Raw genomic sequence first — 57,671 nt, 5'->3', positions numbered from 1 at the left:
CCGAGTGCCGCGACCGCCACCGGGAGCGCCAGGACGGCCATGACGACCGGCAGCACCCACGCGACGAGGGCGAGCGACTCGGTGTGCGGCAGCCAGCCGCTCCAGTCCGGCACGGGCTGCCCGATGGCGAGCTGGAACGCCGACGGCGCGCGGGTCGCGGACGGCACGCCGGGGTCGGCGAGGACGGCGAGCGGGTTGCCCCTGGCCACCTGCGCCAGGAGCAGCGGCAGGAACAGGACCGCGGCCGGCACCGGGATGAAGATGCGGCGGTGTGCCCGCCGCCAGCCGACGACCAGTGCGACGAGCCACGTCAGCAGGAGCACCGGGAGCAGGGACGGCGCCGAGGCGGCGACGACCGCGAAGAGGATGGCGGCGCCGGCGGCCCACGCCCACGACCGGTGGGCCTCGAGGAGCGCGAGGAACAGCCACGGCAGCGTCAGGTGCGCGATGACGGCACCGAGGTGCCCGCTCGTGACCGCCCCGACGAGCGTCGGCGCGATCGTGTACAGCGCTGCGCCGATCACCGGCACCCAGGTCCGGGTCGTGACCTTGCGCACGGCGAACCACGCGCCGAGCGCGGACACCGGGAACGCGAGCAGCATGACGAGCACGACCGAGGTCGACGGCGACCAGAACGTGATCGAGCCGAGGACCGCGACGACCGCGGTGAACGGGTCGCTCGGACCGGTGAAGCCGGTACCGAGGGAGTGCCAGCCGTAGCCGACGTTCTGCCACAGCCGACCGACCGAACTCGACAGCGGCAGGAGCCCGCCACCGGTCAGCGCCGGCGACCCGAGCAACGGGTACAGCGTCACGACGCTCAGCACGGCCGCGGCGAGCACCACCCAGACCCCGCCGTCGCCGAGGAACGAGGCGCGTGCGATCGGGGCGTCCTCGACGCGTGCGAGTTCGACGTCGCGGGACGTCGTCCGGCGCTCGTGCAGGCGGCGCCAGCTCACGCGGAGCGGCTCGATCGCGGCCCACCCGACGGTGCGGTTGCGCGCGAGCACCTTCCGCGCCCGTCCGACCCCGCTCCCGAACGCGACCGCGAAGGCGGCGGCGAGCTCGCCCGTGACGGCGGCCGGGTGCTTCGCGACGAGGTGCCCGACCGCACGCGCGACCGCGAACGGGACGAGCGTCAGCCAGTGCAGCCAGAGGGTCCACGCCGGGGCGTAGGTCAGCCGGCGGTGGAGCTGCGCCTGACGGTGCAGCCGCACGCGCTTGCCCTCGGAGAACCGCTTGCGACCGAACTCCTCGACCGGGCCGGCACTCGAGACCCGGGCCTCCGGGACCACCGCCACGCGGTGTCCCGCGAGACGCGCCCGTACGCAGAGGTCCAGTGCGGCGTCGACGTCGGGCAGCGCCGGGTCGAACCCGCCGAGCTGCTCCCAGACGGACCGCCGGACGAGCATGCCGGCCGCCGCGACGCCGAGGACGTCGGTGTACCGGTCGTGCTGACCCTGGTCGAGTTCGTCCTGCACGAGCACGAGGGACCGTCCGGTCCTGGTCATGCTCTCGCCGAAGTCGCGGATGCGGGAGGGGTCGTCGTCGTGCACGAGCTTCGGGCCGACGACCACGACGGACGGCGCGATCTCGACCGCGGTGAGGAGTTCGGCCAGCGCCTCGGGAGCCGGTGCGTTGTCGTGCCCGAGGAACCAGAGCCACTCGTCGGCCGGACCACCGTCGCCGTCGGCTGGAGCGACCTCGCGGACGCCCGTGGCGACCGCCTGCACGAAGGTCCGGCGCGTCGACAGGCGGACCAGAGCGGCCGAACCGCCGAACTCGAGTCCCGCCGTGGAGCCGTCGGTCGATCCCGCGTCGACGACGACGAGACCCTCGGGGTGGCGGGTCTGCCGGGCCAGCGCGTCGAGGGTGCGGTCGAGGTGGTCGCCGCCGTCGGCGGCGACGAGGATCGCGGTGACACGGGGCTGGGAGACGCTGGGCTGCATGACGGGCGTCACTCTACGGTCTGGAGGCACGCGGTCCGTCGCGGACGGCGGCGCGCCGTGAACCTGTGGGAGCCATCACCGCACGGTGTGCGCCGGTCGCGCAGGGTGCCTCCCGGCGGCTACGCCCTCTTGCGGAGCTTGCGACGCTCGCGCTCGGAGAGACCACCCCAGATGCCGAAGCGCTCGTCGTTCTCGAGCGCGTACTCGAGGCACTGCGCCCGGACCTCGCACGAGGTGCAGATCTTCTTCGCCTCACGCGTCGATCCGCCCTTCTCGGGGAAGAACGCCTCGGGGTCGGTCTGCGCGCACAGCGAGTCCGCCTGCCAGGCGAGCGGGTTCTCCTCGTCGTCGGTCTCCGTGCGGCGGACGCCCGGGACGCCGAGCGACACCGGGTCGACGTGCCAGTCCTCCGGAACACCGGCGCTGAAGTCGGAACCGTTCACCCTGATCACCCCTGACGACTTGTGACGGACCACGACGGGTTGCCGTCGTTGCCTGTAATTACAGCGGTGTGATTCCCGAGAGTCAAGTCGCGGATCATAGAAGCGCCTGACCGTTGCGGCGTGTCATGTCCCCCGTCCTGGCGTGTCGCCCGCGTTCTGTCCGGGTTTCGGGGGACACGCCAGGTCCGGATCAGGTCACGCTCGAGCGACGCTCCGGCGCGCCTCCCACGCGCTGGACACCATCTGGTCCAGGGAGTGCCGCATCGCCCAGTCGAGGTCACGGGCCGCCGCCTCGCCCGTCGCGACGATGCGCGCGGGGTCACCCGGGCGCCGCGGAGCGACCTCGGGCTCGAAGGCGATCCCGGTGCCCTTCGCCATCGCGTCCATGATCTGGCGGACGCTCACGCCGTCGCCGCTGCCGAGGTTGTACGCCCGGTCGAGCGGCTCCCCCGCCTCGAGCTTGCGCGCGGCCACGGCGTGCGAGTGCGCGAGGTCGGCCACGTGCACGTAGTCCCGCACGCAGGTGCCGTCCGGGGTCGGGTAGTCGTCACCGTTGATCCGCGGGGTCCGACCGGCGAGCAGCGCGTCGAACACGAGCGGGAAGAGGTTGTGCGGGCTGGCGTCGTAGAGGTCCGGCTCGCCGGAGCCGACGACGTTGAAGTAGCGCAGCGAGGTCGTGGTGAAGCCGCGGGCGACCTCCATGTCCCGCAGCAGCCACTCGCCGATGAGCTTCGACTCGCCGTAGGGCGACTCGGGTGCCTTCGGGGTCGACTCGACGACCGTGTCGACGTCCGGGGTGCCGTACACGGCGGCGCTCGACGAGAACACGACCTTCGTGACGCCCTCGTCCGCCATCGCGCGGAGGAGCGTCGTCATGCCCGTGACGTTCTGCTCGTACGTGTGCAGCGGACGCTCGACCGAGACGCCCGCGTACTTGAAGCCGGCGACGTGCACGACCCCGGTGACGGCGTGCTCCCGGAGCGTCCGGCGCACGAGGTCGCCGTCGAGGATCGTGCCCTCGACGAACGGCACGTCCTCCGGCACGAAGCCGCGGAAGCCGCTCGACAGGTCGTCGAGCGCGACGGTGTCGATGCCCGCCGCCCGCAGCGCTCGGACGACGTGGGACCCGATGTACCCGGCACCGCCGGTGACCAGCCAACTCATGGTCGTCACGCTAGCGGACCGGGGTGTCCCCCAGGGGCGTCAGACGTGCGTGTTCACGCACCCGTCGCGATGAACACCGTCGACGTCAGGCCCGACGCCGCGTCGGCCTCGACCGTGACGTCGCCCTCGTCCGGCGTGACGTAGCAGGCCTCGCCCTGGCGGAGCAGCGTCGCGCTCGTCGCACCGACGAGCGTCACCACGCCCTCGGTGCAGATCGCGATCGAGGGGCCGTCCAGGGGCGCGACACCACCCGTGCCGAGCCCGACCGGGCCGCCGTCACCCGTGACCCGCACGAGCGCGAAGCCGACGCCGTCGGGGGCGAAGCGGTCGACCCCTGGTGCGAGGTGCTCGGGCTCGAGGACCGGCGCCGGGTACGCGGTGAAGTCGAGGACGTGCAGGAGCTCCGGCACGTCGACGTGCTTGGGTGTCAGCCCCCCGCGGAGGACGTTGTCGGACGGCGCCATGAGCTCGATGCCGAGTCCGTCGAGGTAGGCGTGGATGTTCCCGGCGGGCAGGTACATCGACTCCCCGGTCCGGAGCGTCACGCGGTGCATGAGCAGCGACACCACGATGCCGGGGTCGCCCGGGTACGCCGCCGCGAGGTCGCGGACCGTGCGGATGTTCGGCCCGGCCTCGTCGTCGGGGACCGCGGCGGCGAGGTCGCTCACGGCCCGCACGACGGCGAGCGCGCCCTCGTCGGCGGTCTCGAGCCAGCGCACGGTGTCCTCGAGGCCCTGCCCGAGGTGCGCGACGAGCGGGCCGAGACGGCCGGAGCCCGCGTCGAGCCGCTCGACGTCGGCCGTCGTCTCGGCCACCGGGCGGAAGCCGCTCAGGGCCTCGAAGCGCTCGCTCAGCGCCACGACGAGCTCGGGCTTCGGGAACGGGTCCTTGTAGTTCCGGGCCGGGTCGTCGATCGGGACGCCGGCGGCCTCCTCGCGCTCGTAGCCCTCGCGTGCCTGCTCCGGGGTCGGGTGCGCCTGCAGCGAGAGCGGGGCGGCCGCGGCGAGGACCTTGAGGAGGAAGGGCAGGCCGGTGCGCCCCGTGCCGAGGGCGTCCTCCGGCTCCGCGGCGATCCAGTCGAGCAGCGTGTCGGCTCCCCCGACCATCGCCGGGTTCACCACGACGCTCGGGCTGCCCGGGTGGGCGCCGAGCCAGAGCTCGGCCTGGGGTGCGCCGGTGACGGTGCGGCCGAGGAGCTCGGGGATCGCGGTGACGGACCCCCACGCGTAGTCGCGCGGGGTGTTGGTGATGCCGAGGAACATGCGGCGAGCCTACCGGCGGGCGCGCGACGGTACCCTGACGACGTGACGAACACGTGGCCGGTGGCTCGAGGGACGGTTCCGGAGCGGGAGGCGTTCGCGTTCGCGAGCACCCTGCTCGGTGTGGTGTTCGCCGGCGACGCGGTGCCGAACACCCTCACCTGGGTCGGCGCCGGCGTCCTCTGGGCGCTCGTCGCCGCCTGGGGCATCACGATCCTCGTCCGCGCGAAGCCGCCGCTGACCCGGACCCCCCGGTCGCTGTGGTTCTTCCTCGCCTGGTGCCTGGTGTCGCTGGTCTGGTCGCACTGGCGGTACGCGACCCTGCCGAGCATCGTGGTGCAGGTCGTCTGCGCCGCGGTGGCGTTCGCGGTCGCCTCGACCCTGACCTGGCGCCGCATCCTCGACGCGACGAGCCTCGCGATGCGCTGGGTCCTCGCGCTGTCACTGCTCTTCGAGGCCTTCGTCGCGGTCGTGCTCCGGCACCCGATCGCTCCCGCGTGGACCGACTACGGGGACGCGAAGATCCCGGACGCCTTCTACTTCTCGCGCGCCGAGCTCTTCACCGGTGGCCGCATCCAGGGGCTGCCGGGCAACGCGAACCTCCTGGCGATGGTGGCCCTGCTCGCGGCGATCGCCGTCGGGGTGCAGCTCGCCGAGGGTCGCATCCGTCGGGCACGCGCCATCGGGTGGCTGGTCGTCGCCGCCGTCGTGTTCCTCCTCACCCGGTCGTCCACGGTCGCCGCGGCCGCGGTCGTCGTCGCGCTCGTGCTGGTCGTGGCGCTCTGGATCCGCCGGACGCCCACGGACCGCCGCACGCCGCGCTACCTCGTCGTCGCGGCCGCCGCCCTCGTGCTCGCGGCGGTCGCCTTCGTCGCGCGCGGTGCGGTGTCGGAGCTCCTCGGCAAGGGCTCGGACGCGACGGGCCGCGGTGAGATCTGGGCGAAGGTCCTCGGACTCGTCGACCAGCACCCGGTCGTCGGCTGGGGGTGGATCGGCTACTGGTGGCCGAGCATCCCGACCCTCGCCGACCTCGCACACCGCAAGGGTGTGACGTACCTGCAGGCGCACGACGCGTACCTCGACGTGTGGATGCAGACGGGCATCATCGGTCTCGTCCTCTTCGCGATCTACGCCCTGACGACCCTGCACCGGGGCTGGGCCGGCGCGACGCGGATCGGGTACGACGCTCGCCTCGAGCAGCGTCCGTTCGACCCCGTGACGCTCTTCCCGCTCCTCGTCGTCGTCGCGCTGCTCGTGCAGTCGGTCGCCGAGTCGCGGCTCCTGTACCAGGGGAACTGGATCCTCTTCGCGCTCCTCGCGATCAAGTCGCGCATCGTGCTCGTCGGTGACGAGCCGGCGTCGACGGGCGACGGGCCCCGCACCCCGCCCGCCCGACGCGCCTTCCGACGACTCCCGGCACCGCGCGCCTGAGCGGTCCGGCCGGCGGTCCGGCCACCGCGCGGGCCGACGGGCGACTCCGCGCGTCCGCGTCAGCGCAACCGTTCGCAGGGCACCGACGCACCCCACGGCGCCGTGCGGACGCGCGCCACGTCGAGGTCGGGGTCCGCACGGCAGGCGGCCGCCGCCGCGGGGAGCTGGGGTGCCCACTCGGGGCCGGCCGCTCGGCGGGAAGCCGGCTGCGCGTGGTCGAGGAGCTGCGGAGCGGTCCCGACGACCGCCGAGGTCACGACGACCGCGACCGCGCACCAGCCGACGGCCGCGCCGACGAGCCGAGCCGTGCCTCCCGGCCGGGGTCCGCTGCGGGGACCGCCACGCCCGTCGGCCCACGTGACGAGCACGCCGGCGGCGGTCGCGACCGAGGAGAGCAGCAGCAGCCCGCTCGCCGCCGCGTAGCGCAGGGGGCGCGCCGCGGCGAGCACGGGCGTGGGCGTCGCCCACGGCGAGTCGACGCCGTTCGCGTACAGCGCCGCGACCCACACGGCGAAGGACGCACCGGCCAGGGCGACCACGATCCACCGCGCCCGGGTGGGCCCGACGACGACGGCCGCGACGAGCAGCGCTGCGACGACGAGTGCCGGCACGACCGCGACCCCCCAGCCGTGCGCGAGGACCGACCGGACGACGTCCCCCGCACTCGATCGGAACAGCCCGTTGACGGGTTGCAGGAGGAACCCCGCCACGACGTCGAGCGGCCGCGGGGTCGCGGACGCCGGGGTCCGCGGGGTGGACAGCGACACGACCACCTGCGCCGCCGCGCCGCCGAGTGCCACCACCGTGACGGGCAGCGCCAGCAGGTCCGGGCGTCCGCCTCGTCGGGCGGGACGCGGGAACCAGGCGAGGAGGAGGAGCGGCAGGAACAGGACCGTCTGCGGCTCGGTGAGCGTCACGGCCGCGGCGACGACGGCGAGGCCGGCCGTCGCCCGCCAGCTCCGGGCGCGGTACGCGAACACCCACGGTGCGAGTGCGAGCAGGAACCAGTGCAGGTTCGCGGTGTTCCCGGCGATCTCGTACGGTGCGAGCGGCAGCAGCGCCGGCACCGCGGCGAGCAGGGCCCGGAGCGGCCAGGGGCCGACGACCTGCCGGGCGAGCACGAACACGAGCGCAGCGGCCACCCCGACGACGCAGCAGGAACCCAGCGACAGCGCGAGCGCGTACCGCTCGACGGGCAGCGTCCACGCGGCATCGACCACGATCCGCGGCACGAGGTGGAGGTACCCGGCGTACGGCTGCAGGAGGTCCCACGGGCCGTCCGCCACGCGCTCGCGGAGGAACACCCCACCGTCCTCGGCCCACACCGTCCGAGCCGCGACGGGCCCGAGCCGCCACCAGCCGACGACGGCGACGACCAGGCCCACGAGCACCGCGCCGAGCCCCGCGACGACGGTGGTCCGGACCGTCCCCCTGTGCTGCACGGCCAGATCGTATCGTCGATATCGCGCTTCGTGGATAGCGACCGGCCGTCGGGTGGCACGACGGCGCCCGCGCGGTACGCGAAGATGGACGGGTGACGGACAGCCGGGTGACCAGACGCGTGCAGGCGCGCCGGTACCTCTCGGCCTGGATCGGGTTCTCGGCGGGCGGGCGGTTCAGCCAGGCCCTCGCGACCGTGATCGTCCTCTTCGCGTTCGGCGAGCCCACCGTCACCGCGCTCGTCGGCGGTGCCGGCACGTGGGCGGTGCTCGTCACCCTCGTGGTGCTCGCCGGGCTCAGCCTCCTCGGTCAGCGGTACCGGATCGAGTGGCACGGGGTGCTCCCCCTGTCGCTGCTCGCGTTCGTCGGCTACTGCGCGCTCAGCGTCCTCTGGAGCCAGTACTCGTGGGTCGCCCTCCGCGGGTTGACGGCCACGGTCTGCTTCGTCGGGCTCGGTCTGTACCTCGCGCTCGGACGCGACCTCGTGCAGGTCATCCGCGCCTCCGGTGACGCGTTCCGGATCCTGCTCGTCGTCGCCCTCGGCCTCGAGGTCCTCTCGGGCCTCGTGCTCGACGTCCCGATCCCCGCCTTCGGCATCCGCGGCGACATCGCGTACGGCGGACCGATCCAGGGCATCGGCGGCACCCGCAACTTCATGGGGTTCATCGCGGCGATGGCCCTGGTCACGTTCGTCGTCGAGTTCCTCACCCGCTCCGTGACCGTCTGGCGCGCCGTGGCGTCGACCGCCCTCGCCGTGATCGCCCTCATGCTCGTGCAGTCCCCCATCACGGGCCTCGCCATGATCGCCCTGGCCGTGACGGCCCTCGCACTGTGGGCACTGCGGCACGCGCGACCGACCGCACGACCCGTCGTGAACGGCGTCCTGGGCGCCGCGGTCCTGGCGATGGTCGCGGTGGGGGTCATCGCCAGGCACCGGGTGCTCGCCGAGATCGGCGCGGCGGGCGGGACGGCGACCCGCATCGACCTCTGGGCACAGATCCGTTCCCTGACGACGCAGTACCCGATTCAAGGCTGGGGCTGGGTGGGCACGTGGCCGCAGGAGGCCGTGGTCCCCTACGTCACCTTCATCGACCCGGCGGGCGAGCGCTTCACCTCGGCGCTCAACGCGTTCGTGGACGCCTGGTTGCAGATCGGGCTCGCGGGGACGATCCTGCTCGGCATCACCGCCGTCCTCGCGTTCGCGCGGGCCTGGGTGACCGCGACGACGTTCCCCGGCGTGGCCTACGTCTGGCCGGCGGCCGTCCTGGTCCTCCTCGCGGTCACGAGCACGGCCGAGAGCTACCTCCTGCACGGGGCGGGACTCATGGTCTTCGTCACCGTGCTCGTCGTCGCGGCGCGGCGGCGCTCGTGGCGGAGGCACCTGCCCCGGGTCTGAGCGCCTGACGGCTCGGGGCGAGCGTCCGAGCACCGGCCTGGAGGCACGGCTCGCCCCGTCCGGCGCCTCCCGTCCTGGCGGGTGGCGCGCCGGGCGCGGTGCGCCGCGTGGTACGCCGCGTGGCGCGCCCCGCGTGCGGGTCGCGTCGGCCGGATGCGGTCAGCGGATCGCGGTCACCGGATCGCGGTCACCGGGTCGCGGTCAGCGGGTCGCGGTCAGCGGCGGCGGCCGAAGCGGCGCTGGAGGCCCCACTGAGTAACGCGCAACATGGCCTCGAACACGATGCCACCGCTCATCTTCGAGACGCCGTGGATGCGGTCGCGGAAGCGGATCGGCACCTCGACGATGCGACCGCCCTGGGCGTCCACCCGCAGCGTCATGTCGACCTGGAAGCAGTAGCCCTTCGAGTCGATCGAGTCGAGGTCCATCGCCGCGATCGCACTCGCGCGGTACACGCGGAACCCGGCCGTGACGTCGTGCACGGCGATCCCGAGCATGATCCGCGCGTAGGTGTTCGCACCGCGGCTGAGGACTTCGCGGCGGAGCGGCCAGTCGACCACCGACCCGCCGGCGACCCAGCGCGACCCGATCGCGAGCAGCACGTCGTCCGCGCCCTGCACGGCGTCGATCATCGCGGGCAGGCGGTCGGCCGGGTGCGAGCCGTCGGCGTCCATCTCCACGAGCAGCGGGTAGCCGCGCTCGAGCCCCCACCGGAAGCCCGCGACGTACGCGGTGCCGAGGCCGAGCTTGCCGGACCGTTGGAGCAGGTGGACGCGGTCGTCCTCGGCGGCCATGGTGCGGACGATGTCGCCCGTGCCGTCGGGGCTGCCGTCGTCGACGACGAGCAGGTGCGCGGTGGGCACCTGGCCCAGGATCGCGTCGGCGATCGCACGGATGTTCTCTGCCTCGTCGTACGTCGGGACGACGACCAGGGCGGGGGCGTCGGCGGCGCTCATCGGTTCTGCAGCCGGCGCTTGATCTTCCCGGCGACGCTCCGCGGCCCCTCGGTGCGGAGGTAGTGCACCGCGCGGCCGAGGTCGTGACGGACCCCGTAGAGCTTCTTCCGGTCGGGGACCCGGACGCGCATCTCGTGCGGCGTCACGGCGATCCCGGCGTCGCGGACGGACTTGTCCGCGGCACGGATCGGGTTGCGGCAGAACTCGACGAGCGGCTCGAGGACGTTCTCCCACGTGAACTGCTCCCGCACGCGGTCGACGTTCGCGATGAACTCCGCGCGCGCCTTCTTGTCGAAGAGCGCGGTCTCGAGGGCGTCGGCCAGCCCGGCGACGTCCTGCTCGTGCACCGCGATGCCGAGCTTCTCCGCGGCGACGAGGTCGCCGAAGGAGTCGCCGGCGGTCGTGACGATCGGCAGTCGAGCCCACAGGTAGTCGAGGATCCGGGTGCGGAACGAGAACGTGGTCTCGAGGTGCTCGTAGTGCGTGGAGACGCCCGCGTCCGCCTCGAGCAGGTACGCGCCGCGCTCCTGGTACGGGATCCAGTTCTCGTTGAAGAACACGTTCTTGCCGGTGAGGCCGAGGGCGTCGGCCTCGGCCCGGACCTTCGCGACGATGTCCATCTCGGGCACGTCGGGGTTCGGGTGCTGGACGCCCATGAAGAACAGCTTCACGCTCGGGCGCTTCGCCGCGAGCTGGCCGATCGACCGGACCAGCGTGATGGGGTCGAACCAGTCGTAGATGCCGCCGCCCCACACGACGAGCTTGTCGTTCTTGCCGATGCCGGGGACGACGCCCTTGACCCGCTGCACGTCGTGCACGGGCGGCGTCGACGACAGGCCGAACGGGACGACCCCGATGAGCGAGCGGAGGTCGGGGTCCCGCGAGTACGTGCGGGCGTTCACCCGACCGGATCCGGCGAGCTGGCCGAGCCAGAACATCCGCTGTCGCTCGGAGGCGCAGATGAAGTAGTCGCCCAGCTCGAGCTGGTGGTTGAGCGTGTCCGACGCGTCGAGGACCTGGCGGTTCCACTGGTCGACGTCGTCGCTGCGGCCCTGCTCGAGCTGCTCGAGGTGCAGCGGGTCGTAGACGTCGACGACCAGGATCTTCCGCGTCGACTCGAGCACCGGGAACAACCGGAGCGCGTGACCCTGCACGACGATGACGTCGGCCCACGCCTCGTGCTCGACCATCTGGCGCGGGTGGCGGTGCGGGACGGTGACGACCTCGTACGACGCATCGATCTGCTCCGAACGCGTCAGGCTGACCACACGGACGTCGTGCTCCTTGGCGAGCTCCTTCGCCATCTGGGTCGCGCGGATCGCGGGGCCGGCCATCTTCTCGCCGACGGCGTCGCCGGTGATGATGAGCACCCGCCGACGGGTCCCGACCTCGAGCACGCCGAGCGAGTGCACGATCTTGTCGTAGCCGGCGAGGTAGTTCTCGATCGGGTAGGCGGGCTCGTCGCGGTTGCCGAACAGCCGGAGCAGTTCGCGGTCGCTGCGGACACGGGTCGCCTGGATCCGGCGCCGCGACTCGGTCATCGAGGGCAGCTGCTCGACGAACTGGTCGACGCCGTAGATGCCGGCCATGCTCGTCTTCGGCACCGGGATCGTGGGGACGCTGTCGTCGCCGGGGTTGCGCAGGTCGAGCTCGGTCGAGTCGAGTTCGCCGCGTCCGACCGCCCGACGGACCGCGAGGGCGAGGGACCCGGGCAGCGCTGCCGCGAGCTGCTCGTCGCCGAGGTTCTTGTAGAGCGTGAAGAGGGCGTTCCGTTCGAGCAGGTACGTCTCGCGGAAGTCTCCGAACTTGTTCATGGAGGCATGGTGCTTGTGGAACGCGACCGACCGCGGCTGGTAGCGGAACCGCCACCCGAGGAGGTTGAGCCGCCACCCGAGGTCGACGTCCTCGTAGAACATGAAGTAGCGATCGTCGAACCCGCCGAGCTGCTCGAAGAGTTCCGCGCGGATGAACATCGCGGCGCCGGTGCCGAAGAGGACGTCGGTCTCGCTCTCCCACCGACCGGTGTCGGGCGACCCGGCGAAGGGCTTGTAGCCCATGCCGTACCAGGTCATCGCGGCCTCGGTGAAGTCGACGTTCACGCCCTCCCAGTCGAGGACCTTCGACGCCACGGCACCGATGTCCGCGCCCGAGGCGAACGTCGCCATCGCCTCGCGCACCCAGCCGACGTCGGGGCGGGCGTCGTTGTTGAGGAACGCCACGACCTCGCCGGAGGACTTCGCGACACCGAGGTTGCAGCCGCCCGTGAAGCCGAGGTTGGCGTTCGCGTCGACGAGGGTGAAGTCGAGGTCCGATGCCTTGAGGCGGCCGAGGTGCTCCGGCCCGGACCCGTTCTCGACGACGATGACCTCGAGCTTGTCCTGCGGCCAGTCCTGCTTCCGCAGTTCCGCGATGCTCGTGAGGGTGTCGTCCGTGCCCTTGTAGTTGACCAGGACGACGGAGACGACTCCGGCCTTGCGCTCGCTCACGCGGTTCCTCCAGCTGTTCGCACGCACCGAGGCGTGCTCGTGTCAACGGCAACCCAGGGCTGCCGACGGCCGAGGACACCCTACAAGGCCGACCGTGGCGATCGCCGACGTCGCGCCGTCGTTCGTGCACAATGTCGCAGGTGACGACGCACGCCATCCCCGCCGCCCCCGCCCGTTCCCCGCTGGAGGCCGAGTACACCGCGATCGCGGCCGGTGCGCACGCCGAGGGACCGCGCGGCACGGTCCGCTTCGCGGTGTCGACCGCTGACCCGACCGAGGGCAAGGGCGACCTCTACGTGGCGCTCGGCCTGGCGCGGGCGCTCCGGGCGGACGGCTGGGGCGTCGCGCTCTGGCCCGTCGAGCGGTGGACCGAGGAGGTGCCCGAGGACACCTCCGTGCTCGTCAGCATGATCGAGTCCTTCGTACCGGGGCTCGTCCCGGCGAGCACGGCGCTCGTCGCCTGGGTCCGGAACTGGACGGCGCAGTGGGCCGCACTCCCCTACCTCGACGAGTTCGACGTGGTGTGGACGTCGTCGGCGATCGCCCGGGACGCCGTCGCAGCGCACCGCAGCGGCCCGGTCGAGGTCGTGCCGATCGCCGCCGACCCCGACCTCTTCAGCACGGGTGACGAGTCCGCGAGGAGCGGGCGCGCCGTCACCACGGTCAACTTCTGGGGTGTGCGACGCCGGGCGCAGGACGTGCTCGAGGCCGTCCGCCCGGCCGAGCCCGTCGTCTGGTTCGCGGCGAACGCCGACCTGCTGACGCCCGCCCCCGGGGTCGAGCTCAGGCCAGCGGTCTCCTACTTCGCCCTGCCGGAGGTCTACCGGGCGGCCGCGTTCGTCGTCGACGACGTCATCGCGCCCGCCGCCGAGTACGGGACGCTGAACTCACGGCTGTTCGAGTCGCTCGCAGCGGGTGCGCTGCCCGTCACCGACTGCGCGCTCGGGCTCGACGAACTCGGACTCGAGGACGTCCCGGTGTACGACGACGCGGCGTCGCTCGAGGCCGCGCTGGCGATGCCCGCGGACGAGCGCCGGTCGCTCGTGGGGCGGCTCCGCGACGTCGTGCTCGACCGGCACACCTTCACCGCCCGCGCCGAGCAGGTCGGACCGACCCTCGACGCCGCCGTCGAGGCCGCCCGCGGACGACGGGGGCAGCGGTCGGCGACCCTCCGCTGGATCACGGCGCTCCGCGAGGAACTCCGGGCGACCGCGGCCGAGCGCGACGTGCACCGTGCCGGGGTCGACGACATCAACCGGCGTCTGATCGTGTCGGAGAACGCGATCGCCGGCTTCGACGCGGCTCGCCGCTCGGCCGAGGCGGAGCGCGACGCGATCGCGCTCCGGTACGACGCCCTGACGCGGTCCCTCGAGTACCGCCTGCTCCACGGGGCGGGACGGGTCGCGCGCCGCGCGCTCCGCCGCTGACGCGACGCGACGCGACGCGACCAGACGATCACGACACGACGCGACGGACGGGAGGCGCGGTGCCCGCTGGCACCGCGCCTCCCGTCCGTCACCGGCGTTCGTCAGGAGACGGTCGCGGTCTTGCTCCCCGCCTGCTTCCAGGCGCCGCTCGGCAGGTCCTGGAACCACAGGGCGACGGTGTGCCGGCCGGCCTTCTGTCCGGTGAGGGTCACCGACAGCCCGACGTCGGACCCGTACCCCGGGTGCGCGCGCTCGACGTCCTTCCGGGTGCCGGACGCGAGGGCGGTGTGCACCGTCTTCCCGTCGACGTCGACGCGGTAGGTCACCGGGTTCACCGTGTCAGGGTCGATCGCCCAGCCGGAGACCGTGATGGTGCCCTTCCCGCCGCGCGCGACGTCGTACGCGCCGTAGACCGGCCCGGTCTTGCCCGTGGCTCCGGCCACCGCGGGCACCGTCACGGACTTCGACCCGACGGCGACCCACTTGCCGCTCGGCCGGTCCATCGCCTGCAGGGCGACGGTGTGCTTGCCCGCCGCGACGCCGGTCAGGGTCGTCTGGACACCCACGTTCGGCCCCCAGCCCGGGTACACCTTCTCGACGTCGGCGCGGCGGCCGTTCGCGGTGCCGGTCTGCGCGACCTTGCCGTCGACGAGGACCCGGTAGGGCACCCGGTCGTAGACGTCGGGATCGAAGGCCCAGCCCTTGACCGTGACCTTGCCGACGGCGGGCGTGGCCTGGTCGAGCCGGGCCTTCACCGTGCCGGTCTTCCCGGTCGGACCGGTCGTCGGCATCGTGACGGTCGCGGTCTTCGTGGCGACCTTCGTCCAGCTGGTGCCGGGCTTGTCCTGCGTCCACAGCGTGACGACGCGGGAGCCGGGCGTCACGTTCTTGACGGTGGTGGAGAAGCCCACGGTCGACCCGACGCCCTTGTAGACCTTGGCGACGTCGTTCCGGACGACGTTCGCGGTCGCGTTCACGACCTGCTTCCCGTCGATCTGCACGCGGTACGGCGCGGGCTTCGAGGAGTCGGGGTCGAGCACCCACCCGCTGAGCGCGATCGTCCCGGTCCCGCCCTTCGCGGTGTCGAGGACGCCCTTCGGCGGTGCGCTCGTGACGGTGAACGGCGTGCAGCCGAGCATCGTGTTCGAACCGGCGCCCTGGTTGATCGCGTAGACGCAGACCGAGTGCGAGCCCTGGCTCATGCCGGTCAGGGTCGTCGAGAAGCCGTGCTTCGTGTTGCCGGCGCCGAGGGACCCGGCCAGGTCGGAGCGGGCGATGTCGCCCGTCACGGTGCGCTTGCCGACGCCGTCCACGTAGAACGCCACGCGGAGCGCCTTCGTGAGCACGTCGGGGTCGACGGCCCACCCGGAGACGGTCAGCGAGGTCGACGAGACCGTCACCGAGTCGACGTTGCCGTAGGGCGACGATCCACCCGTGGGCGAGCCGAACCAGTCCGTGTACATGCGCCAGAAGTTGCGGTTGCCGTAGGCGGAGCAGGCGTCACCGGAGCCGTAGAGGTTGTTCATCGCGGCGGTGTTCGGCGTGTACGGCGTGTAGATGTACAGCCCGGCCGTCGCCTGGTTCTTGATGTAGACGGTCTTGCGGCCGCACGCAGCGTTCGGGTTGAGCAGGATCGAGTTGTTCCGGCCGGCCTGGTACGCCCAGTACGTCGGCGAGGCCTGGTAGCGCTTGAACTGCAGCGCCGCCGCGTAGACCTGCTGCGCGAACCCGCGGTAGGCCGGGTCGCACGGCGCGGTGTCCGGGCAGGCGAAGCCCGTGGCGTGCTGGTACATCCAGTTCGTCGGGGCACTGGTCGCGACGATGCCCTGCTCCTTCTGCAGCAGGACGAGGAGCGCCTTCTGGCTGATGCCGCACGCCGCACCGACCTGCGCGATGATCGTCGAGCCGCTCTTGGTCCCGCCGGCGATCGCGGCGCAGCGTCCGGCCACGGCCTTGATCGCGGGGACGTTCTGCGTGAAGTCCTTCAGGCACTTCGGCGCCCCGGACTGCTGCCGGCAGTTCGGCGCGACGCTGTTGAGGAACGACTGCACGCCGGACGCGGACATCGCGGACCCGTTGTAGAAGTTCGCGTCCGAGATGATGTTGCCCGGGTCGAACGCGCTTGCGGTCGCCGCCGATGCGGTCTCGGTCGTGGTCTGCTCCGCGAGCACGGTGCCGAACGTGAGCCCGGTCACGGCCACCGCGAGCGCGGCGACCATCGCGAGCGAGGTCCGCAGGGGACGTCGGCGGGGTCGGGTGGTCTGCATCACGGCACCTCCGCCGTCATCGGGTCGGACGTGGTCGACTTCGACCCGACCGAGTACTGGAGTGTGATCGACCAGGTGCCCGAGGACACCTTCGCGGCCGGGAAGGACACCTGCGCGCAGTTGACCGCGCTCGGGCTGGACTGCGCGGAGCTCGTGGCGGTGCGGGTCGTGCCGCCCTTCGTCGCGGTGAAGGTGCACGTGCCCGAGGCGTTCGTCGTGCCGGAGACGAGGCCGCCGGCCTGCAGCGTCCGGCTCGCGGCGTCCCAACCCGCGAACGTGACGACCGCGATCGCCGGGAAGTCGGCCGGGTCGGTGTCCGGCTGCGCGGTCTCCCCCGAGCCCGGGAACGCGCCGGGGGTGTCGTCGTCGGATGCGCCGCCGCCGCCGTCGTCGGAGCCGGTGCCGCCGCCGACGCCGGACGTCGCGTCGTCCGCCGGGGCCGCCGAGGCACTGCCGTCGGTGCTGGGGGCGGTCGCCGTCGGGCTCGACGACGTGGTCGCCGAGGCCGTCGAGGACGCGGAGGGAGCCGGGTCGCCGTCGCCGGCGGAACACCCGGCCGCGAGGAAGGTGAGCGCGCCGACCACCGCGAACGCAGCGATCGGCCGTGGAGCGAAGAGCATGCTGACGGGCCGTCCTGTGGATGTTGACAAGGGTCCGGGTTGCGCCCACGGTAACCCGAAAGTGAAGGTTGAGGGTTGGTTCCGACCGGAATCACCCCCGCACGGGGTGCACGACAGTCGTCGTGCAGTCCAGCGCACGCACGGTCCGGGTCCCCTGCCGCTCCAGCCGGCCCGGGAGGGGCGCCGAGTATGCTGTCCCGGTCCTGCCCCCACGAACGAAGAGACGCATGGTCGATCACAACCGCATGGCTGCGCTCGCGCAGGAGCCCCTCGTCGTCGTCGGTGCTCCGACGAGTGCGATCCGAGGGACGTGGCGCGAGTTGCGCGACGTCTTCCGGCAGCGCGAGATGCTCGGCATGCTCGTCCGGCGCGACCTCAAGGCGCGGTACAAGGACTCGGCGCTCGGCTTCGTGTGGACGCTGGTCCGGCCGCTGACGCAGCTCCTCATCTACTACTTCGTCATGGGGCAGATCCTCGGCGCGGCCAAGGGCATCGACAACTTCGCGATCTACGTCTTCACGGGCCTCAGCGCCTACACGCTCTTCAGCGAGATCGTCGCCGGGTCGACCGGGTCGATCGTCGGCAACTCGGGCCTCATCAAGAAGGTCTACGTCCCGCGCGAGGTGTTCCCGCTCGCGAGCGTGGGCGCCGCCCTGGTGAACTACGTCATCCAGTTCGCCATCCTCATCGCGGCGACCCTCGTCATCGGGGTGTTCCCGTGGCACGAGGGACTCGTCTACCTCATCCCGTCGCTGCTCGTGATCCTCGTCTACGGCGCGGCCATCGGGCTCGTCCTCGCAGCGCTCAACGTCTACCTGCGCGACGTGCAGTTCGTCATCGACGTCGGGCTCATGGTGCTGCTCTGGGCATCGCCGATCGTCTACTCGTACGCGATGGTCGTGGAGCGGCTCAAGGTCGACTGGATCCTCGCCGTCTACACGAACAACCCCCTCACGCTGTCCGTCCTCGGGATGCAGAACGCCATCTGGCTGCACGACCCGAAGGACGTCGTCTACCCGGAGCACCTCATGCTCCGTCTCGGCATCGCCTTCGTCATCGGCGTCGCCTGCCTCCTCGGCGCGCAGCGGGTGTTCTCCCGGCTGCAGGGCAACTTCGCGCAGGAGCTCTAGACCATGGCCATCAGCACGCCCGTCACCCCGTCGACCACGACCCGGTCCGCAGCACGCCCGGACGTCATCGTCATCGACCACGTCCGGAAGCGCTTCACCGTCCGCAAGGACAACACCATCCGCGAGCGCATCGTCACGCTCGGCCGCGCCGGCCGGAAGCACCGCCAGGACTTCTGGGCGCTCGACGACGTCAGCGTCACGATCCAGGCCGGGTCGACCGTCGGGCTCATCGGCCAGAACGGCTCCGGCAAGTCGACGCTGCTCAAGGCGATCGGCGGCATCATCCAGCCGACCTCCGGCACGGTGTCCCGCCGCGGTCGCCTCGCCGCCCTGCTCGAGCTCGGCGCCGGGTTCCACCCGGACCTGTCCGGCCGCGAGAACGTCTACCTCAACGCGTCCCTGCTCGGCCTGAGCCGCAAGGAGACCGAGGCGCGGTTCGACGACATCCTCGCGTTCTCCGGCATCGGCGACTTCATCGACACCCAGGTGAAGTTCTACAGCTCCGGCATGTACGTGCGACTCGCGTTCGCCGTGGCCGTGCACACCGACCCCGACGTGCTGCTCGTCGACGAGGTGCTCGCGGTCGGCGACGAGGCGTTCCAGCGCAAGTGCCTCGACCGCATCCGCTCGTTCCAGGAGCAGGGCAAGACGATCATCATCGTCACGCACTCCCTGAGCCAGGTGCAGGAGATGTGCGACCGTGTGGTCCTCCTCAACAAGGGCAAGGTCCTGCACGACGGCGATGCGGTGCAGGCGGTCAGCAAGTTCCGCGACGTGCTCGAGGAGCGCCGGTCGGGCGAGCTGAGCGCCGACGTGGCGGTCGGCCGCGGCACCGTGCTCGGCGCCACCGTCACCGCCGAGGGCAAGGAGCACCGCGCCCCCGTCACCCCCGGCGACGACCTCGTCGTCGACATGGAGTTCGAGCACCTCGACGGCGTCACCGACTGGGAGGCCGCGGTGCAGATCAACAACACCGCGGGTCAGGTCGTCTACGGCACGACGACGGGCATCATGGGGGTCCACCTCGAGCCGCTGCACGGCCGACGGAAGCTCCGGCTGAAGATCGCCGACACGAACTTCGGGACCGGCAAGTACTTCATCAACGTCTCGATGATGGACTCCGCCGGACGGCACCTGCACGACCTGCCCGAGTGCGACTCGTTCGAGGTGCCCTCGTTCGGCGACGCCGTCGGCACCGTCTACGCGAAGCCCTCGCTCGAAGAGCTCTGAACGTGCCCGGACCCTCCGTGCCGCGCGACGGCACGCGGACCGCGGTCGTCATCGTCAACTGGGAACGTGCCGACCTGACCGCGCGTGCCGCCCGCGCCGTGCTCGACGACCCGACCGCCGACGCGCAGGTCGTGGTCGTGGACAACGGCTCCTCGGACGACTCCGTCGCCGTGCTGCGGGCGGCGCTGCCGGACGTGACGATGGTGGCCCGCGACCACAACGACGGCTTCGCGGCCGGCGCGAACGCGGGCATCCGCGCGACCGACGCCGACGTCGTCGTCCTCCTCAACAACGACGCCGAACCCGCGCCGGGGTTCGTCGCGGCGCTCCGCGACCACCTGGCGCGCGCCGCGCCCGACACCGCCGCCGTGACGGGCCGCATCCTCCTCGCCGGACGCTGGTCGCGCCTCCCGGCCGGTGCCGTGCCCGCACCCGACCAGCGCGTGCTGCACGACCACGCCGGCCACCGGTGGACACCGGCGCCGGACGGCGAGGTGCGCCTCAACTCCACCGGCGTGCGCGTCGACCGCGACGGCAACGGCCGGGACCGCGACTGGTTCGCCGCCGCCGACCACCGCGCCGACGTCGACGTCTTCGGCTTCTCCGGTGGCGCGAGCGCGCTTCGGCGGAGCGCGCTCGACGACGTCGGGCTGCTCGACGAGTCGCTCTTCATGTACTACGAGGACACCGAGCTCGCCTGGCGGCTCCGCCGCCGCGGGTGGCGCGTCGAGCACGCCGCGGACGCCGTCGTCGAGCACGACCACTCCGCGTCGTCCGGCGTCCGGAGCGACCTCTTCGTCTTCCGCAACGCGCGGAACCGACTCGTCGTCGCGCTCTGGCACGCGCCGTGGTCGACGATCTGCCGAGCAGCGGTCCGCACAGCGGTACGCGGGCTGCGCGGCCTCGCGTCCGCGCGGGACCGCCGGGAGGCACGGCTCGTCCTGGCAGCGTTGGCCGACGTCGCAGGGCACCTCCCCCGGCACCTGGCACGTCGCCTGACCGAGGACCGTCGCGCGAGTGTGCCGCGCCGGTCCGTGGACCCCGGAGCATGAGCCGCGGGCGCTATCCTGGTCGCTCCCCCGTCGACGGCCCCGGCCGGAAGGATCCTCGCGTGCCGCACACCACCGTCCTGATCGACGGGACGGCCGTACCGGCAGCGCTGGGCGGCGTCGGTCGCTACGTCGAGGGCCTCGTCTCGCACCTCGCCACGCCCGACCTCGACGTGCACCTGGTCGTCCGACCGGAGCACGTCCAGCACTTCGCCGCCCTCGCGCCGTCCGTCACCGTGCACGCCGCACCGCGGTGGACCCGTTCGGTGCCGCTGCGCTTCGTCTGGGAGCAGACCGGGCTGCCGTTGCTCGCACGTCGACTGCACGCCGACGTGCTCCACTCGCCGCACTACACGTTCCCGTTCGCCTGGCGCGGGGGCTCGGTCGTGACCCTGCACGACGCCACCTTCTTCTCGAACCCGGAGTGGCACTCGCGGACGAAGCGCACGTTCTTCACCTGGTGGAGCCGTCGGTCGCTCCGCAGCCGACCGGTCGTCGTCGTGCCGAGCGCGGCGACCGCATCCGAGGCCGCACGGGTCGTGACGGGCATCCGCGCCGACGTCCGGGTGGCGCCGCTCGGCGTCGACCGGGCCGTCTTCCACGAGCCCTCGACGGCCGAGGTCGAGGACGCCCGGATCGCCGCGACGCTCCCCGAGGGCGCGCCGTGGATCGCGTTCCTCGGCACGATCGAACCGCGCAAGAACGTGCCGGCCCTGCTCGACGCGTACGCAGCGGTCCGGCAGGCCCGCGCGGTGACCGGATCCGACACCCCGTGGCTCGTGCTGTCCGGAGCGCGGGGCTGGGACGAGTCCGCGACCGCACGCCTCGACGCCCTCCAGGACGACGACCACGTGGTCGAGGCCGGCTACCTCCCCCTCGAGGACCTCGCCGGCTTCCTCGGCGGCGCAGAGCTCGTCGTCTACCCGTCCCTCGGCGAGGGCTTCGGGCTGCCCGTGGTCGAGGCGATGGCGTCCGGTGCCTGCGTGGTCACCACCCCGCGTCTGTCGCTGCCCGAGGTCGGCGGTGACGCGGCGGTGTACACCGAGCCCGACGCCGAGGCGATCGCGACGACGATCACGGCGCTCCTCGACGACCCGGACCGCATCGCGAGGCACCGCGCGGCCGCGCTCCGTCGGGCCGACGACTTCACGTGGGACGCCACCGCGGCCGTCCACGTCCGGGCGTACGCCGACGTGCACGCCCCGGCCGCCGGCGCGCGCACGGGAGGCACCCGGTGACCGCGTCGCCACGCGTGGCCGTCCTCACCGTCACGTACAACACGGGCGAGACCATCCGACCGTTCCTCGCGAGCGTCGCCGACGCCTCGTCGACCCCGGTCGCGGTGGTGATCGCCGACAACGGGTCCGCCGACCTCGACGCGCTCCGGGCGATCGGCGAGTCGTACGGCGCCACGGTGGTGTCCTCGGGCGGGAACCGGGGGTACGGCGGCGGCATCGACGCGGCGCTGACCGCCCTCGACGACGTCCTGCCCGACGTCCGCCCGGACTTCCTGCTCGTCACGAACCCCGACGTCGTGCTCGGCCCCGGGTCGATCGACGAACTCGTCCGGGCAGCCGACCGGCTCCCCGACGGTGGCGCCTTCGGCCCGCGGATCCTCGACGACCAGGGCGAGACCTACCCGTCGGCGCGGCAGCTGCCGTCGCTCCGGACCGGCCTCGGACACGCGGCGTTCTCGCGGTTCTGGCCGGCGAACCCGTGGAGCCAGCGGTACTGGTCCACGACCCAGGTCGTCGAGCGCGAGGCCGGATGGCTGTCGGGCGCGTGCTTCCTCATCCGCACGTCGCTGTTCCGGCAGCTCGGCGGGTTCGACGAGTCGTACTTCATGTACTTCGAGGACGTCGACCTCGGGCAGCGTGTCGGACGCGCCGGTCGCACGAACGTGTACGTGCCGTCGGCCGTCGTCACGCACACCGGGGCGCACTCGACGTCGTCGAACCGGCGCCGCATGGAGATCGAGCACCACCGCAGCGCCTACCGCTACCTGTCCCGCAAGTACCGCGCCTGGTGGCTGTGGCCGCTCCGTATCGCACTCCGCGCGGGTCTGTCCGCCCGGGCGCGCTGGGTCACGCGCAAGTAGCGCCCGCCGGGTCGCCCGCTCCGCGGACCGCGCGCGAGCGCGTCAGCGGAGCAGCCGTGCACGCTCGGCGCGGGCGGCGTCGAGCAGCAAGCCGGCGCGGGCGTCGAACGAGTGGTTCGCGGCGATGCGCGCGGCGATCTCGGCGCGCTCGCCCGCGGACGGCCACGGGTGTGCCGGGTCGAGCAGGGCCGCGAGTCCGTCCCGGGAGCGGGCGACGGCCAGGGTCGGCACGTCGAGCACGTCCTCGAGCCCCGCGACCGGATCGGTCACGACGACGCCGCCCGCCGCGAGGACGTCGAACACCCGGTTCGACACGAACCCACCGGCCGCCATGTCCGGCCAGTGGTCGTTGAGGACCACCCGCGCCGAGGCGTAGGCAGCCGCGACCTCCGCGCGCGACAACGCCGGCTCGCCCAGGAGGGACGGCGGCAGGACGGCTGCCCAGCCCGGTCCGTGCACCCGGAGGTCGGCCCCGACCGACACGGCACCGGTGACGATCGGGCGCTCGGTCCCCCGCGTCGACCCGACGAACACCACGCGGCCGGCATCGGCGCCGGTCGCGGAGCGGGTCCCCGGGTGGAAGACCGACGGGTCGGTCGCCTGCAGGAGCGGCTCGACCGGCACGCCGCTGCGCGCGGAGGCCTCGGCCGCCCACGTCGGTCCGGCCGCGAACGCCCGGTCGAACGTCCGCAGCTCGGTGTCCGTGACGTCGTCGGGGTGGCTGATGACCCAGAGCAGGTTCACGGACGCGGGGTTCGGTGGCACGCGGTCGAGGCCGCGCACGACGAGCGTCACGTCGTCGTCGCCGTCGTCGTCCCGCACGTGGGCGTCACGCCGGTCGACCCGGACGTCCTGCCCGAGCCGCTCGAGTGCGGCCGCGAGCTCGGCGGCGAAGTGCACGTCGCCCCAGCCGTCGCCCTCGGGGCCGGCCGGGGCGGCGATCTTGACGGACCACGACAGCCGGTCGGCCCGCACCCGTGACCGGACGACCGGCGACACGGGCCGGGCACCCCACGGCGGGAGCGGCAGCCCGGCGACCACCCCGGACCCTGCGCCGTCCGCCGGGCGGTCACGCCACGACGCGACGACGTCCACCACGGCGGCGTCGACGGTGCGACCCGGCTCGACCGTCCGGACGACCGGTCCGACGGCACGGGTGCGCACGGTCGTTCGCGCGGCTGCGGCCGCGTCGGCGGTCCACGCCGTCAGCGTGGTCCGTTCGTCCGGGAGGCACGGTGCGGGGACCACGGCGCCCTGCGGTATCGAGACCACCGGTTGGTCCGCCCCGAGGACGACGTCGTCCGGCGGTGCGGCACGGTCGTCCGACCACGGCAGCGCGCCCGGTCGGACGAGCCGTGCTCCGGCCCGATGGACACCGTCAGCGGTCCGGACGGCGGCCTGGGTCGGTCGGTCGACGTCGTGTGCGAGCGCTCGCAACGCCTCGGGCCCGACCTCGACGGAGGTGTCGACGAGCACGAGCGTCCGCCCGACGCCCGCCGCGAGTCCGGCGTTGATCGCCGACCCGAGCCCGTCCACGTGACCACGGCGTCCCCACGGCTGCGCCGGGTCGGAGCCGTCCCGGGGCGACGCGTCGGCCACGTAGGACACCGCACGCACGTCCACGTCGGCACCGAAGGCGTCACGGGCAGCCGCGACCAGCCGGGGCACCTCGGCGTGCCGGTCGGAGCGCGTCGTGACGAGCACCGTCACCGGCGTGTCCAGGGACGGGAGGTCGCCGTCCCAGCCGGTCACGCGCACGTCGTCGGTCGACGTCCCGGAGGCACCACGGGCCTCCTGGCCGACGTCGACGACCGCGCCGTCAGCGCGACGCTTCCGCCGGAAGAGGCCCACGGTCCGGGTCAGGCGTCGAGGAGGCGCTGCAGGTACACGCCGTACCCGCCCTTGACGAGCGGCGCGGCGAGCTCGGCGAGCTGCGCGTCGTCGATCCAACCGTTGCGCCAGGCGATCTCCTCGATGCAGCCGATCTTGAAGCCCTGCCGGTCCTCGATCACCTTGACGTACTCGGAGGCCTGCATCATCGACTCGAACGTGCCGGTGTCGAGCCAGGCGGTGCCGCGGTCGAGGACCTGCACGCCGAGCTTCCCCGCGTCGAGGTAGCGCTCGTTCACGGTCGAGATCTCGAGCTCGCCACGCGCGCTCGGCTCGATCGTCTTGGCGATCTCGATGACCTCGTTGTCGTAGAAGTACAGACCGGGCACCGCGTAGTTCGACTTCGGCTCGGTCGGCTTCTCCTCGATGGAGACGGCCGTGAAGTCGTCGTCGAACTCCACCACGCCGTACGCGGTCGGGTCGGCCACGTGGTACGCGAAGATCGTGGCGCCCTGCACCTCGGTGTTCTTCCGGAGGTTCGTGCCGAGGCCCGTGCCGTGGAAGATGTTGTCGCCGAGGACGAGCGCGACGCTGTCGTCGCCGATGAAGTCCTCGCCGATGACGAACGCCTGCGCGAGGCCGTCCGGGCTCGGCTGCACCGCGTACTGGATGTCCATGCCGAGCGCGGAGCCGTCGCCGAGGAGGGCCTTGAACTGCTCGTTGTACTCCGGCGTCGTGATCACCAGCACCTCGCGGATGCCGGCCATCATGAGCGTCGACAGCGGGTAGTAGACCATCGGCTTGTCGTAGATCGGCATGAGCTGCTTGCTGATGCCCTTGGTGATCGGCCAGAGCCGGGTGCCGGAGCCGCCGGCGAGGATGATGCCCTTCACGTCGAGTCCCTTACTTCTTCGTCCGGAGGGACTCGGTGTACGCCACCGCTTCCTCGTAGGTCGGCAGCAGCCCCTGCTCGGCGGCCTGCTCGAGCGTCGGCGCCGTCGTGTCCTTCTCGGACAGCACGGGCTCGCCGAGGCCCTCGGGCAGCTCGAGCCCGACCGTCGGGTCGAGGATCGTGATCCCCTTCTCGCGCTGCGGGTCGTAGTGCGCGCTCACCAGGTAGTTCACCGTCGAGCGGTCCTCGAGTGCGACGATCGCGTGGCCGAGGCCCTCGGAGAGGTAGACGGCCTTGCGGTCGACGTCGTCGATCCGCACCGAGTCCCACTGCCCGAACGTCGGCGAGCCGACGCGGATGTCGACGATGTAGTCGATGAACGCGCCGCGGACGGCGGTGACGTACTTCGCCTGGCTCGGGGCGACGAGGGCGTAGTGGATGCCCCGGGCGACACCGGCCGAGGAGATCGACATGTTCACCTGGCGGAGGTCGAGCGGGTGGCCCACCGTCTCCTCGAGGACGTCGGCGCGGTAGGCCTCGAGGAACGCTCCTCGTGCGTCGCCGTGCTGCACGGGCGTGAACTCCCACGCGCCGGGGATCTTGAGTTCGCGGATCTGCACCACGGCAGCCTAGCAAGCCGGCTGGTACACCACGTTTCGCGACCTGCACGCCCGTTCGCATTAGGCTGTTGAGGCCTCGCGCTCCCGTCAGCCATCGAAACGAGACCTGCATCCCCGTGAAGTTGTTCGTCCAGATCCCCTGCCTCAACGAGGAGAACACCCTCGCCAGCGTCATCGACTCCATCCCGCGGGAGATCGAGGGCATCGACGAGATCGAGATCCTCGTCATCGACGACGGCAGCACGGACCGCACCGTCGAGGTCGCGAAGGAGCACGGCGTCAAGCACTTCGTGCACCACACCACGAACATGGGCCTCGCCCGGTCGTTCCGCGACGGCGTCGACTACGCGCTCCTGCACGGCGCCGACATCGTGGTCAACACCGACGGCGACAACCAGTACCCGCAGGCCCAGATCGCCGAGCTCGTGCAGCCGATCCTCCGGAAGGAGGCGGAGATCGTCATCGGCGACCGCCAGACGCGCACGATCGAGCACTTCTCCGGGTTCAAGAAGCTCATGCAGCGCTTCGGGTCCTGGGTGGCCTCGCGGGCGGCCGGCCTCGACCTCCCCGACGCCGCGAGCGGGTTCCGCGCGTACTCGAAGTACTCCCTGATCCGACTCAACATCGTGACGCGCTTCAGCTACTGCATGGAGACCATCGTGCAGGCCGGGTACAAGCGCCTCGCTATCGCCTCGGTGCCGATCACGACGAACCCGAAGACGCGCGAGTCCCGGCTGTTCAGCAACATCTTCCAGCACATGTTCCAGTCCGGTTCGGCGATCGCCCGGGTCTACCTCATGTACCGACCCATGGCGTTGTTCGCGTGGGTCGCCGCGGTCCTCGGGGCACTGGGGCTCTGGCCGCTCGTCCGCTACCTCGTGCTCCTCTGGATGCACACCCCCGGGAACCACCTCCAGTCGATCATCCTCGGTGTGGTCCTGCTCATCACGGCCGTGCTCGCGGTGGTGATCGGCGTCGTGGCGGACCTCACCCGGCTCAACCGGACGCTGGCCGAGGAACAGCTCGACCTGCAGAAACTGCAGCGCTACGGTGACTGACCGGGGCGCTCGGACACCGCGGGTGGGGCGTGCCGAACGCATCGTGGTCACCGCGATCACGGTCGCGTTCGCCGCCGTGCTGGCGGTCTGGGCGATCGGGACCACCACGTACAAGGCCCCGGACGAACCGACGCACATGGACGCCGTCGTCCACGTCGCGATCGGCGACGGTTGGGCCCCGCCCGGCACGCTGCCGTACCTGAACGCGACCGAGGCGACCCAGCACGACAACCTGCGGGAACCAGCGGCGGTGCACCCGACGTGGGGTCAGCTCCTGCAGGAGTACCCGGGCAACAACGTCGGCAGCGTCGACCAGATGACGCAGCACCCGCCGACCTACTACTTCCTCGCCGCCGGCGTCCTGCACCTCGTCCACTTCGAGGACCTCCGCTGGGACCACGCCGTGCTCGCGCTCCGCCTCTTCGACGCCGTGCTCGCGCTGCCGCTGCCGCTGCTCGCCTGGGCCACGGTCCGGCGGCTCACGCGGTCCCCGCGGGCGGCCGTGCTCGGCGGCGCGGCGGTCCTCGCCGTCCCGGAGCTCGCCGCGATCGGCGCCTCGGTGACGAACGACGCGCTCATGCTGCCGCTCTCCGGCATCCTCGTGTACCTCGTGACCCGCCTGCTGACCGGGGACCACCGGAAGCGGCTGCTCGTGGGCATCGCGATCGCGCTCGGGGCGATGCTGCTCGTGAAGGGCACGGCGCTGCCGGCGATCCCCTTCGTCGGCATCGCGGTGTTCACCGCGGGCCTCCACCGCGGCGTCGTGCTCCGGAACGGTCTCCGTGCGTTCGGCACCCTCGCGCTCGCGGCCCTGGTCGGCGCGTGGTGGTGGCTGCACAACCTCATCGTGTACCGGCAGATCCAGCCCGACGGCATGGCGAAGTACGCGCGGCCGGACAAGCCCTTCCCGGACGGCACCGCAGCATCGCCCGAGGTCTTCCTCCGCGACTACTGGAACGGCGTCACCCGCACCTTCTGGGGCAGCGTGGGCAGTCTCGCCCAGTTCCAGATCGCGCAGTTCCTCATCGACGCGCTCACCGTGCTCTCGCTCGCGGGCATCGTCTTCTGGGCCTTCCGCCGCGGACCGTCCCTGCGCCCGGCGCTCGTGCTGGCCTCCTACCCGGTCATCCTCATCGCGCTGCACATGCAGAGCGGCTGGGGCGGCTACGTCCGGAACACCATCGTCGCCGGCACACAGGGGCGCTACTACTACCCGACGCTCCTCGCGCTCATCGCCCTCAGCGCCCTGGCCTGGCCGCGCGTCGCGATCACCGCTCGGGGCCGGACCCGGCTCGCGGTGGGCATGGCGATCGCCGCGTGCGCGATCGCCGCGTACGGACTCGTCTACGTGATCCGGGCGTTCGGCCGCGACGCCGCGTGGTGGATCACCGAGGCGAACCTGCAGCGGTACGACCGCGCAGGCATGCTGTCGGGCGGCTGGACGATCACGCTCACGGTGATCGCCGGACTGCTGCTCGTGGCGACGTGCGTGCTCCTCGTCCGCTGGCTGCGCAGCACCGCACCCGAACGGAACGCCCCGACTGCCGCGACGACCACCCCGGCCACGACCCCCGCTGTCGATCCCGAGGGGGTCGCCGCGTGACCGCCCGCCGCCAGTGGACGACCATCGGCGCGGTGACCGCCGCCTGGGTCGGCTTCCTGCTGCTCTTCGCGTTCGTGACGCCCGTCTTCGGTGCGCCCGACGAGCCCGCACACGTGGACGCCGCCTTCCGACTCGCGCTCGGACTCGGCTGGCCACCCCCCGGCGACATGCACTACCTCGCCGCGATCCGCCAGGTCGTCGACCACCCGGTGGCGGCGGCCGACCGGACGACGGTGTCCGCGCTGCTCGCCCAGGTGCCCGGTGACTCGCCGGCGATCGACCAGATGTCCCAGCACCCGCCGACGTACTACCTGGTGGCGGCGCTCGTGCTGAAGGCGATCGGCTGGGGTTCGCACAGCTGGGGCACCGCGGTCCTGGCGCTGCGCCTCCTCGACGTCGTCGTCGTCGCCGCACTGCCGCTCCTCGTCTGGGCGACCGTGCGCCGCGCGACCCGCTCGCCGCGGACCGCGCTCGTCGCTCCGCTCCTGCTCTTCGCCGTGCCGCAGCTCGCGCAGGTGACCGCCGCGGTCTCCCTCTGGGCCCCGATGGTGCTGTTCGGCGCCGTGATGGTGTGGCTCGCCGTCCGGACGCTCACGGGCGACCGGTCCTGGTGGACCACCGTGGGGCTCGCCGTGAGCGTCACCGCGATGTCGGCGCTCACCGCGCTCGGCCTCGTCGCCGTCCCGTTCGCGGTCGTCGTCGTGCTGCTCGCCCACGGGCGGCCGCTCGTGTCCCGGACCGTCCACGCGGCCGTCGTCCTCGTCCTGCCGCTCGCCGCCACCGGCTGGTGGTGGGTCCGCACCCTCGTGCGCAGCGGCACGCTGGTCCCCGACGCGCTCCGCGGCTCCACCACCGTGGTGCCCTACCCGTCGGGCGGCGCCAACCCCGGGGCCTTCGCCGGCCGGCAGTGGGACGGTCTCACGAACTCGTTCTGGGGGCTCCTCGGTGCCAACCAGTGGGTCCTCCCGCCCGCTCTGGTCGACTCGATGACGATCGTCGCGCTGACCGTGCTCGCGTGGGCGTACGCCCGTCGTGGAACGGGACGCGGCCTCACGACGACGCTCCTGCTCTGGCCGGCGCTCGTGCTCGTCGCGACCCTCGCCTACAGCTGGCGGAACTACCTGGGGACCCACCAGGGCAACGGGCTGCAGGGACGCTTCCTCTTCATCGCGATCGTCGCCCTCGTCACCGCGCAGGCGATCGCGTGGCGGGCGCTCGTCGTCCGCCCGCTCCTCCGGCAGCGTCTGGCGCGGACGGCCGCGGTGGCCGGTCTCGTGATCGGGACGTACGGACTCGGCGTCCTCTACCGCGGCGGGTGGGAGAACGTGCAGTTCCGCGTGACGGCGGCCGGGCTCGAGCGGATGGGCGGGGACTCCGTCGCCGGCACCATGCCCATCGCACTGTCCGGCCTGCTGTTCGTCGTCGCCGCCGTCTGGTCGGTCGTCGCGGTCTGGCGGCTGTCGGCGGCCCGCGTGGACGGGCCGGTAGACTCCTCGCCGCGTACACCGTCCGCACCGATCGAGACCCGACCAACAGGAAAGAGACCCCAGTGAAGATCCTCGTCACCGGAGGGGCCGGCTTCATCGGCTCGAACTTCGTCCGCCGAACGCTCGAGGACGCCTACCCGGGCCTCGAGGGCGCCGAGGTCGTGGTGTACGACGCACTGACGTACTCGGGCAACGAAGCCAACCTGGCACCCGTCGCCGACTCCCCGCGGTACACGTTCGTGCACGGTGACATCCGCGACGCCGCGAAGCTCGACGAGGTCGTCCCGACGGTCGACGCGATCGTCCACTTCGCCGCCGAGTCGCACGTCGACCGGTCCGTCCGCGACTCGGGCATCTTCGTCGAGACCAACGTCGTCGGCACGCAGCGCCTCCTCGACGCCGCGCTCCGGCACGGCACCGAGCGGTTCGTGCACGTCTCCACGGACGAGGTCTACGGCTCCATCAGCGAGGGCTCCTGGGCCGAGGACCGCCCGCTCGAGCCGAACTCGCCCTACTCGGCGTCGAAGGCCGGCAGCGACCTGCTCGCCCGCAGCTACCACCGCACGCACGGCATGAACCTGTCGATCACGCGCTGCTCGAACAACTACGGGCCGTACCACTTCCCCGAGAAGGTCATCCCGCTGTTCGTGACGAACCTCATCGACGGCAAGCACGTCCCGCTCTACGGCGAGGGCAACAACGTCCGGGACTGGCTGCACGTCGACGACCACTGCCGCGGCATCGCGCTCGTGCTCGTCAAGGGCCGCGCCGGCGAGGTCTACAACATCGGCGGCGGGACGGAGCTGACGAACAAGGAGCTCACGCAGCTGCTCCTCGACGCCACCGGCCACGACTGGTCGAGCGTCGACCGCGTCGCCGACCGGCTCGGACACGACCTCCGCTACTCGGTGGACATCACGAAGATCCGCGAGGAGCTCGGCTACGAGCCGCAGGTGCCGTTCGAGCAGGGCCTCGCCGAGGTCGTGCAGTGGTACCGCGACAACCGCGCCTGGTGGGAGCCCCTCAAGGAGCGTGCGGCGCTCAGCTGAGCGGCGTGACCGACCCCGACGGGACCCACGACACCATGACGCGATACCTCATCACGGGGGCGGCCGGCATGCTCGGCCAGGACCTCCAGCACGCCCTCGCCGGACGTGACGTCACGGCCCTCGGCCGCGCGGACCTCGACATCACCGACGCCGACGCGGTCGACGCGGCCGTCGCCGGGCACGACGTCGTCATCAACTCCGCGGCCTACACGAAGGTCGACGACGCCGAGACCCACGAGGACGACGCGTACGCCGTCAACGCCACGGGGCCGAAGCTCCTCGCCGAGGCCACGGTCCGGCACGGGGCGAAGCTCCTCACCGTGTCGACGGACTACGTGTTCGACGGCAACGGCACGGCGCCCTACGCGGAGGACGCGCCGACCGACCCGATCAACGCGTACGGCCGGTCGAAGGCCGCTGGCGAGGCGTTCGTCCGCGACATCGCCCCGGACACCTCGTACGTGGTCCGGACGGCGTGGATCTACGGCGCGCACGGGCCGAACTTCGCGGCCACGATGCTCCGTCTCGCCGCGTCGCACGACACCGTGAGCGTCGTCACGGACCAGGTCGGGCAGCCCACCTGGACCGGCGACCTCGCCGCGCGGATCGTCGAGCTCGTCGACGGCGACGCCCCGGCGGGCGTCTACCACGGCACGAACGCCGGCCAGGGCTCCTGGTACGACTTCACCCGGGCCATCTACACGGAGGTGGGTCTCGACCCCGAGCGGGTGCTCCCCACCGACAGTGCCGCCTTCGTCCGGCCGGCGCCGCGGCCCGCCTACAGCGTGCTCGGCCACGACGCCTGGTCGCGCGCCGGGCTCGCGCCCATGCGCGACTGGCGTGAGGCGCTGCACGCCGCCGTGCAGGCGGGCGCCCTGCAGGCCTGAGCCGCGGCACCTGACGCGACCAGGAGACGGCCTGGAGGCACGGCACCGGACCGGTGCGGAGCCTCCAGGCCGTCACCGGGTCGCGTCGGACGGGCGCCCGTGCCGGTCCGTCACGGTGTCCTCCCCGTCCCCCCTGGTAGGGTCAGCCAGCCGGGTCACGGCACCACGACCACGACGAGGAGCACGCCAGCATGACCACTCTCCACGTCGTCGTCGACCAGGTCGTCGCCCCCGTGCCCGGTGGGATCGGCCGCTACACCGAGGAGCTCACGCGCCACCTCGTCGCGAACGCGCCGGAGGGCTGTGACGTCGCCGCGGTGGTCTCCGCCGTCGGGAACGACGAGCTCCGTCGACTCGAGACGCTGCTGCCCGGACTCTCGGAGCTGCAGCGCCTGGCGCTCCCCCGACGCGAGCTCTCACTCGCGTGGCAGGGCGGGATGGTCGGCGGTCTCGCGAAGGAGATGGTGCACGCCCCGAGCGTGCTCGCGCCGCTGGTCAAGCACGACCGCGTGCAGTTCCCGGGCCGCCAGACCGTCGTGACGGTGCACGACACCGTGCCGTGGACCCACCCGGAGACCCTGACTCCCCGCGGTGTGCACTTCCACCGCGCGATGATCAAGCGCGCGTACAAGTACGCCGACGCCGTGGTCGTGCCGACCCACGCCGTCGCGTCGGCCCTCAACGAGATCCACCGCTTCGACGACCGGCTGCGGGTGATCGGCGGTGCCCCGAGCGGGCGGCTCAGGACCCCGGTCGACGCCGATCTCCGTGCCGAGCGGCTCGGTCTCCCCGAGCGCTACGTCCTCGCCGTGGGGACGCTCGAGCCGCGCAAGGGTCTCACCCACCTCATCGACGCGATGGCACACCCGGACGCCCCGCAGGACGTCCCGCTGGTGATCGCCGGGCCCGACGGGTGGGGCGACGTCGACGTGTACGGCACCGCGGAACGCGCCGGACTCGCCCGCGACCGGGTGAAGGTCCTCGGTCGGGTCGACGACGCGGACCTCGCCGTGGCGTACGACCGCGCGACGGTGTTCGTGTTCCCCAGCCTGGCCGAGGGCTTCGGCCTGCCGGTGATCGAGGCGATGAGCTTCGGCACGCCCGTGATCCACTCCGACGACGCCGCCGTGAGCGAGGTCGCGTCCGACGCCGGCGTGACCGTCGCCCGCGACCCGCGCGACTCCTACGCGGAGCGGCTCGCGCAGGCCGTCTACCAGGTGGTGAACGATCCGCTGCTCGCGTCGCAGCTGGCGGTCGCCGGACCGGACCGCGCGCGGATGTTCGACTGGAACGACGCCGCCTCGGAGACCTGGCAGCTGCACGCCGACCTCTGACCACCGCGTCACGGCCGACCGGACCGGTGCCACTGCTACCGTTGTCCGGTCACCCTGCACCGAACTGAACGGGACCGCCATGCCTTCACCTGCGCCGACCGTCGTCGACGCGGCAGCGGAACGACCACGCGGCCGCGGGTCCGAGCTCGACGCCCGGCCTCCCCGCGTCTGGCCCGCGGCGGTCCTGGTCGGCTTCGCGGCCTTCGTGGTCGCCGTCATCGGGTCCTGGATCCCGGCGGCGTGGGCGGACGAGGCCGCCACCATGAGCGCCGCGCGTCGGTCGCTCCCCGAGCTGTGGCACATGGTCCACAACGTGGACGCCGTGCACGGGCTGTACTACGCCGCGCTCCACGTCTGGTTCGAGGTCGTCCCGTACTCGGTCTTCTCGCTCCGCCTGCCGAGCGCGGTCGCGACCGGCGTCGCCGCCGCCCTGACCGTCGTGCTCGGCGCGCGTCTCGCCGGCCGGTGGGCCGGCATCGTGGCCGGGATCGTCTTCCTGCTCCTGCCGCGGGTGACCTCCGCGGGGATCGAGGGCCGGTCGTACGCCTTCACGGCGGTCGTCGCGGTCACCCTCACCCTGGTCTTCGTCATCGCGGTGCAGCGGACCGTCGAGCGACGGCCCCGGGCCTGGGCCTGGTGGGTCCTCTACGGCGCGGTGGCGCTGCTCTGCGGCCTGCTGTTCATCTACGAGGTGCTCATCCTCGCCGCGCACGCACTCACGCTGCTGGTCTGGGTGGTCCGGCGGGGTGGCCCCGGGGGTCGGCGTCCGCACCTGCGAGCAGCGCTGTGGTGGCTCGTCCCGACCGCGCTCGTCGGCGTCCTGCTGCTGCCGTTCGTGCACCTGACGTCGGGCGAGGCCGCCAAGCAGCTGTACTTCATGGGCAAGATGGGCTGGGGCACCGGCATCCTCAAGCCGGTCTTCGTCCTGCAGTTCTTCATGGGGTCGAAGTCGATGGCGTTCGTCGGCTGGCTCGCGATCGCCGTCGGGGCGGTCACGGCGGTGGCGCTCCCCCGACTCCGACACCGGGTGCCCGCGGTCGAGCTCACGCTGCCGATCATCCTGCTGCCCCCGGCCGCGATCTACGTCGCGTCGGTGCTCGTCCGGCCGCTCTACAACGCCCGCTACTTCACCTTCGAGACGCCGCTCGTCGCGATCGCGATCACCCTGGGCCTCACGTTCCTGCCGTGGCGCCGGACGGCGGTCCTGTGGCTGGCGCTCCTCGCGGTGCTCTCGGCGCCGCAGTGGTCGTCGCAGCGGCAGCCGATGGCGAAGGACGGATCGACCTGGGACACCGCGACCGCGCTCATCCAGCGCGAGCGCGCGGCCGAGCCCGCCGGTACGCGGGACGCGATCTACTACGGTCCGTTGCCATCGCACGTGAACCGGACGACCGAGTTCGTCGAGGCGTCCTACCCGCAGGCGTTCGCGGGGATGCGCGACCTGACCGTCGAGCGTAGTGCGGTGTCGATCGGCGAGCTCTGGGCGCAGCGTCGTCCGGTCACCGCCCCGCTGCCCGACCTGTCCGACGTCGACCGGATCTGGTTCGTCGGTGAGCCGACGGCCGACCAGCCGCGTGTGCTCCAGGACCAGATCGGCTCGACGTGGCACACGGCGGACGAGTGGAAGGACGGCGCGTTCGTGATCAAGGTCTACGAGCGGGACTGACCCAATCGCGTGGCCCGGGCGCGCGTCGCGTGCCCCGGGCGCGCGTCGCGTGCCCCGGGCGCGCGTCGCGCACCGTGCGACGGAGGCGCTGCGGGTCCGCTCAGAGGGATTCGCGGAGCCGCGCGGCCTTCTCCTCGACGAGCTGCTCCAGCCCGTCCGCGTACTCGGCGAGCCGCGTGGCGACCGCCGGGTCGGCGCTGCCGATGATGCGTGCCGCGAGGAGTCCGGCGTTCGCCGCCCCGTTGATCGCCATCGTCGCGACCGGGATGCCCGCCGGCATCTGCACGATCGACAGCAGCGAGTCGAGCCCGTCGAGGCGCGCGAGCTGCACCGGGACACCGATCACGGGGAGCGTCGTCATCGACGCCACCATGCCGGGGAGGTGCGCAGCGCCACCGGCACCCGCGATCACCACGCGGATGCCCCGTGCGGCGGCACCCCGGGCGAACCGGGTCATCTTGTCCGGGGTGCGGTGGGCCGAGACGACGTCGGCCTCGAACGCGATGCCGAGCTCGGTGAGCATGTCGGCGGCGGCCCGCATGGTCGGCCAGTCGGAGTCCGACCCCATGATGATCGAGACGAGCGGCTGGGCGGTGGCTGCGGTGTCGGTCACGGGTCGAGCCTAGCCGAGCAGGGCCCGTCGCCAGGCGTCGCCGTCGGCGCCGATCATCCGCTCGCGCGCGACCCACGCGACAGCCCCGGGGTCGGCTGCACCGCGGTCGACGGCGGCCACCACGGCCGCGCGCCAGGCGGCCGGGTCGTCGGGGACGGCCACCACGCCGTGGGCCGCGGCCTCGGCGTACGAAGGTCGGTCGGACACGACGGCGGGCAACCCGAGCGCGACGTACTCGATGGCCTTGAGGTCGCTCTTCGCGCGGTTGAACACCTCGTCGCGGAGCGGTGCGACGCCGGCGTCCCAGCGCTGCCGGTGGTCCACCAACCAGCGGGCGAACGCCGGGTAGTGGCCGTCGGGCACCTCGACCCGTCGGTACCAGTCCGCGTCGCCCTCCGCGACGCCGATGACCTCGAGGCGGATCGGCAGGCCGTCGGAAGCGACGAGGTCGGTGAACACGTCCCGCAGGAGCTCGAGGTCGGCCGCGTGCGTCAGCGTGCCCATGTAGAGCACCCGGTGCTCGTCGGCGGGGAGGTCGTCGGTCGCCGCCGGCTCCCCCGGCGTCCAGAGCGACGGGTCGAGCGCGTTCCGGACGACCACGGTGTCCCGGGCGAGGGGACGGACGACCTCGGCGAGTTCATCCGTGCTGACCACGACGACGTCGGCACCCCGGACGAGGGCGTCGATTGACGCGAGCCGGTCCGGGTCGTACTCGGCGCGGGCGAGCCGCTGCCTCCCGGAGTCGGTGAAGAAGTCGTCGTCCACCTCGGCGACGACCCGGACGCCCCGACCGCGAGCGGCGTCGAGGAACGGTGCGACGGAGGCCCGCGGCAGGATGTCGCGCTGGACGAGCACGACGTCCACGTCCGTGTCGGCCGCCCCGTCCACGAACGCACCGGCGTCGACCTGCCGGACCGTCGCCGTGCCCGATGCCGCGAGGTGTTCGGTACGCCGGACCACGCGCACGTGCGCCGAGGCCGGGTGCGCACCGTCCGCACCCGCGACGACGTAGCCGACGACGGGCAGCGGCGTGGGGGCGGCCGGCGTGGTCCCACCGGCGGTCAGTGCGCGGCGGAGTCGGCGGGCGGCACGACGGACGAGATCACGCGGCATGCGTCCATGATCCCGGAAACGGGCCGGCGCCGAGCGCGGGCACGCGGCGAGCGGCAGCGGCAGCGGCAGCGGCAGCGGCAGCGGCAGCGGCAGCGGCAGCTAGCGCACGGTCAGGTTCCGGCAGCCGAGCGACCGGTCCCCGCCGGACCCGATGCCGACCGCCACGACGCAGACCTTCCGCTTGCCCGACGCGACGACCGCCGTGCCGGACACGCCGTGCGACGGTCCGACGCCGTGCACCCGGTCGACGTCCGCTCGGCGGCCCTCCGCCGTGAACGTCCCGACCTGCCGGCCGTCGGCGGTGACCCGGACCCGGACCGCGCGGCCCGTGTCGTCCCGGTCGAACGCCCAGCCCCGCACGGACACGCGGCGGTGGCTCGGCGACGAGAGCGCGTCGACCCGGCCGGTCGGCGCCACCGCCGCGACGCTGACCGTGCGGCACGGGTCCGATCGCTGGTCCTTCCCGCTCCCGGTGTTGCGGGCGACCGCGCACACGGTGTGCTTCCCGGGCGTGGTCGGTACCACCCCGGTGAAGCCGTGCGCGTCACCGACGCTCCACTGCGCCGCGACGTCCGCACGACGGGCGTCGGCCGTGACGGTCCGCACGGAGCGACCGTCGAGGGTCAGGGCGACGCCGAGTGCGGTGTCGGGCGCGTCACCGTCGAACGCCCAGCCGGTCACGGCGACGCCCCCGGCGGCCGGCACGGCGCGCTCGAGCGCCACGTACGGGTCGGACCGGTACGCCCGAGCAGGCTGGACCGCGGGCGCCCCGAGCTGCGCCTTCGCCACGAGTGTCCGCGCGAAGGACGGGTACCACTTCCCCGCCGCCGGGCCGCCGTTGCAGGTGCCGTCGCTCGCCCCCGGGGTCTTCACCCAGAGCAGGGCGTCGAGGGCGGTGCCGTCGGAGACCACCTGGGGTGCGGTGCCGAGTCCGGCTCCGGGCCCGTTGCACCACGTGCCGCGCCAGCCCTGCCCGTTGCGCGAGGTGTCGATGACGTAGTGCGAGCCGTCCGTCGCCGCGGAGAGCTTCTCGGCGTACGCCTGCTCCTGCGCCGTGGGGTAGTAGTTCGCGACGTTCGTGGAGAACCCGCGAGCGGTGGTCACGCCGGCCTGCCGCAGTCGGTCGGCCATCGTCGCGACCGGCACCCAGTTCGAGTTGCCGCCGTCGAGGTAGGACGGCACGCCGGCCGCCGTGAACACCCCGACGGTGCGCTTGAGGATCCGGTAGCGCTGGGCGTCGAGGGACGCGTCGCACGCCGCGTTGCTGAGCATCGCCAACGAGTCCGGTTCGACCACGACCGCGGCACGGTGTCCTCGCAGTCGGCCGGCGACCTGGTCGATCCAGTCGCCGTACGAGGCCTCGTCGAGTCCCCCGGCGGAGTACCCGCCGCAGTCGCGGTCCGGGATCGCGTAGGTCACGAAGACGGGGGTCGTGCCGGCCTGGTCGGCCGCGGCGACCGCGCGGTCGATGGTGGTCGTCAGGGTCGTCCCGCGCGTCCAGTCGCCGAGCCAGATCGCGACCGGGTACCGCGCGATGGTGCTCGCCGCGGCGGCCCCGTCCGGGTCGGTCGTGCGGAGGGCGTCGGCGGCCTTCGCGGCCTCGCTGGTCGCCGAGCGGTAGGGCCCACCGGCGAAGAGGGTCGTCGCCGCCGCCGTCCGCACGGAGGGCGTCGCCGCCTCGGCGGTCGGGGCGACTCCGACGGTGGTGAGGACTGCGACGGCGCCGAGGACGGCGAGGCTGCGCATGCGGGCTCCCTGGACTGCTCGGACCGGCCCCCTGGCCGGTCGGAGCGTCCATGACAACACGTGCTGCGCACTCCACGACACACGCCAGATCGGGTGCCACCCGAGCGGGTGTCCGCACTTCTGCCGACGTCCCCAACGCGGACCGGGAGGCACGTGGCGGGCCCGCCACGTGCCTCCCGGCCGTCCCTCTGGTCCCGCCGGACGTGCGTCAGTCGTCGAAGTGCGCCGCTGCGGCGCGCGCCCGGTACACGACGTCGTCGACGTCGTCGCCGACGACGGTGACGTGCCCGATCTTCCGCCCGGGTCGCGGCGCCTTGCCGTAGAAGTGGTACTTCGCCTCCGGGAACGCAGCGAGCGCCCCCGGGTACCGGGCGGCGAGGTCGCCGTCCGCCGGACCGCCGAGCACGTTGATCATGACCGCGGCGGGCGCGTGCATGCCCGTGGCGCCGAGGGGCAGGTCGAGCACGGCACGGAGGTGCTGCTCGAACTGGCTCGTCGTCGCACCGTCGATGGTCCAGTGCCCGGTGTTGTGCGGCCGCATCGCGAGCTCGTTGATGAGGATCCGCTCGTCGGAGGTCTGGAACAGCTCGACCGCGAGGACGCCCGTCACGCCGAGCTCCTCGGCGATGCGCACCGCGATCTCCTCGGTCAGGTCCGCGATGCGCCCGGCGCTGTCCGACGCCGGCGCGAACACCTCGGCGCACACACCGTCCTGCTGCACGGTCTCGACGAGGGGCCACGCGACGACCTCGCCGGAGGGACGACGTGCCACGGACTGGGCGAGTTCACGGGTGAAGGGCACGAGCTCCTCCGCGAGGAGGGCCTGACCGTCACCGGCCTCCGCGACGGCGATGAACCAGTCCTCGACGTCGGCCGGGTCCGCGACGACGCGGACGCCCTTGCCGTCGTAGCCGCCGCGGGCGGTCTTCACGACCGCGCGACCACCGTGGTCGTCGAGGAACGCGCGGAGCTCGTCCGGGTCGTGCACCGCTGCCCAGTCGGGGACCGGCAGCCCGAGCTCGGACAGTCGGCTGCGCATCGTGATCTTGTCCTGTGCGACGGCGAGGGGTTCCGGCCCGGGTCGGACCGCGGCACCCGCGTCGACGAGCGCGCGGAGGACGTCTTGCGGGACGTGCTCGTGGTCGAAGGTGACGACGTCGACCTCGCGGGCGAATGCGAGGACGGTGTCGACGTCGTGGTAGTCGCCCTCGGCCGTCGCGGCGATGCCGGCCGACATACCAGGGCCCTCGGCGAGCACCCGGATGTCGATGCCCAGTTCCAGTGCTGCGGGCACCATCATCCGTGCCAGCTGTCCCCCACCGACGACCCCGACGCGCAACGCCATGCTGTGTGTTCCTTCCGTCGCTCACACCGAACGGTCCGAGCGCCCTGTCTAGAATCGACTCTCGGGTCACCCGCTGGGTGGCCCGTGACAACTCTACGGATCCTGGAGACCCCGTGCGCCGACTCATCGCCCAGCTCGCCCGCTTCGGGGTGGTCGGCGCCGTCGGCTTCGTGGTGGACACCGCCGTGTTCAACCTCCTCCGGTTCACCGTGCTCGACCCGGCCGACGTGCACTCGGGGCCGTTCTGGGCGAAGGTCATCTCGACGACCGTCGCGATCTTCGTGAACTGGATGGGCAACCGCTACTGGACCTTCCGCGACCAGCGGCGTGCCGTGGCGACCCGCGAGGGCATCGAGTTCGTGGTCGTGTCCCTCGGCGGCATGGTGATCGCGCTCGCGACCCTCGGCGTCTCGCACTACGCGATGGGGTTCACGTCGGCCTTCGCGGACAACGTGGCGAACATCGTCGGCCTCGGACTCGGCACGATCTTCCGCTTCTGGCTCTACAAGGTGTGGGTGTACCACCCCGAGCGGACCGCCGCACCGGTCGCGGACCCCGTCCGCACCGAGGTCGCCCCGTAACATCGGCCACGTGACCCTCGACGCCCGTCCACCCGCCGTCGCGCGCTGGGAGCGGATCGCGATCGCGGTCGTGACGGCCACCTTCGGGCTGTGGCTCGCCGCCTGGGCGCTGCTCGTCCCGGTGTTCCAGGCGCCGGACGAGACGGCGCACATCGACGCCACCGTGCACCTCGCGCTCGGCGACGCGTGGGCCGCCCCCGGCGACCTCATGGTCGCGCAGGCGGTCCTCGTCGCGAAGCAGCAGCAGGCGACCCAGCCAGCCGACGAGTGGGCGACGGTCAGCGAGCTGCTCCGGACGTTCCCCGGGCCCTCGACGACCGTCGACCAGATGTCCCAGCACCCGCCGACCGCGTACCTGGTCGGCGCGGCCGTCCTGCGGGCGGTCCACTACGGCGACCTGCGGTGGGACCACGCCTTCCTCGCCCTGCGGTTCGTCGATGTGGCGATGGTCACCGCGCTGCCGTTGCTCGCGTGGGCGGCCGTGCGTCGCGTCACCCGGTCACCGCGCGCCGCCCTCGTCGGCGGGCTCGCCGTGTTCGCTTCCCCCGAGCTCGCCTCGATCGGGTCCTCGGTGTCGAACGACGCGCCGGTGCTGCTGCTCGCGGGCGTCACCGTGCTGCTCGCGACGCGCCTGCTCACGGGTGACCTCCGTTGGCGGACCGCCGTGGGGCTCGCCGTGGCGACGGGGGTGCTCGTGTGGGTGAAGGGGACGGGTCTGCCCGCGGTGCCGTTCGTGGGCGTGGTGGTGCTGTTCGCCGGCGCGGGGGTGCTCGGCTGGGGCGCCCGCGTCCTCCGCACGGTCGTGGTGCTCGGCGTGACCGGGGCGATCGGGGCGTGGTGGTGGGTGCACAACGTCGTCGCGTACGGCAGGGTCCAACCGAACGGCTACACGGCGATGCGGCCGCCGAAGGACTTCCCCCCGGGCGAGCACCCCACGCTCGGACACTTCCTCGACGTCAGCTGGGGCACCCTCACCCGGACCTTCTGGGGCAGCTTCGGCGCGCGGGCACAGGTGAGCATCGGCGACCTGTTGACCGCCGTCGTCACGATCATCGTCCTCGTGGTGCTCGTCGGCTGGGCCTTCCGCCGGGGTCCCGAGCTCCGCGCCGTGCTCTGCCTGGCGGTGTTCCCGGCGCTGCTCATCGGCATCCAGAACCGCACGAGCGCGCACTCCTACCTGACGACCACCGAGGTCGCGGCGACGCAGGGGCGCTACTACTTCCCCGCGATCGTCTGCCTCATCGTGCTGAGCGCGGTCGCGTGGCGTCGGCTCGTGCCCGCTGGGCGCCCGCGCGCCGTCGTGGCGACGGCCCTCGCGGTCCTGCTGCCCGGGCTCGGCGTCTACGGGTTCGCGGTGGCGGCGGCGTGGTTCTGGAACGCGGCGGTGTTCCCGGTCACCGGCCGGGGACTCCTGCGGTGGACCGAGGTCGGGCCGGTGCCGGTCGCGGTGCTCGTGGCGCTCGTCGTGGCCGCCGGGATCGGCATGGTGTGGTCGGTGGTGCTCGTCGTGCGGGCTGGCGTCCGTCAGGTGACACCCGTCCCCGCTCGTGCGGGCAGCAGGGCCACCGCGGCGTGACGAGGGAGCGGCCCGCCCCGGCGTCAGGCCGCCGGGGCCCCGTCGTGCACGACCGACGCGTCGTCCGTGGGCCGTCCGCGCCCGAACCAGGTCGGCACCGCCGCGCAGAGCAGGAAGAGTGCGTCGACCGCGAGGCTCCAGACGCGCGTCACGACGACCACCACGAGGGCGATCGACGGCGGCATCACGAGGCTCAGCAGCAGCGCCTGCACGCCCTCGCGGACGCCGAGCCCGCCGGGCGCGAACACCGCGAGCATGCTGATCGCCGACGCCATGCTCGCGGCGCCGATGACGAACGCCGCGTCACTGCCCTTGAGCGACGGGTACACCGCGAGGGTGATGAAGTAGTAAGCGCTGCCCGACAGGATGGCACCCGCGACGTACAGTCCGGCACCGCCGAGCACGGTCCCGAGTCCGGGACGCACGTCGTCCTCGAGCGGCTTCCGACGGAGGATCTTCAACGCGAGTCCGATGAGCCACACGAAGACCTGCGGGACGAGGCACACGACGCAGCCGACGAAGGCGGCGATCATGAGCGCGATGAGCCACCCGTCGAGGTCGTGCGTCCGGGGGTCGATGAGCAGCAGGACGAGGGCGAGTGCGAGGGTCGCTGCGATCTGCAGGGCCCCTTCGAGCAGCCCGCTGACGCCGAGTCGGGCCTTGGAGACACCGTGCTTCGACGCGAAGTAGACCTTCCCGATGATCCAGGTCGCTGCACCGGGGATGTAGCGGCCCATCCAGGACTTCGCGTACACGTAGGTCAGGGTGACACCGCTGCCCTTGAGGCCGGTCGCGCCCAGTCGTCGAAGCAGGTAGAACCAGATGCCGACGCCCCAGTACCGGAAGCCGAGGCTGATCACGGTCGCGACGGCGACCCACCCCCAGTTCCACTGCACCCGTGACAGCTGCGCCCAGTCGACGCTGCGCACGTACAGCACGAGGAACACCGCGAGCAGCACGTAGAACGCGATCGGGATCGCCTTCGTCAGGAACCGGCGCAGGCCGGGCCGACGCTTCCCCTCGGGTGCGGGGGCGTCGCTGCTGGTGCTGTCGGACAAACGGTTCTCCTGCGTTCGGGGCTCAGGACATCGTAGACGCCCGTCCCGGGGCGCCAGCCGAGCGAGCAGCGCGCGCAGCCTCCTCGCCGCTCAGCCGTCGAGCCGGATGATCTCGACGCGGCACGGCCGCGTCCGGTCGCTCGAGGTGTCCCCCGTGCACGGGATGACCGCGGTGAACGTCCCGACGAGCGTGCCCGCGCCCGAGTAGTCCCGCTCGGCGCGTTCAGCGGGGTCGTACTGGAAGAAGTACCGGATGCCCTGCTCACGGAACACCGCGCGCTGCGCCGCCGACGTGTAGTTGTACCCCTGCCCGGAGCGCCCGAACATCCGGGTGTCGGTGAGGAACGCGAGCGATGCGAGCCCGCGCGTGTTGGTGCCCACGACGTTCGACCCGGGCGGCAACACCCCGCTCGCGGTGATCTCGTCCGCCAGCCGGACGAGTTCGGGCACCTGCGTCGGACCGGTCACGTCGAGTGGCTCGGCACTCGCCACCGACGCCACGAACGGTGCGGGGTGTCCCAACCAGTTCTGCGAGAAGGACGCGAGCGGCACGACGGCGATCCCGATGCACGCGACGACGATGCGGAGGACCCCACGCCGCCGGACGAAGCGCCACACCGTCGGCAGCATGAGCGCGGCGAGGAGGGTCGAGACGTAGAACAGCGGCCAGTAGTACCGCGGGTTGCCACCCCCGCTCGACGACGAGGTGATGAGGGCGTACCCGACGAAGTAGACGAGCGCGGTCGCGGCGGTGAGGCAGGCGAACGCGTACCGGCGGAAGCGGACGACCCCGACGACGAGGGCTGCCGTGAAGAGCAGGCCGATCGGCACGGCGAAGGGCGCGAACGAGGCGATGCGGTTGAGGTAGAAGGGGAACGCGAAGACCCGCTGCTGCACGTAGTACTGCGCGCGGGCGAGGAGCCCCGACTCCTTCGTCACGGTCGGTGCGGCGTCGGCGGACGGCTCGCTCGTCGTCGGCGCGGTGGAGGCGCTCGGGTCGGGGTTCTCGGCGACGCCCTGCATGTAGACCGACTTGGTGAAGTCCTCGTTCGCCGTGACCGCGTGCGGGTTCGGCGGCACCGGCAGCCACGGCCAGTCACCCGACCGCGACCCGGCGTCGAACTTCGAGCTGATGTTCACGTCGAGCGACGACCCGAGCGTCGGGTACCCGTACTTGTGCGTGAGGGCGCCGACCCACGGAGCCGCCACGACCACCGCCACGACCACCGCCGTCGCCGCGGTCGGCCACCAGCGGAACGCGGGCTCGCGACGCCGTGCCGCGGACCAGGCACGGAGGAGCATCCAGACGACGAACGACCCGATCACCACCGGGACCAGGAACAGCTTGACGAAGTAACCGGCGGCGATCGCGATGCCGAGGACGACGCCGACGACGATCCGGATCCGGAGGGAACCGGTCCGGACGCGGTCGGCCCAGCGGAGGGCCCAGAGCCAGAGGACGATCCACGCGACCACGAGCAGGTCGGGGGTCTGCACCGAGACGGTGGCCATCAGCGCGGGGATGGCCGCGACCATGTACACGAGCGCCGGGACGACCCGGTGGATTTGCGACCAGACCACCCACCCGCCCACGCCGAGCACGACGGCCGCCGCTGCGAGGTTGACGACGAGGAACGCGGACGGCAGCCCGAGCCCCACGGCCACGAGCGGTGCCATGAGCCACGACACCATCGGCGACCAGTAGGCGTTGATCGCGTCCCCGAACCACCCGTTCGCGTAGTCGCGTGCGATGGACATGTACGAGATGCCGTCGACGTTCGTGACGCCGAGCCGCTGGTGGTAGCCGACGGCGGCCGTGAGTCCGATGCCGAGGACGAGGACGGCCGCCATGGACGCGAACGCGAGCAGCGTGCGGCGACGACTGGTCGTGCGCTCGTGGTGCCGCTCGAAGTGGAGGTCGAGCGCCTCGCGGGCGGCTGGCGTCGTCACGGTCACGTCAGCCATCTTCGCATCCACGGGGCGACGCCTCTCACCGACGGAGGCCGCAGCACGCGGTCCGCCCGGCTCTCCGTCACGTGTCGGGTAGCATCGCTCGGACGTGGCGCGGGGATGACAGGGCCCTGCGCCGACTCGACGAGGAGGGGTGGGCCGCATGCGCGCCACCAGGAGCAGGTCGATCGGCATCGGGGTGGCTGCGGTCGTGGCCGGGGCACTCGTGCTGGGAACCGGTCAGGCACACGCCGAGACGACGACGCCGACAGCGACAGCGACAGCGACAGCGACACCGACGACGACGCCGACGCCGACGCCGACAGCGACACCGGCACCGGCACCGACGGCGGGGTCCACCGACACGACGACGTCCATCGCCGAGATGGACCGGACCGGCAACCACCAGATGGGCGCCGGGATCGCCCGCTTCGCCGGGGAGCGGGAACTCACCACGGTGGTGCCGCAGGCCTCGTCGGCGGCGGGCGCCCGCACACAGGCGACCGCCCAGGCCGCCACCGCCGGCGGTCCGCCCCCCGGCAAGATCCAGGGCTTCGACATCAGCGCGTGGCAGCCGAACGTGAACTTCCGCAACGCGTACAACGCGGGGGCGCGGTTCGCGTACATCAAGGCGACCGAGGGCGTCTCCTACGTCAGCCCGGTGTACAAGGAGCACTACGCCACCGCCCGCACGCGCAACATCATCCGCGGCGGCTACGTCTACGCGCAGCCGAGCCAGGCGAGCGGAGCCGCGACCGCGAACTTCTTCTTCAAGAACGGCGGCGGCTGGAGCGCCGACGGCCTCACGCTGCCGCCGCTGCTCGACATCGAGTACGGCAGTGCGTCGCAGGGCGTCTGCTACGGGAAGTCGTGGGCGGACATGCGGAGCTGGATCAAGGACTTCTCGAACACCGTGTACAAGAAGATCGGGCGGTACCCGCTGATCTACACGACGACGGACTGGTGGAAGCGCTGCACGAACAACAGCAGCCAGTTCCAGGACAACCCGCTGTTCGTGGCGCTCTACCCGGTGAAGGACTTCACCAACCCGGGCACGGTCGGCAACAGCTGGAAGAACTACTCGTTCTGGCAGTGGGCGTCGAGCGGTCCGCTCCCCGGCGACCAGGACGTCTACCGCAGCACGATGACGAACCTCAAGAAGATGGCGACCCGACGCGACTGAGCCGGGTCGGGCCCGTCGACGGGCGGGACGACGGACGGGAGGCGCGGTGCCGGCTGGCACCGCGCCTCCCGTCCGGTCGTGGTCGCGTCAGCGACCGGTACGCGACTCGATCCCGCGCGTCGCCACCGCGAAGTCGGCGTCCAGACGCGTGGCCATCGACGCGACGCCCTCCGCGAGCTGGGCCGTGACCGTGTCGCGCTGTGCGTCGAGGTCCTCGAGGAGCGCCGTCACGTCGTCGACGAAGCCCGGCTCGAGCGCCGACTCGATCGGCTTCGAGTAGGCCTGCTGGCCCATCTGCTCGAAGAACAGTCGGCCCTTGTCGACGTAGTAGAGGACGGCGGCCGGGACGCCGGCGATCGTGCCGACGATCGCCGAGTGGAGCCGGCTCGCGAGGAACAGCCGGCTGCGCGACATGAGGCCCGCGTACTCGGCTGGCGAGAAGACGTCGGCCTCGACCACGTGGGTGCGGTCGCCGTGACGCATGAGCGCGATGACCTCGCGCGCGAAGGCGGCGTCACCCTCGGATGCCTCCATGTGCATCGGGTAGAAGACGACGTCGGCGTCCCAGCGCTCCACCTGCCGGTCGGCCAGGTCGGCGAGCGCCTGCCGGTACGTCACGAGTCGGTCGCTGTCCACGCCGGTCTGGCGGAACCGCTTCGGCAGGAAGCGGAACGGGATCCACCCGCTGCGCTTGTAGTGGAACCAGCGGCGGACACCGAAGCCGATCGAGCCCTCGAGCCGCTCGGCCGTCAACCCGGTGGAGCGCTCGAGCCGCTCGAGGACGTCGGCGTCCGGCTGTGCGACCGTACCGACGACGGCGGGGTCGAACGAGGAGACGACGGGGGTGCGGACGCCCCAGGCGAGGAGCTTCTCGCGCGACTCGTCGTCACGGACGGCGAAGGAGCGGCACAGGTCGACGGTCGCGCGGATGAGGCGCTTGCTGACGCCCGCCGACGTCGGGCCGATGCCCTGGAACGCCCCGACGAGGTTCCGGTTGACCGCGCGGACGAGCAGCATCTTGCCGAACCAGTACACGAGGCCGAGCTTGTTCGTGTAGTCCTTGAGGATCTCGCCGCCGCCCCAGAGCACCACGTCCGCCCCACGGGCGGCGCGGAGCAGGGCGACGAGGTCGCCGACACCGGTGCTGTACGGCGAGACCGGCAGGAACCGGATCCCGAACCACTCGCCGTCCCGCTCGGGGTACTGCGAGAGCGAGACGATCTCGGCGTCGGGCCACCGGCGGCGGACGAGCTCGACGTTGCCGGCGAGGATCGCCCGGTCGCCTCGGTTGCGGGGCGAATCGCTATTGTGGATCAGTACGCGCACGGGTCGAGAGCCTACCGGTCCCACCCGGCACCACCCCGGAAAGGCCTCCTTGTCCCGCAGCTCCCGCCCTCGTCTGCTCGTCCTCGGATCGACCTTCCCGGCCCGTCCGGACGACGGGGTCCCCGCGTTCGTGCTCGACCTCGCCCACCAGGAGGCCACCGAGTTCGACACGCTCGTCCTCACGCCGCGTGTCCCCGAGGGTGCGGCACGCGAGACGATCGGCGCGGTGCACGTCCGGCGGTTCCCGTACTTCCCGAAGGCCCTCGAGGACCTCGCCGACGGCGCCATCCTCGACAACCTCAAGGAGCGGCGCACGCGACTCGTCCAGGTCCCGGCGCTCGTGTTCGCGCAGTACCGGGCGGTCCGCGCCGCGGTGCGCTCCGGCCGACCGGACGTCATCCACGCGCACTGGGCGATCCCGCAGGGGCTCGTCGCCACCCTCGCCGCACCGGGTGTGCCGCTCGTCGTCACGACCCACGGCGGGGACATCTACGCCCTGCGGGCCGCCCCGCTGGTGCGGCTGAAGCGCTGGATCTTCGGCCGCGCCGCGCACGTCACGACGGTGAACTCCGAGATGCGCGACCGTCTCACGGCCTGGGGCGTGCCCGAGGACCGCTCGAGCGTGATCCCGATGGGCGTCGACCTCGGGCCGGCGCGCGCTGCCCGCGCCCGCACACCTCCCCAGGAGCACCACGTGGTGGCCGTCGGTCGCCTCGTCGAGAAGAAGGGCTTCGGCAACCTGCTCGAGGCCCTCCGCGGCCTCGGCGAGGACGTCCCGTGGCGGCTCACCGTCGTCGGTGACGGCCCCTACCGCGCCCAGCTCGAGCAGCAGGCCGCGGGGCTCCCCGTGACGTTCACCGGCCAGCGCGGGCGCTCCGAGGTCCTCGACACGCTGGCGTCCGCCACGGTCGTCGCGGTGCCGTCGATCCCGGCGGCGAACGGCGACCAGGAGGGACTGCCGGTGACGCTGCTCGAGGCCGCGGCGGTCGGTGCCGCCATCGTCGCCAGCGACCTGCCCGGGATCCGCGACGTCGTCACGGACGACGAGTCGGGGCTCCTCGTCCCCCCGGGTGACGTGCCCGCCCTCCGCGCCTCGCTCCTGCGGGTGCTGACGGACGACGCGGCCCGTGGGCGCTACCAGGAGCGGGCCGTGGCCTCGGCCGCCGAGTTCTCCACCGAGCGGATCGGCGAGCGCTACCGGGCCGTGCTCCGAGCAGCGATGCGCTGAGTCCCGTCCGCGTCGTCGGCCCCGGCCGCGCCGGTCCCGCCGCGCGACCACACCGTCCGGAGCTCGCCGACGACGAAGAGCACGAGGGTCAGGACTCCGAGAACACCGGCAGCGGCGGACGCGCCGACGACGACGGTTCCGGAGTGCGCCACCAGGGCGTTGCCGGCCCCGTCGAACAAGGACCAGATCGCGACCGCGGTGGTCAGCGACCACGCCGGGACGAGCACGACCGCCGCGCGCTCGACGCACCGGAGTCCAGCCGCGACGACGAGCAGCACCGGCATCAGGACGCCGAGCGTGTACCGACTGTTCGGGGCTCCGCCGCCCGCGACGTAGCGGATCTCCACGACGACGTACAGCAGCAGCACGACGACGAACATCGCCACCACGAGCGCCCGGGGCCAGCGCTCGCCGTCGGACACCCGCCCGACCGCCGTCGACCGACGCCGGAGCACGACCACCGCGACGACCACGAGTCCGACCAGCGCGAGGACCACGGGGACGAGCAGCAGGACCCACGGCAGGGCGCCGTTGACGTCGAGCGCGCCACGGTACAGCGCCCCGAGCTGCTGCCAGAACCCCTTCGTCCGGACGACGACCGACTCCGGGATCTTCGGTCGGGGCGTCGAGCCGGGCCACGGCTTCGGTCGACCGCTGAAGCTCCCGGTGAGGATCTCGTTCCGGACGTAGAACCACCCGGACGCGGCTGCCGCGGCGACGACCGGGCCGAGGGCGACGAGCACCCGCCCCCACACCCCGCGGAGTCGCGGGACGCGCACCGACCGAGCGAGCAGGAACGCCACCACGATCGCGACGAACCAGAGGGCGAACGACAGTCGCGTGGCCATGCCGGCAGCGGCCACGACCGAACCCCACACGAGGAGCCGCGTCGTCACGCCGGACCGCAGGGCCGCACCGGCGACGCCGCAGCCGAGGACCCCGACGAGGGCGGACAGCGAGTCGTTGTAGACGACGCCGCCCTGGACGACCAGGAGCGGTGTGGACGCCGCGACGACCGCCACGGTCGCGGGCAACCGGCGCGCCCCCGGGAAGCAGCGTGCAGCGGCCCAGGCGGCAGCGGGCACCACGAGGGCGACGAGCACGGCGTCGACGAGCCGTGCGGCGAGCACCGCCTGCAGGGGGTGGTCGGCGTCGACCAGCGGCCCGACGACCGGCGCGAGCAGCAGGTAGAACAGCGGCGGGTGCTGCGCGACCCACTGCACGGGCACCCGGGCGCCGAAGCCCGGCTCGAAGCGCAGTCCGTCGAGCAGCTGCGGCAGCTGCCCCTGCCAGACCCGCAGCGCGTAGTCGACGTGCGCCGGCTCGTCCGCGCTGCTCAGCGGCAGCGTGGAGAAGGCCCGCGCGACCGACGCGAGGAGCAGGAACAGCGTCGCCGCGAGCACGACGGGTGTCGCCCAGTCGCGTCCGCGGACTCCGCTGACGAAGGTGCCGAACCTGCCCCCCACCGGCCGGACGCTCAGCGTCCCATGCCGCGGTGCGTGAAGCCGGCTGCCGTCCAGGCGTCGCGGTCGAGGCAGTTGCGGCCGTCGATGACCACCCGCTCGGCGACGAGCGCGGCGACCGCGGTCGGGTCGAGCTCGCGGAACTCGTTCCACTCGGTCAGCACCAGCACGAGCTCGGCGCCACGCAGGGCGTCGGCGGCGGACTCGACGTAGTCGAGCTCCGGACGGACCCGGCGAGCGGTCACGACGGCCTCCGGGTCGTACGCGGCGACGTGCGCGCCGTGCGCCTGCAGTCGCCCGGCGATGTCGAGCGACGGGGAGTCGCGGACGTCGTCGGAGTTCGGCTTGAACGCGAGTCCGAGGACGGCGATGCGCTTGCCGCTGACGTCACCGCCGAGGAGCTCCTCGGCCAGGGTGACGACGTGGTCGCGACGACGGAGGTTGATGGCGTCGACGTCGGCGAGGAACGCGAGCGACTCCGGCACGCCGAGCTCGTCGGCGCGGGCCTGGAACGCGCGGATGTCCTTCGGCAGGCACCCACCGCCGAAGCCGAGCCCGGCGTTGAGGAACTTGCGGCCGATGCGGGCGTCATGCCCGATCGCGTCGGCGAGCGCGGTGACGTCGGCACCGACGACCTCGGCGATCTCGGCCATCGCGTTGATGAAGGAGATCTTCGTCGCGAGGAACGCGTTCGCGCTGACCTTGACGAGTTCCGCGGTGGGCAGGTCGACGACGAGCCGCGGGGTCCCCTCGGCGAGCGCCGTGGCGTAGACCTCGTCGAGGACGGCGGTGGCCCGCTCCCCCGCTTCGCCGGCCGGGACGCCGTAGACGAGCCGGTCGGGCGAGATGGTGTCCTGCACGGCGAAGCCCTCGCGCAGGAACTCCGGGTTCCAGACGAGCGTGGCGCCGGGGACGGCCTGCTCGACCTCGGCCGCGAGCCGAGCCGCGGTGCCCACCGGCACGGTGGACTTGCCGACGACGTACTGCCCGGCCGAGAGGTACGGGGTGAGCGACGCGACCGCAGCGTCGACGTAGGTGAGGTCCGCGGCCCCGGTCGGGCCCTGCGGCGTGCCGACGGCGAGGAAGTGCACGGTGGCACCGGCGACCTCGGCCATGTCCGTGGTGAACCGGATGCGGCCGGAGGCGAGCGCCTCCGTCAGGATCTCCGGCAGTCCGGGCTCGAAGAAGGGGGCCTCGCCCGCCGCGAGTCGCTCGATCTTCGCCGGGTCGACGTCCACCGCGACGACGTCGTGCCCGAGCTTGGCCATGGAGGCGGCGTGCACGGCACCGAGGTAACCGCAGCCGATGACAGAGATACGCACGGGAAGACGGTACCGGTTCCTGCGTGTCCGTACACCGAACGCCGTGCGTACGGCACGGCGGAACGTGACGGCTGGTCGCACCGGTCAGGCGCGGACGTCCCCCCACGGCGGCCGGTCGGCCCCGCCGACGATCTCGTCCCAGTCCGGCTCGCGGTGCCGCCGCCGCGCCTCGTACGCCTCGACGAGGTCGTGCAGCACCGCGACGACGAGGTCCGCGTGCGGCACGTCCGCGAGCACCACGACCGGGTCGTCACCGGGGAAGACCAGGACGTCCCCGGAGCGGAACACCCCCTGCAGGCCGCGGCGGCGCACCGTGACGTCGTACCCGCGCGCGTGCAGCAGCTCGCGACGCGTCCTGGTGCCGAGACCGTGCACCACCACGAGCCGACGCGTGGTGAGCACGTAGCGCTGCGACATCCAGCGGACGAGCGGCACGAGGCCGCCGACCACGACGAGCAGCAGCGTGACGAGTGCCACGACGACGTTGAGCCAGGCGAGCTGGGCGCGGAACACCCCGAAGCCGAAGCCCCCGGCCGCCGTCACCAGCACGACGAAGACCGCTGGACGGACGAGCCGTCGCGCATGCGGCCGGAGCCGGGCGACGACCCGTTCCGGGGGCGGCTCGGCGGTCATGCCCTCATGCATAGCGCAGGTGCGTGACGTCGCCGACCGCGACGCCCCTGGTCGCACCGTCCCGGTGCCGGATCGTGATGCGGCCGTCGTCGTCGACGCCGACGGCGTCCGCCTCCTCGACGGTCCCGTCGGGCAGCTCCAGACGGATGCGGCGACCGATCGTGCCGCACGCGGCACGGACGTCCGCCCGGACCGCCTCGGCGGCCGCGCCGCCCGTCGAGAGGGCGACCACCGCCTCCAGGACGGCCGCCCGGAAGTCCGCGAGCACCGCGTCGGCGAGCTCCGACGCCGAGCCGTGGGCACCCGCCACCGCGAGCGAGGTCGCGGTGGGCGTCGGCAGCCCGTCCGCGGGGATCGTGAGGTTCACACCGGCGCCGACGACGACGCTGCCGTCGGACGCGACCTGGCAGAGGATGCCGCACACCTTGCGCTCGTCGACGTGCACGTCGTTCGGCCACTTCACCTCGACGACCGGCCTGGAGGCACGGCTCGGCCCCGCCCCGCCGCCCAGGCGGGCGGACACCGCGTCGCGCATCGCTCGTCCGGCGACGAGCGGCAACCAGCCGCGCGAGCGGTCGTCGAGGTCGGCGCGGACGAGCAGGCTCGCCGCGAGCGTCTGTCCGGCCGGGGCCGACCAGGAGCGGTCGAGCCGCCCGCGCCCGGCGGTCTGGTCGAGGGTCGCGACGACGCTGCCGTGCGGCAGGTCAGCGGCGGCGGCGAGGAGGTCCGCGTTCGTCGAGCCGGTCGTCGCCGGGACCACGAGGGTCGCCCCGTCTGCCTCGACCTGGGAGCGGGTGACCGGGAACGACGACGCGGGTGTGGACATGCACGCAATCTACGGGCAGGAACCGTGGACGACCTCCAACCGTGGGCGTGGGGGCCGCCGGTAGGGTGAGCGGGTGACTCAAGGTGACACCCCCGATCTCTCGACGACCGCCGGCCGGCTCGCCGACCTCCGCGACCGGTACCACGAAGCCGTGACCGCCGCGGGCGAGGCAGCCATCGCGAAGCAGCACGCGAAGGGCAAGGGCACCGCCCGGGAGCGCATCGAACAGCTCCTCGACGACAACTCCTTCGTGGAGTTCGACGAGTTCGTCCGGCACCGCACCACGGCGTTCGGCATGGACGCCAAGCGGCCGTACGGCGACGCGGTCGTCACGGGTGTCGGTACGATCCACGGCCGGAGCGTCGCGGTCTACGCGCAGGACTTCACGGTCTTCGGCGGCTCCCTCGGCGAGGTCGCCGGCGAGAAGATCATCAAGGTCATGCAGCACGCGCTGAAGACCGGCGTGCCGATCATCGGCATCCTCGACTCCGGCGGCGCCCGCATCCAGGAGGGCGTGGTCGCGCTCGGCAAGTACGGCGAGATCTTCCGCCTGAACACCCAGGCGTCCGGGGTCATCCCGCAGATCTCGATCGTGATGGGTCCGGCGGCCGGCGGTGCCGTGTACTCCCCCGCGCTGACCGACTTCGTGATCATGGTCGACAAGACCAGCCACATGTTCGTCACCGGCCCGGACGTCATCAAGACCGTCACGGGCGAGGACGTCGGCTTCGAGGAGCTCGGCGGTGCGCAGACCCACAACGCGGTCTCGGGCGTCGCGCACTACCTGGCCGAGGACGAGACGGACGCGCTCGACTACGCACGCTCCCTCATCGGCTTCCTGCCGGACAACAACCTCTCCGACGCGCCCGCGTACGACGTCGCACCGGAGCTCGAGACGACCGACGCCGACCACGAGCTCGACGTCGTCATCCCCGACTCGACGAACCAGCCGTACGACGTGACGACGATCATCGAGCACGTCGTCGACGACGGCGAGTTCCTCGAGGTCCAGCCGCTCTTCGCGCCGAACATCCTCGTCGGCTTCGGGCGGGTCGAGGGCCGCACGGTCGGCATCATCGCGAACCAGCCGCAGGCGATGGCCGGCACGCTGAACATCGACGCCGGCGAGAAGGCCGCGCGCTTCGTCCGGTTCTGCGACGCGTTCGGGATCCCGATCCTGACCCTCGTCGACGTCCCCGGCTACCTGCCCGGCACCGACCAGGAGTGGACCGGTGTCATCCGCCGCGGCGCGAAGCTGCTGTACGCCTACGCCGAGGCCACCGTGCCGCTCGTGACCGTCATCACCCGCAAGGCCTACGGCGGTGCCTACATCGTCATGGGCTCGAAGCAGCTCGGGGCGGACATCAACCTCGCGTGGCCGACGGCCGAGATCGCCGTGATGGGCGGCCAGGGTGCGGTCAACATCCTGTACCGCTCGGAGATCAAGCGCGCCGAGGAAGCGGGCGAGGACGTCGCCGCCGTCCGCACCAAGCTCGCGAACGAGTACACGTACAACGTGGCGTCGCCGTACCTCGCGGCCGAGCGGGGCGAGCTCGACGGGATCATCCAGCCGCACGCCACGCGCGTCTCGGTGATCAAGGCGCTGCGGGCCCTGCGCGGCAAGCGTGCCTCGCTGCCGCCCAAGAAGCACGGGAACATCCCGCTGTGACCGGCAAGCACGCAGCCGCCGTCCCGACCGACGCCCCCGCGTCGGTCGCCGACGTGCGGGTGGTGTCCGGCGAGCCGACCCCGGAGGAACTCGCTGCAGTCGTCGCCGTCCTCCAGCGGCAGGCCGACGAGGTCGCCGCCGCCGGCCGTGCCGAGGTCACCGTCTCGCCGCGCTCCGGCTGGGACGCCTCCGCACGCGGCATGCGTCAGCCGCTCGAGCACGGCCCGGGCGCCTGGTGCCGTTCGCTCCGCTGACCGATCCGCGCGACCGGTCTTGTGCTCACGGGGGGAAGCGGGCGACCATGTACCCCTGGCGCGGGGGGCGTGGAACCCGTTGCAGGCTGCACTTCCCGAGTGGTCTCCCCTCGTCCGGGGGACAGGATTCCTGGAAGTCGGCCGAATCGGGCGAATTTGTCCCCCATAATGACGACTGACATCCATGGTCAGGGTCGGCATCATTGTCTGTGTTCGGTGTCCTTCGTAGAAGAACATCGCTGGACGGTGGCCGACTAGGGTACGAAGCCACCGCCCGCTGCGAGTCAGGGCGATATTCGGGTTGTCGCTCAGACTCGGGTCGTGAACGGGCCGGTCGGATTCCGACCGGCCCGTTCCCCGTTTCCGGCCCGTTCCTCGCCTCCGGCCCGCTCGCTGTCTCCGGCACGTGGCGACAGGGCATCGTCCCGCGACCGCAGCGATCCGCGACGGGCGCACGCTGACCGGTGAGCCGCCACGGGCCTCCAGGCCGACCCGGCGAGCCGCCGCGGGCCTGCTGACCGAACCGGCGAGGCGCCGACGACGGAGCCGACCGGATGCGGTCCGCTCAGACGGCCACGTGCCGCGGGATCTCCATCCAGAGGGCCACCGAGTCGTCCTCGTCGCCGTCCTCGTCGTCGAGGTCAGCTCCGAGCGCCGCAGACTCACTCGCGGCGGAGTCGAGCCGCAGGCCGACGACCGTGACCGCGGTGTCAGCACCCTCGGCGACCGTCCGGACGATGACGTTGTCCGCGCCGCGTGCCTGGCGGAGGGCGTCCGCGACCTGTGCGTGGATCCGTCGGAGGTCGTCAGCCTCGAGGTCGTCGAGCCCGCCGTCGTCGTGCAGCTGCACGGTGGCCCCGGACCGGCGCAGACGCATGACCTCCGCGCGCACGTCGTCGGAGAGCAACGAGCGACCGCGGATCTCGTCGCGGATGGCCTGTTCGAGGTGCAGGCACTCGTCGCGCTCGGCTCCGGAGAGCTCGCCGTGCGCATCGATGATCCGCTGCAGCATCGGGAGCGCCATGCGCGTCGTCTGGCTGAGGCGGAACTGCCGCTCGAACACGTGGGCGTCCTGGGCCGCCTGCCAGTCCTCGGTCTCCTGCTCGGCCCGCGTGAAGTCCCGGCGCACCCGGGTCGCCCGGTTCATGGCGCTCGCGAACACGGCCGCGATCGCGACCCAGCCGACGCTGGCGGCCACCCCGAGCTGCCCGAGCGCCCCGGGTCCCGCCCACGCGACGGTGTGCACGGTCAGGAAGCCGACGCCGACCCAGGCGAAGGGTCCGCGCCCACGGACGACGAGGACGACCATGAGCGTGCCGACCGCCGCGACCCACCACGTCGAGTACCCCGGGCCCGAGCGGAGCTCCACGACCGGTGCGGCGACGACCGGCACGACCACGGCCGTGGCGAGTGAGAAGCACGCCGCCCACACCGGGAGGGCACGCCCGGGGGCGAACAGCGCGACCCCGGTGGCGGCCGCGTAGAGGAGCATGCAGGCGACGATGGGCGCGACGTCGTGCACGCGCGGCAGCGTCGTCGCTGCGAGGACGAGGTGGTAGAGCGAGAAGAGGGCGGCGAGGCCGATCGCGACGCCGGTGGGCAGCGAGACCTTCACGCGGACTCCCCCGTCCCCGGCGCCCAGGCGAGCCGCACCGTCGTTCCGCCGCCCGGGGCGGAGACGACCTCGGCGGTCCCGTCGACGGCCTCGACGCGCTCGATGATCGACCGACGGACGCCGAGTCGCTCGGCGGGGATCCCGGCGGGGTCGAACCCGGCTCCGTCGTCCACGACCTCGATGTGGACGCCCGGCCCGCGCTGCTCGACGACGATCCAGCGGTCGACACCAGCGCCACCGGCGTGCTGCACCGAGTTCACCGCGGCCTGCAGCGCGGCCGAGGCGAGGGCGTCGGCCACGACGGCGGGCAGCGGGACCGCGTCGACCCGTCGCTCGACGAGCCGCACCGGCGCGGCGAGGGCGGACACGGCGCTGCAGATGCGGGACCGGAGGTCGACGAGTGACACCGGAGGAGCGGCGCCGGGGGTGTCGGACGCTGCGGCCGCGAGGTGGTCGATCGCGTTCCGCGCCATCCGCGCCGACAGCGCCTTGGCGTCGACGGTCTCCGCCCGCGCGGCCGAGAGCAGCGTGGTGAGCACGCTGTCGTGCACGATCGCGTCGACCTGCACCCGCTCGACCTCGGTCGCGTGCTCCCGGATGGCCGACGAGTACCGACGCACCGCCGTGGCCTGCGCGACGTCGACCGCGGTGGCCGCCCGACGCAGCACGACCGCGATGACGAGCACGGCGCCGCTGAGGATCGCCGTGTAGACGCCGTCGAGCAGTGCCCGGGTGACCCCGACGTCGCCACCGATCGGGAGCAGCCGGATGACCACGAAGACCGCGGGCGCGAGGGCGGTGTAGACGGTGGCACGCCACGGGGCGAAGCCCATGGCCGCCGCGGTCGACCCGATCGTGATGAACCACCACGGCCACGGTTGCTGGGTCGGCGGGATCGGCTCCTGCACCGTGAGCGGCCACGTGACGAGGGCGACGAGGAAGACCAGCGCGCAGACGATCTGTGCGGGCTGCGCGAGTCGAGGCAGGAACGCAGCGACCCCGACGAACGCGAAGGACGCGGCGAGCGCGACGACCGTCAGCGGTCCCCACACCGGGTGCAGGTAGGGAAGCTGGCCGAGCACCTGCGGTGCGTCGACGGCGCCGAGTCCGACCGCGCCCATCGCGAGGAGGATCGTGAAGGCACGCTCGACCGACGCCTGGGTGATCGTCGCGCGGACGTTCCGCGACGGGTCGGCCCCGAACGGCGCTCCGGCTGACGACGACGGCGGGCCGCCGGACGACGCCGGGCCGGGGCCGGAGGGCCCCCGCGACGCAGCACCGGGCCCGGAGGCAGCGCCGGACCCCGCGCCGGCACCGGACGCCGGTACCGCCCCGGGCGCGACCGTCATCGGCTCAGCGGCCGTCGGCGTCGGGGTCGATCCCCGAGTCGAGGCCGGGC

General features: G+C 72.6%; 47 protein-coding genes (2 of these 47 running past the window's edge). 21 read left to right on the top strand and 26 right to left on the bottom strand.

Annotation, left to right across the window (positions count from 1 at the left end; all coding sequences use genetic code 11):
- The 4 genes from QPJ90_RS11530 to manA all read right to left on the bottom strand — a co-directional run.
- On the bottom strand, window positions 1-1,949 hold the 5' portion of the coding sequence (locus tag QPJ90_RS11530) for a glycosyltransferase (RefSeq protein ID WP_290131363.1). Its footprint begins 907 nt before the window's first position; only the first 1,949 of its 2,856 coding nucleotides appear in the window; its start codon is at window positions 1,947-1,949; its stop codon lies beyond the left edge, outside the window.
- 119 nt (window positions 1,950-2,068) lie between these two features.
- Window positions 2,069-2,392 (bottom strand): WhiB family transcriptional regulator, encoded by a 324-nt coding sequence (locus QPJ90_RS11525; RefSeq protein WP_290131362.1) that lies wholly within the window; start codon window positions 2,390-2,392, stop codon window positions 2,069-2,071.
- Window positions 2,393-2,587: 195 nt separating this feature from the next.
- Window positions 2,588-3,556 carry a UDP-glucose 4-epimerase GalE gene (gene galE, locus QPJ90_RS11520; protein ID WP_290131361.1) on the bottom strand — a complete coding sequence of 323 codons (969 nt, stop codon included), beginning with the start codon at window positions 3,554-3,556 and terminating at the stop codon, window positions 2,588-2,590.
- Between the two features lie 53 nt (window positions 3,557-3,609).
- Window positions 3,610-4,818, bottom strand: a complete 1,209-nt coding sequence (gene manA, locus QPJ90_RS11515; RefSeq protein WP_290131360.1) for a mannose-6-phosphate isomerase, class I — start codon at window positions 4,816-4,818, stop codon at window positions 3,610-3,612.
- A 42-nt stretch (window positions 4,819-4,860) separates the two neighbouring features.
- Here manA and QPJ90_RS11510 point away from each other — a divergent pair, with 42 nt between their 5' ends.
- On the top strand, window positions 4,861-6,246 hold the full coding sequence (locus QPJ90_RS11510; RefSeq protein WP_290131359.1) for an O-antigen ligase family protein: 1,386 nt from the start codon (window positions 4,861-4,863) through the stop codon (window positions 6,244-6,246).
- A gap of 59 nt (window positions 6,247-6,305) precedes the next feature.
- Here the strand turns inward: QPJ90_RS11510 and QPJ90_RS11505 are convergent, their stop codons facing one another.
- Window positions 6,306-7,688: a hypothetical protein gene (locus QPJ90_RS11505; protein ID WP_290131358.1), complete on the bottom strand. Its 1,383-nt coding sequence runs from the start codon at window positions 7,686-7,688 to the stop codon at window positions 6,306-6,308.
- Between the two features lie 107 nt (window positions 7,689-7,795).
- Between QPJ90_RS11505 and QPJ90_RS11500 the strand changes: the two genes are divergently transcribed.
- Window positions 7,796-9,082 (top strand): O-antigen ligase family protein, encoded by a 1,287-nt coding sequence (locus QPJ90_RS11500; protein WP_290131357.1) that lies wholly within the window; start codon window positions 7,796-7,798, stop codon window positions 9,080-9,082.
- A 215-nt stretch (window positions 9,083-9,297) separates the two neighbouring features.
- On the opposite strand, the gene QPJ90_RS11495 is transcribed toward QPJ90_RS11500, so the two are convergent.
- Window positions 9,298-10,038: a polyprenol monophosphomannose synthase gene (locus QPJ90_RS11495; RefSeq protein ID WP_290131356.1), complete on the bottom strand. Its 741-nt coding sequence runs from the start codon at window positions 10,036-10,038 to the stop codon at window positions 9,298-9,300.
- The gene (locus tag QPJ90_RS11490) at window positions 10,035-12,524 is read right to left on the bottom strand and encodes a glycosyltransferase (protein WP_290131355.1); all 2,490 of its coding nucleotides are present in this window, start codon (window positions 12,522-12,524) and stop codon (window positions 10,035-10,037) included. The genes QPJ90_RS11495 and QPJ90_RS11490 overlap by 4 nt, the downstream gene beginning before the upstream one ends.
- Before the next feature lie 140 nt (window positions 12,525-12,664).
- Between QPJ90_RS11490 and QPJ90_RS11485 the strand changes: the two genes are divergently transcribed.
- Complete coding sequence (locus QPJ90_RS11485; protein WP_290131354.1) at window positions 12,665-13,951, top strand: glycosyltransferase; 1,287 nt, start codon at window positions 12,665-12,667, stop codon at window positions 13,949-13,951.
- Window positions 13,952-14,052: 101 nt separating this feature from the next.
- On the opposite strand, the gene QPJ90_RS11480 is transcribed toward QPJ90_RS11485, so the two are convergent.
- Window positions 14,053-16,218 (bottom strand): hypothetical protein, encoded by a 2,166-nt coding sequence (locus tag QPJ90_RS11480; RefSeq protein ID WP_290131353.1) that lies wholly within the window; start codon window positions 16,216-16,218, stop codon window positions 14,053-14,055.
- Window positions 16,218-16,838 (bottom strand): hypothetical protein, encoded by a 621-nt coding sequence (locus tag QPJ90_RS11475; protein ID WP_290131352.1) that lies wholly within the window; start codon window positions 16,836-16,838, stop codon window positions 16,218-16,220. Before QPJ90_RS11475 ends, QPJ90_RS11480 begins: the two co-directional genes overlap by 1 nt.
- 227 nt (window positions 16,839-17,065) lie before the next feature.
- Between QPJ90_RS11475 and QPJ90_RS11470 the strand changes: the two genes are divergently transcribed.
- Genes QPJ90_RS11470 through QPJ90_RS11450 form a run of 5 tightly spaced genes read left to right on the top strand, consistent with a single transcriptional unit; the run spans window position 17,066 to window position 22,345 of the window.
- Window positions 17,066-17,968, top strand: a complete 903-nt coding sequence (locus QPJ90_RS11470; RefSeq protein WP_290131351.1) for an ABC transporter permease — start codon at window positions 17,066-17,068, stop codon at window positions 17,966-17,968.
- Window positions 17,969-17,971: 3 nt separating this feature from the next.
- The gene (locus QPJ90_RS11465) at window positions 17,972-19,198 is read left to right on the top strand and encodes an ABC transporter ATP-binding protein (protein ID WP_290131350.1); all 1,227 of its coding nucleotides are present in this window, start codon (window positions 17,972-17,974) and stop codon (window positions 19,196-19,198) included.
- A 2-nt stretch (window positions 19,199-19,200) separates the two neighbouring features.
- The gene (locus QPJ90_RS11460; protein ID WP_290131349.1) at window positions 19,201-20,250 is read left to right on the top strand and encodes a glycosyltransferase family 2 protein; all 1,050 of its coding nucleotides are present in this window, start codon (window positions 19,201-19,203) and stop codon (window positions 20,248-20,250) included.
- Window positions 20,251-20,309: 59 nt separating this feature from the next.
- Window positions 20,310-21,485, top strand: coding sequence for a glycosyltransferase family 1 protein (locus QPJ90_RS11455; protein ID WP_290131348.1), 1,176 nt, complete (start codon window positions 20,310-20,312; stop codon window positions 21,483-21,485).
- Complete coding sequence (locus tag QPJ90_RS11450) at window positions 21,482-22,345, top strand: glycosyltransferase family 2 protein (RefSeq protein WP_290131347.1); 864 nt, start codon at window positions 21,482-21,484, stop codon at window positions 22,343-22,345. Before QPJ90_RS11455 ends, QPJ90_RS11450 begins: the two co-directional genes overlap by 4 nt.
- A gap of 42 nt (window positions 22,346-22,387) precedes the next feature.
- Here the strand turns inward: QPJ90_RS11450 and QPJ90_RS11445 are convergent, their stop codons facing one another.
- The 3 genes from QPJ90_RS11445 to rfbC are packed head-to-tail and all read right to left on the bottom strand — an operon-like array spanning window position 22,388 to window position 25,687.
- Window positions 22,388-24,196: a glycosyltransferase gene (locus QPJ90_RS11445; RefSeq protein ID WP_290131346.1), complete on the bottom strand. Its 1,809-nt coding sequence runs from the start codon at window positions 24,194-24,196 to the stop codon at window positions 22,388-22,390.
- Window positions 24,197-24,204: 8 nt separating this feature from the next.
- Entirely contained in the window at window positions 24,205-25,068 is an 864-nt protein-coding gene (rfbA, locus tag QPJ90_RS11440; protein WP_290131345.1) for a glucose-1-phosphate thymidylyltransferase RfbA, read from the bottom strand.
- 10 nt (window positions 25,069-25,078) lie between these two features.
- Complete coding sequence (gene rfbC, locus QPJ90_RS11435) at window positions 25,079-25,687, bottom strand: dTDP-4-dehydrorhamnose 3,5-epimerase (RefSeq protein WP_111238994.1); 609 nt, start codon at window positions 25,685-25,687, stop codon at window positions 25,079-25,081.
- Window positions 25,688-25,803: 116 nt separating this feature from the next.
- Here rfbC and QPJ90_RS11430 point away from each other — a divergent pair, with 116 nt between their 5' ends.
- From QPJ90_RS11430 to QPJ90_RS11400, 7 genes are all read left to right on the top strand, one after another.
- Entirely contained in the window at window positions 25,804-26,745 is a 942-nt protein-coding gene (locus QPJ90_RS11430; protein ID WP_290131344.1) for a glycosyltransferase family 2 protein, read from the top strand.
- Window positions 26,746-26,767: 22 nt separating this feature from the next.
- Window positions 26,768-28,348 carry a glycosyltransferase family 39 protein gene (locus QPJ90_RS11425; RefSeq protein ID WP_290131343.1) on the top strand — a complete coding sequence of 527 codons (1,581 nt, stop codon included), beginning with the start codon at window positions 26,768-26,770 and terminating at the stop codon, window positions 28,346-28,348.
- A complete protein-coding gene (locus QPJ90_RS11420) occupies window positions 28,345-29,901 on the top strand; it encodes a glycosyltransferase family 39 protein (protein ID WP_290131342.1) in 1,557 nt (518 codons plus the stop codon). Before QPJ90_RS11425 ends, QPJ90_RS11420 begins: the two co-directional genes overlap by 4 nt.
- Window positions 29,898-30,884, top strand: a complete 987-nt coding sequence (gene rfbB / locus QPJ90_RS11415; protein ID WP_290131341.1) for a dTDP-glucose 4,6-dehydratase — start codon at window positions 29,898-29,900, stop codon at window positions 30,882-30,884. Before QPJ90_RS11420 ends, rfbB begins: the two co-directional genes overlap by 4 nt.
- Before the next feature lie 35 nt (window positions 30,885-30,919).
- Window positions 30,920-31,771, top strand: a complete 852-nt coding sequence (gene rfbD, locus QPJ90_RS11410; RefSeq protein ID WP_290134217.1) for a dTDP-4-dehydrorhamnose reductase — start codon at window positions 30,920-30,922, stop codon at window positions 31,769-31,771.
- A 191-nt stretch (window positions 31,772-31,962) separates the two neighbouring features.
- Window positions 31,963-33,105, top strand: a complete 1,143-nt coding sequence (locus QPJ90_RS11405) for a glycosyltransferase family 1 protein (protein WP_290131340.1) — start codon at window positions 31,963-31,965, stop codon at window positions 33,103-33,105.
- A 79-nt stretch (window positions 33,106-33,184) separates the two neighbouring features.
- A complete protein-coding gene (locus QPJ90_RS11400) occupies window positions 33,185-34,771 on the top strand; it encodes a hypothetical protein (RefSeq protein ID WP_290131339.1) in 1,587 nt (528 codons plus the stop codon).
- A gap of 100 nt (window positions 34,772-34,871) precedes the next feature.
- On the opposite strand, the gene purE is transcribed toward QPJ90_RS11400, so the two are convergent.
- The 4 genes from purE to QPJ90_RS11380 all read right to left on the bottom strand — a co-directional run bounded on the left by purE (window position 34,872) and on the right by QPJ90_RS11380 (window position 39,588).
- Window positions 34,872-35,384 (bottom strand): 5-(carboxyamino)imidazole ribonucleotide mutase, encoded by a 513-nt coding sequence (gene purE, locus QPJ90_RS11395; RefSeq protein ID WP_290131338.1) that lies wholly within the window; start codon window positions 35,382-35,384, stop codon window positions 34,872-34,874.
- Between the two features lie 9 nt (window positions 35,385-35,393).
- The gene (locus tag QPJ90_RS11390) at window positions 35,394-36,497 is read right to left on the bottom strand and encodes a glycosyltransferase (protein ID WP_290131337.1); all 1,104 of its coding nucleotides are present in this window, start codon (window positions 36,495-36,497) and stop codon (window positions 35,394-35,396) included.
- 99 nt (window positions 36,498-36,596) lie between these two features.
- Window positions 36,597-38,243 carry a glycoside hydrolase family 6 protein gene (locus QPJ90_RS11385; protein WP_290131336.1) on the bottom strand — a complete coding sequence of 549 codons (1,647 nt, stop codon included), beginning with the start codon at window positions 38,241-38,243 and terminating at the stop codon, window positions 36,597-36,599.
- 208 nt (window positions 38,244-38,451) lie between these two features.
- Entirely contained in the window at window positions 38,452-39,588 is a 1,137-nt protein-coding gene (locus QPJ90_RS11380) for a 5-(carboxyamino)imidazole ribonucleotide synthase (RefSeq protein ID WP_290131335.1), read from the bottom strand.
- 113 nt (window positions 39,589-39,701) lie between these two features.
- Between QPJ90_RS11380 and QPJ90_RS11375 the strand changes: the two genes are divergently transcribed.
- Window positions 39,702-40,169 carry a GtrA family protein gene (locus tag QPJ90_RS11375; protein WP_290131334.1) on the top strand — a complete coding sequence of 156 codons (468 nt, stop codon included), beginning with the start codon at window positions 39,702-39,704 and terminating at the stop codon, window positions 40,167-40,169.
- 10 nt (window positions 40,170-40,179) lie between these two features.
- Complete coding sequence (locus QPJ90_RS11370; protein WP_290131333.1) at window positions 40,180-41,745, top strand: DUF2142 domain-containing protein; 1,566 nt, start codon at window positions 40,180-40,182, stop codon at window positions 41,743-41,745.
- 23 nt (window positions 41,746-41,768) lie between these two features.
- Here QPJ90_RS11370 and QPJ90_RS11365 read toward each other — a convergent pair whose 3' ends face one another.
- Together QPJ90_RS11365 and QPJ90_RS11360 are read right to left on the bottom strand one after the other, a co-directional pair.
- Window positions 41,769-42,803 carry a lysylphosphatidylglycerol synthase domain-containing protein gene (locus QPJ90_RS11365; RefSeq protein WP_290131332.1) on the bottom strand — a complete coding sequence of 345 codons (1,035 nt, stop codon included), beginning with the start codon at window positions 42,801-42,803 and terminating at the stop codon, window positions 41,769-41,771.
- Window positions 42,804-42,893: 90 nt separating this feature from the next.
- The gene (locus QPJ90_RS11360) at window positions 42,894-44,768 is read right to left on the bottom strand and encodes a hypothetical protein (RefSeq protein WP_290131331.1); all 1,875 of its coding nucleotides are present in this window, start codon (window positions 44,766-44,768) and stop codon (window positions 42,894-42,896) included.
- A 148-nt stretch (window positions 44,769-44,916) separates the two neighbouring features.
- On the opposite strand from QPJ90_RS11360, the gene QPJ90_RS11355 reads away from it, so the two are divergent.
- Window positions 44,917-45,936 carry a GH25 family lysozyme gene (locus QPJ90_RS11355; RefSeq protein WP_290131330.1) on the top strand — a complete coding sequence of 340 codons (1,020 nt, stop codon included), beginning with the start codon at window positions 44,917-44,919 and terminating at the stop codon, window positions 45,934-45,936.
- 87 nt (window positions 45,937-46,023) lie between these two features.
- Here QPJ90_RS11355 and QPJ90_RS11350 read toward each other — a convergent pair whose 3' ends face one another.
- Window positions 46,024-47,262 carry a polysaccharide pyruvyl transferase family protein gene (locus QPJ90_RS11350; protein WP_290131329.1) on the bottom strand — a complete coding sequence of 413 codons (1,239 nt, stop codon included), beginning with the start codon at window positions 47,260-47,262 and terminating at the stop codon, window positions 46,024-46,026.
- A 49-nt stretch (window positions 47,263-47,311) separates the two neighbouring features.
- Here QPJ90_RS11350 and QPJ90_RS11345 point away from each other — a divergent pair, with 49 nt between their 5' ends.
- Window positions 47,312-48,490: a glycosyltransferase gene (locus QPJ90_RS11345; protein WP_290131328.1), complete on the top strand. Its 1,179-nt coding sequence runs from the start codon at window positions 47,312-47,314 to the stop codon at window positions 48,488-48,490.
- Here the strand turns inward: QPJ90_RS11345 and QPJ90_RS11340 are convergent.
- The 4 genes from QPJ90_RS11340 to QPJ90_RS11325 all read right to left on the bottom strand — a co-directional run bounded on the left by QPJ90_RS11340 (window position 48,457) and on the right by QPJ90_RS11325 (window position 52,734).
- Window positions 48,457-49,956, bottom strand: coding sequence for a hypothetical protein (locus QPJ90_RS11340; RefSeq protein ID WP_290131327.1), 1,500 nt, complete (start codon window positions 49,954-49,956; stop codon window positions 48,457-48,459). The two genes, QPJ90_RS11345 and QPJ90_RS11340, sit on opposite strands and share 34 nt — an antisense overlap.
- Before the next feature lie 11 nt (window positions 49,957-49,967).
- Window positions 49,968-51,275 carry a UDP-glucose/GDP-mannose dehydrogenase family protein gene (locus QPJ90_RS11335; protein ID WP_290131326.1) on the bottom strand — a complete coding sequence of 436 codons (1,308 nt, stop codon included), beginning with the start codon at window positions 51,273-51,275 and terminating at the stop codon, window positions 49,968-49,970.
- A gap of 84 nt (window positions 51,276-51,359) precedes the next feature.
- Complete coding sequence (locus tag QPJ90_RS11330) at window positions 51,360-51,908, bottom strand: PH domain-containing protein (protein WP_290131325.1); 549 nt, start codon at window positions 51,906-51,908, stop codon at window positions 51,360-51,362.
- 4 nt (window positions 51,909-51,912) lie between these two features.
- Window positions 51,913-52,734, bottom strand: coding sequence for a biotin--[acetyl-CoA-carboxylase] ligase (locus QPJ90_RS11325; RefSeq protein ID WP_290131324.1), 822 nt, complete (start codon window positions 52,732-52,734; stop codon window positions 51,913-51,915).
- 73 nt (window positions 52,735-52,807) lie between these two features.
- Between QPJ90_RS11325 and QPJ90_RS11320 the strand changes: the two genes are divergently transcribed.
- Window positions 52,808-54,403: an acyl-CoA carboxylase subunit beta gene (locus QPJ90_RS11320; RefSeq protein ID WP_290131323.1), complete on the top strand. Its 1,596-nt coding sequence runs from the start codon at window positions 52,808-52,810 to the stop codon at window positions 54,401-54,403.
- A complete protein-coding gene (locus tag QPJ90_RS11315; protein ID WP_290131322.1) occupies window positions 54,400-54,657 on the top strand; it encodes an acyl-CoA carboxylase subunit epsilon in 258 nt (85 codons plus the stop codon). Before QPJ90_RS11320 ends, QPJ90_RS11315 begins: the two co-directional genes overlap by 4 nt.
- 565 nt (window positions 54,658-55,222) lie before the next feature.
- On the opposite strand, the gene QPJ90_RS11310 is transcribed toward QPJ90_RS11315, so the two are convergent.
- The 3 genes in view from QPJ90_RS11310 to QPJ90_RS11300 are tightly spaced (at most 4 nt apart) and all read right to left on the bottom strand, a layout consistent with a single transcriptional unit that may run on beyond the window.
- Window positions 55,223-56,272 (bottom strand): hypothetical protein, encoded by a 1,050-nt coding sequence (locus tag QPJ90_RS11310; RefSeq protein WP_290131321.1) that lies wholly within the window; start codon window positions 56,270-56,272, stop codon window positions 55,223-55,225.
- Window positions 56,269-57,621, bottom strand: coding sequence for a sensor histidine kinase (locus QPJ90_RS11305; RefSeq protein WP_290131320.1), 1,353 nt, complete (start codon window positions 57,619-57,621; stop codon window positions 56,269-56,271). The genes QPJ90_RS11310 and QPJ90_RS11305 overlap by 4 nt, the downstream gene beginning before the upstream one ends.
- A 4-nt stretch (window positions 57,622-57,625) precedes the next feature.
- A protein-coding gene (locus QPJ90_RS11300; protein WP_290131319.1) for a response regulator transcription factor crosses the window boundary here: on the bottom strand, window positions 57,626-57,671 show its 3' portion. 674 nt of this gene lie beyond the right edge of the window; 46 of the gene's 720 nt are visible here — the last part of the coding sequence; its start codon lies off the right edge, out of view — the gene reads right to left on this strand; the stop codon is at window positions 57,626-57,628.

It is taken from the genome of Curtobacterium sp. 458 (assembly GCF_030406605.1).
GTDB lineage: Bacteria > Actinomycetota > Actinomycetes > Actinomycetales > Microbacteriaceae > Curtobacterium.
Note: the sequence above shows the minus strand (reverse complement) of the source record. Positions and strands in the feature narration are given on the sequence as shown.

What these genes read in the sequence shown, in the direction of transcription:
- QPJ90_RS11360 (WP_290131331.1), bottom strand. Translation starts at nt 44,768, where the DNA reads ATGGCTGACGTGACCGTGACGACGCCAGCCGCCCGCGAGGCGCTCGAC.
- QPJ90_RS11390 (WP_290131337.1), bottom strand. Translation starts at nt 36,497, where the DNA reads ATGCCGCGTGATCTCGTCCGTCGTGCCGCCCGCCGACTCCGCCGCGCA.
- rfbD (WP_290134217.1), top strand. Translation starts at nt 30,920, where the DNA reads ATGACGCGATACCTCATCACGGGGGCGGCCGGCATGCTCGGCCAGGAC.
- QPJ90_RS11355 (WP_290131330.1), top strand. Translation starts at nt 44,917, where the DNA reads ATGCGCGCCACCAGGAGCAGGTCGATCGGCATCGGGGTGGCTGCGGTC.
- QPJ90_RS11475 (WP_290131352.1), bottom strand. Translation starts at nt 16,838, where the DNA reads ATGCTCTTCGCTCCACGGCCGATCGCTGCGTTCGCGGTGGTCGGCGCG.
- QPJ90_RS11380 (WP_290131335.1), bottom strand. Translation starts at nt 39,588, where the DNA reads ATGGCGTTGCGCGTCGGGGTCGTCGGTGGGGGACAGCTGGCACGGATG.
- QPJ90_RS11495 (WP_290131356.1), bottom strand. Translation starts at nt 10,038, where the DNA reads ATGAGCGCCGCCGACGCCCCCGCCCTGGTCGTCGTCCCGACGTACGAC.
- QPJ90_RS11465 (WP_290131350.1), top strand. Translation starts at nt 17,972, where the DNA reads ATGGCCATCAGCACGCCCGTCACCCCGTCGACCACGACCCGGTCCGCA.
- galE (WP_290131361.1), bottom strand. Translation starts at nt 3,556, where the DNA reads ATGAGTTGGCTGGTCACCGGCGGTGCCGGGTACATCGGGTCCCACGTC.
- manA (WP_290131360.1), bottom strand. Translation starts at nt 4,818, where the DNA reads ATGTTCCTCGGCATCACCAACACCCCGCGCGACTACGCGTGGGGGTCC.
- QPJ90_RS11330 (WP_290131325.1), bottom strand. Translation starts at nt 51,908, where the DNA reads ATGACCGCCGAGCCGCCCCCGGAACGGGTCGTCGCCCGGCTCCGGCCG.
- QPJ90_RS11470 (WP_290131351.1), top strand. Translation starts at nt 17,066, where the DNA reads ATGGTCGATCACAACCGCATGGCTGCGCTCGCGCAGGAGCCCCTCGTC.
- QPJ90_RS11305 (WP_290131320.1), bottom strand. Translation starts at nt 57,621, where the DNA reads ATGACGGTCGCGCCCGGGGCGGTACCGGCGTCCGGTGCCGGCGCGGGG.
- QPJ90_RS11405 (WP_290131340.1), top strand. Translation starts at nt 31,963, where the DNA reads ATGACCACTCTCCACGTCGTCGTCGACCAGGTCGTCGCCCCCGTGCCC.
- QPJ90_RS11385 (WP_290131336.1), bottom strand. Translation starts at nt 38,243, where the DNA reads ATGCGCAGCCTCGCCGTCCTCGGCGCCGTCGCAGTCCTCACCACCGTC.
- QPJ90_RS11480 (WP_290131353.1), bottom strand. Translation starts at nt 16,218, where the DNA reads ATGCAGACCACCCGACCCCGCCGACGTCCCCTGCGGACCTCGCTCGCG.
- QPJ90_RS11400 (WP_290131339.1), top strand. Translation starts at nt 33,185, where the DNA reads ATGCCTTCACCTGCGCCGACCGTCGTCGACGCGGCAGCGGAACGACCA.
- QPJ90_RS11325 (WP_290131324.1), bottom strand. Translation starts at nt 52,734, where the DNA reads ATGTCCACACCCGCGTCGTCGTTCCCGGTCACCCGCTCCCAGGTCGAG.